Below are 57,671 nucleotides of genomic sequence, written 5' to 3' on the forward strand. Positions count from 1 at the left end.
GCGGCCACCGCCGTGCAAGAGGCCCTGGCCGCGCTGCGCCCGATGGAAACCTATTTTGCCTATCCCGGCGCGCAGCTGCTGCGTGCGCTGGACGAGCGCCTGGCCGAGGGCGACGCCATGGGCGCGGCGCGCCTCATACTGCGCATGAGCAATGCGATGCTGTCGGGCAGCTACCGCTACGACGCCGGCGAATGGAACGTGGCCGAGGACGCCTCGTACGACGCGCCCGACCGCCTGCCCGCGGGCTTGGGCGAGAACGGCGGGCGTCAACCCTATTTCGAAACCCTGTTCGTCACGCCGATGTCGGCTTCGCGCACGGCAGCCATATGCCAGGAGATCCGTCAGTTTCGTCGACCCGACGATGGCTTGATCTATGAGCCCGTTTTAGTCGGCAGCGTGGAAGACGCCCTGCTTGCCACGATCATGAACGGCAAGATCGAAGCCGTGGTGATCTACGAGGGCGTGCCTTTTGCATCCACCCACGAGGCCCCGCTGCTGCGCGATTTTCTGTCGGCCTACCAGCATCTGGATACGCAGCCGGACGACACGCGGCAAGCGGGCGTCAAGCTGGCCCGCTTCATCGCCAACATCCGGCCCGAGCTGGATATCTACCTGCTGACGGATCGCAAGGTCGAGCAACTGGCCGGCGACCCGGCCGCCGCCTGCATCCGCCGGGTGTTCTATGAGGCCGAAGAGCCCATGGAAGTGCACCTGAACATTCTGGAAGGCGTGCGCGACCGCCAGGCCACCCCGCATTTCGACAACCTGAAACGCTATGCGAACCGCCCCATCAGCACGTTCCACGCCCTGCCCATCGCGCGTGGCAAGTCCATCATCAAATCCAACTGGATCCGCGACTTTGGCGAGTTCTACGGGCTGAACCTGTTCCTGGCCGAAACCTCCGCGACCACCGGGGGGTTGGACAGCATGCTTGAGCCCACGGGCAACATCAAGGTGGCGCAGGAGAAGTTCGCGCGCGCCGTGGGCGCTGACCACGTCTACTTCGTGACCAACGGCACGTCGACCTCCAACAAGATGGTTTATCAGGCGGTGACCAAGCCGGGCGACATCGTCATCGTGGACCGTAACTGCCACAAGTCGCACCACTACGGCATGGTGCTGTCCGGCGCGCAACCGCTGTACGTCGAAGCCTTTCCCATGACGGAATATTCGATGTATGGGGCGGTGCCGCTACGCACCATCAAACAGGCTTTGCTGGACCTGAAGGCCGAGGGGCGGCTGGACAAGGTCGCCATGGTGACGCTGACCAATTGCACGTTCGACGGGCACATCTACAACACGCGCCGGGTCATGGCCGAATGCCTGGCCATCAAGCCGGACCTGATCTTTTTGTGGGACGAAGCCTGGTTCGGCTTTGCCCGGTGGTCGCCCTTTCTGCGCCCGCGCACGGCCATGGGCGCGGCGGCCGCCTTGCAACAATGGCGCGACGACCCGGCAGCCACGGCCGCCTGGCAGGCGCAGGTGCGAGAGCTGGGCGACGAGCTGGACCCGAAGGACCCGCGCCTGTTGGAGCGTGAGCTGGTGCCTAACCCCGAAACCATGCGGATACGCGTGTACGAAACGGATTCGGTACACAAATCGATGTCCAGCCTGCGGCAAGGGTCCATCGTGGCGGTTCGCGACGAAGACTACGAGCATCACATTTCCGCGTTTCACGAAGCCGTGTTCATCCATGCCTCGACGTCGCCGAATGCGCAGATCATCGCGTCGCTGGACGTGGCCCGCCGCCAGATGGAGCTGGAAGGTTATGAACTGGTGATGCGCGCGATCGAAGTCGCGTTGGCCATCCGCCGCGAAGTCGCGAGCCACCCGCTGATTTCCCGATACTTCAGCGTGCTGGGCGCCGACAAAATGATTCCGGACGGGTTTCGCGCATCCGGCTTTGTCGACTACCTGCAACCCGGGGCCAACTGGCTGACCGCCGTGAAAGCGCTGAAGGATGACGAGTTCTGCCTGGACCCGACCCGGCTCACGCTGGTGTGCGGCACGGCGGGGTTCGATGGCACGGCGTTCAAGAATCTGCTGGCGTCCAAATACAACATCCAATTGAACAAGACGTCGCGCAACAGCGTGCTGCTGCAAAGCAATATCAACAACACCCGCAGTGATGTCGCCGCGTTGATCAAGGTACTGCTTGAGATTTCAGAGGCCGTCGACGCCCGCCTCAGCGCCGACAACGGCGCCGGCAGGCCGGAGTTCGACGCCAGGGTCAAGGCGCTGATGCATGATGTTCCCAGCTTGCCCAACTTCAGCCGCTTTCACGATGGCTATCGCGATAATCCCGCCAGCAGCACGGCGGAAGGCGACATGCGCACCGCGTTCTTTGCTGCGTACGACGAGGCGGAATGCGAGTACCTGCCCTTGACCAGCCCCACCCTGGACGACCGGCTGGCCAATGGCCCGGAGCTGGTATCCGCGAACTTCGTCATCCCGTATCCGCCCGGGTTTCCCATCATGGTGCCCGGCCAGGTGATCGATTCAGACACCATCGAATTCATGCGCAAGCTGGATGTGAAGGAGATCCACGGCTATCACGCGGCGCGGGGCATCAAACTGATCCGCCTGTCCGCCATCAAGCCGCGCACGGGAGGGGGCCAGCGTTAGGCCGTGACCGCGGCAGTCGCAACCGGGCGCTGCCTTGCGCCCGCTTGCGGCTTGGCGAACGGCCTCAGTTCGCCAGCTTGATGGCTCCGCTGTCCAGCAGCTTCTGCCACTTGGCGCTGTCGGTTGCAATGAACTGCTGCAAGTCCGCGCGCGAGCCGCCCGCCGCAATCATGCCCGCGTTCTCGACCGCGCTCTTGAACGCCGCGGACTGCACGGTTTGCTGCAAGGCGGCGTTCAACTGGTCCAGCACCGCCTTGTCGATCCCGGGCGATGCGGCCACCGAAAACCACTGGCTGGCTTCGTATCCCGCAAAGCCGGATTCCGCCACGGTGGGCACGTCGGGCAAGGCGTCGAGCCGGGCGCGCGTGGTCACGGCATAGGCCTTGAGCGTGCCGGCCTTGATCTGCGGCAATACCGGCGACGACCCCAGGATGGCCAGCGGAATCTGGCCACCCGCCACATCCGACACGGCTTGCCCGCCCCCCTTGTACGGCACATGCACGATGTGCGTGCCCGCGTATTGATTCAGCAATTCGCCCGCCAGATGTTGCGAGGTGCCGTTGCCGGAACTGCCGTAGCTCCAGTTTTCAGGATGCCGGCGCGCATCGGCCAGCACGTCGGCCAATCCGGGCAAGGCGTGCTGCGCCGGCCCGACGACCACCATCGGCCCCTGCGCCATCAGCATCACAGGCGCCAGTTCCTTGCCGATGGCCGGCTGCGGCGTGGGATAGATCAGCGGGCCAGGCACGGTAATCAGATAGCCGTCGCCGGGCTTGCTCCGGGCCACCATCTGAAGCGCGATGGCGCCGGACGCGCCGGGTTTGTTCTCGACCACGACCGTCAGCCCCGTGCGCCGCGCCAGGTCTTGCGCGGCCACCCGCGTCAGCACGTCGGCGGTGCCGCCGGGAACGAAGCCCACAATCCAGTTGATCTGTTTGCCCGGCCAGGGCAGCGTGGCTTGAGCGGAAGCGGCCCCGGACAAGGCCACGGCGCAGGCCAGGCCCGCCCCCGCGATGGCGCGACGAGTGTAGGCGCGACGAGTGAAGGCGCGACGACTGATGAATTTCATGACTTCCCCTTGTGCTTGGCGCCGTCTATCGCGGGCCGTTCATTCCCCGTCAGGCCGACCGGGGGTGGTGTTGGGGTGCTGCGCGCAAGACGCGTTGAAGGCTTGCACCATCTTGAGCATCGGGCCCAGCACCCAGGTATTGAAAATCAAGATATCGCTTTCTTCCTTGGGGTCTTGTTTCAGGTTGAACAGATACGGAGATTCCAGCTTGCCCTTGCCTTCGTTGACCTCGGGCTCCCAATAAAAGTGCAGCTTCCAGTCGCGCCATTTCACCGCGCGCAATTCGTTCTTGATGTAGAACAGAAAGCCTTGCCGCGCCGAGTCCGGGCGCGCGCCGGTAAAAAAATCGGTCTGGTCGATGCCGTCGATGGGCCGGTCGGTGGGCACGGTGGCCCCGCCGATGTGCGACAAGGTCGTGTACAGGTCCGTCACGTGCACGATCTCGTTCGACACTTGCCCCGGCTTGACCTTGCCCGGCCAGCGCATGATGAACGGCACGCGCAGGCTGCCTTCCATGGCGGTGTGATAGGTGCCGCTCCAGGGGCCGGCCGTGCCGCGATAGGGCCGACGATATTCCGGGCCGTTGTCGCTGCAAAAAATGAACATGGTGTTCTCGGCCAGGCCAAGCTGGTCCACCTCGTCCATGACCTGGCCCACGCGATGATCCATTTCCACCATGGAATCGGCGAAGTCGCCCGCGCCGGTACGCCCCGCAAAGTCCGGGTGCGGCAGCGTGGGAAAGTGCAGGTGCACCAGCGGCAGATACAAGAAGAAGGGGCGGCCAGCGCGTGCGTTGTCGCGCATGAAGGTCTGGGCGTGTTGCACCAGGTCCGCATCGATGCCACGACGGCTGTCCAGGTCATACAGCTTCACATTGCTGGACGGCTGCCCGGCACGGCCTTCCATGATGTAGGGCAGCTCGGCCACGCTGGGATCGAAGCCGATGGATGACGTGAACTGGCTTTCGTCGGTAGTGCGCGGAATGCCGTACCAATGGTCAAAGCCGCGATCCGACGGGTAACGTCCCGGGATATCGCCCAAGTGCCATTTGCCGTAATGGGCGGTGGCGTAGCCTTGGCCGGACAGTTGTTGCGCCAGCGTGATTTCGTCGCGGGTCAGCCCTTGCGGCAGGCCCGGCGGCACCGATTGCAGGCAGCCGGTGCGGATCGGGTGGCGCCCGCTCATCAACGCCGAGCGCGTCGGCACGCAATCGCTTTCAACGTTGAAGTTGTGCAGCAGCAGCCCCTGGGTGGCCAGGCGGTCGATGTTGGGCGTGGGCGCGCCGCGCAATGCGCCGCCGCCGTAGCAACCCAGCTCGCCCCAGCCCAGGTTGTCGGCGACGATCAAAACGATGTTGGGGCGGTTTGGCATACGCGCGGCTCTCTATGGGTAGGGGTCTGGGGTATGTCCGGATTCTAGGGTCGGGCGCCGCGCGTAATATTCCAAAAAGTGTGTTCTGGAATTCCTGGCGTTCATGAATCTATCCCTGCGCGATATTGAGTATTTTCTGGCTGCGGTCGAGCACGGCCACCTGGAACGCGCGGCGGCGGCGTGCGGCGTCAGCCAACCGGCGCTGTCCAAGTCGTTGCGGCGGCTAGAGGCCGACACCGGCCTGACCCTGATGCAGCGGCACGGCCGCGGCCTGGCGCTTAGCTCCGAAGGCACGGTTTTTTTGCAACACGCCAAGCGGCTGTGGGCCGAATACCGCGACGCGGTGCGCCACGCCATGGAACTGCGCGTGGGCGAAGCCGGCTTGCTGCGCATCGGCGCCACCGGCGCCACGGTGGACAGCGTGGTCATGCCTGTTCTCAAGCGCGTACTGCCGCGCCGGCCGGCGCTGCGCGTACAACTGGTGCAAGGCCTGTCGGACGATCTGAACGCGCAAGTGGAAAGCGGCAAGCTGGACCTTGCCGTGACCCCGATCTACGCCGACGGCCCGCCTACCCTGCACCACGAAATCATGGTTGAAGACCCGCTGTGCGTGGCGGCAGGCAGGCGCCATCCCCTGGCCGCGAAGGCCCGCGTCCCGCTGCGCGACCTGGCGGGCCAACGCTGGATCTTGCCGCGCCCGACGTCCGTCGCGCGGCAGATGCTGGACGCGCGTTTCGCGGAAGCCGGCTTGGCGTTGCCGGCAGCGGCGTTGGAAGTGGAACATTTCTCCGAAGGCTCGCTGAAGATATTGGCCGACGCCGAGCTGCTGGCCGTGCTGCCGCAAAGCGCGCTGGCCGCAAGCGCCGACGTGGTGGTGTTGCCGGTGTCGCTGGGCCCGCCGCTACGGCGCAGCATCGCCTTGATCTCGCGGCGCGGCACGACGTGGTCGCCGTTGATGGAAGAATTTCGCCAGGCGGTGCTGGCGGGGGGGTGATGTGGCGGGCGCCAAGCGGATGGACGGCGATATCGCTACAATCGCCCCGCCCCCCCTTCCTCGCCTTCGGCCGCCCCGGCCGCATCGCTTAGCTCCCCGCCTCGAGAATTTCATGTTTCGGCAGTTGTTGGCCCTAGTCCTTGGGCCGCTACTCGGTCTGTTCGTTGTCTGTATCGGCAACGCGTTCATTTCCTCCCTGACCTCCCTGCGCCTGGACGCGGCCGGTGAATCGGCCACCGTCATCGGCCTGGTCTCGTCGTCGTACTTTATCGGCCTGACCTTGGGCGCGATCTTCAACGACCGCCTGATCGTGCGTATCGGCCACATCCGCGCCTACAGCAGCTTTGCGTCGCTGATTGCCGTCACCGTGTTGTTGCAGGGCCTGATCTACGGCCCCACCGCCTGGTTCGTGCTCCGCCTGATCAACGGCTGGGCCTGCGTGGGCGTGTTTTTGGTGGTGGAAAGCTGGCTACTCCTGGCCGGCGACCCCAAGATGCGCGGCCGCCTGCTGGCGCTGTACATGATTGCGCTGTATGGCTCCGGCATGCTGGGGCAGGTGCAACTGGGTGCCATCACACAGCTGGGCGACATGGCGCCCTTCATGATCGCGGGCCTGCTGGCGTCCTTGTCCGTCATGCCGATGGTGATCATTCCGCGCATCTCGCCGTTGGTCGAACGCGTCGAACCGCTGATGCCGCAGCATCTGATCCGCATGACGCCCACCGGCGTGATGGGTTGCTTCGGCTCCGGCGTGGCGATTGCCGCCGTATACACGCTGCTGCCGCTGTACCTGCAACGCATCGGCCTGGACGTGGCCGACGTGGGCAAGATGATGGGCGCGGTGATCCTGGGCGCGATGGTGTTGCAATATCCCGTGGGCCGTTGGTCCGACCTGCGCGACCGCCAGGTGGTGCTGATCGCCCTGGCGGTGTTCTGCACCGTCCTAAGCCTGCTGATCCTGCTGCTGCCCGCCGGCTCGCCGCTGTTGATGGTGCTGCTGTTCTTGCTGGGCGGCGGCATCTTCGCGATTTATCCGGTAGCCGTCAGCCACGCCGCCGACCGCGCGCCCGCCGACGCGCTGGTGCGCATGATCCAGGGCCTGCTGCTGATCAATTCCCTGGGCTCGGCCCTCAGCCCGCTGGCAATCTCACAAGTGATGGACAAGTTCGGCGCCGCTGGCCTGTTCTGGTGCTTCACCGCCCTGAACCTGGGCCTGCTGGCCTTCTTCGTGTGGCGACGCGGCGAACGCCCCGCCCCCGCCCCCGTCGCCCCCTTCGCCGCCGCCGCGCAGATGTCCCCGGCCGGCGTGGAAATGCGCGTCACCGAAGACCTGGTGCAAGGCGCGCTGGATCACGAAATGACCGAAGACCTGACCAACGTCGTCCCAGGCACCGACGCCGCCGAACCGGTGCTGTCCGCCACCCCCGAGCCCTACGTCGCCCGATCCGGTGCGGATTAGCCGTCGCGCAGCCTGCCACGACCCAAATGTAACGGTGTCGTAATACCTGAAATATCGTGAAGCCCAGGGGCAAACACGCGCCCTTATACTCGCCAGCGCACGCGGTGGGGCATGGTGGTTTTCCGGCTTGCCGCGTGGGCATGCCGTCTGCCCTACCCGCCTTTGCATTCCAAGAAAACAAAAGGAAAGCGCGACCTTTATGACACCCTCTTCGAAGGCCAACCTGCCCGTTCGCAGCATCCTGGCGAGCTTGCTTGCCGCCGCCAGCGTGACCTTGGCGGCGTCGCCCGTCTTGGCCGCGAACGACGCGCCCGCCCCGATATCCCAAGCCGCCGCTGCCCGCGTAGCGCCGCCGGATGTGCCGTCCATGCTGTACGCCATCTACGACGTAGACGGCAAGGGCGAGACGACTTACGAAGTGGCCAACGGCAGTGTCGCCACGTATTGGTTCGGGCACGCCTTCGAATCCGAGGGTACGCATTACTACACCGGCTTTGCGTGGGACACGGCGGACCGCTACGGCAAGCCGGGTGAAGACGATGTGGGCCCGGGCACCCGGGTCAACCTGACCGAAGCGACCTTCGTGCTGACGGACCCGGCCTCTGAACGGCCCTGGAAGTTTCGCGGCATGGAACCCACCATCGGCGAATTCGGCGCGTACGAACGCGGCGAAGACGTGGACACGCGCCGCAAGCCGCTGGAATTTCGCACGCCCGCCGGCAAGCTGCTGCTGGCCGTGCCCACCACCAATTTCGACAATGGCATCACCAGCACCGGCTACGCGCTGCTGGTCTTCAACCCCGAGCGGCTCAAGGAAGAAGTGGACGGCCACGTCTGGACGTACGTGGGCAGCCTGCTGACCGGCGAGGACAACAGCGCCGCCTGCGCCGACGGCGACGTCATGCCGTGCACGTCCAGCAAGGGCGAGCTGGTGTTTTCCAACGATGGCAAGCAGGACATGCCCACCGTGACCGTCAAACCCAGCGGCACGACGATTTCAGGCCCCAACAAGACGCGTCAGCTGGGCGCGGCGGACATCACGGCTTATGTCTTCGACCCGGCCAGCAAGGCGTACGTCGCGAAGTAAGGCAATGCCGCTGCCCCCAGCGGCAATACCGCTTCAATACCGCTTCAATACAGCTGTAATACAGCTTTCGTACAGGTGCTATTAAGCCCGCCTGCCTACAATTTCCGCATGGAATTTATTCCGCTTTTCGGGTTGGATGTTCATGCGGTTGTTGCAGCAGGCTTTGGTTTCCCAGCATCGGGGCGGGATACGCATTGAGTCCCCGGATTTTCACCACGCAGGCATCGCGCTGCACGAGTTGACGCAGTTCCTGGCGCAGGCCGGCCTGCGTCAGGCAGCGAACTGTTCGGGTTTGACGGGCGCTTCGCCCGGCGCCCATGGCTGGTTGCACCACGCCTTTGCGCAGGCCTACGCCCCGGACCATGACACCACGCAGTTCGCGCGGCAACTGGGCTTGCGCACCGAGACCCATGACGGCGACCTGGACTGCGAAATCCTGCTGGCCATGCTGGCCAGCCCGGTGGCGTTCACCTTTCCCGATGTAGCCGAATTGCAGTCGGCGGTGCGCATCCGCCGCTACATTGTGCAGGCCGCGCGCAAGACCGCGCTGGCCTTCGACACCGAACACGCCGAGCGCCCGGACGATTATTGGACCTACGACGAAGCGCGCGGCTTTACCGTGCTGCCCGGGCGGTCCTTGATCCAGGGCCTGCAAAAGGCCACCCAGCCCGACGCGTCGGGCCAGCGGTACGCGTTTTCCTGCTATCGCGCCACCGAGTACGTGACGGTGCTGGGCATTGCGCAGGAACTTCAGCACGCCAACCCTGAACTTGGCCGCCGGCTTCAGCGCCAATGGGAAACGCGCGCCGTCATGTCGGGGCGCTTTCATGAGGCGTTCCTGCACGAGTACGGGTCGATGGACGCGCCGCTGCCGCAACGCTTCTATGTTCCCGGCGACCGCCTGTGGTTCCGCAACCCCGACGCGGCCTCGTCCGACGTGGAAGGCTTTGAAGGGTCCTGGGTGTTTTATCTGGGCAACGGGCTGTTCAACAATTTCTGGGAGCGCGGCCGCCCCTACACCCTGACGTCCAAGTGCGTGGAGATTTTTCACTGGCGCCATGGCCTGTTCAGGGATGAAGCCGGCACCCCGCGCATGGACGAAGCGATCGTGCAGGCCCGGGTCCGGCAGACCCTGGCGGACCCCGCCGCCACCGCCGCCGTGTTGTCGCGCATGGCGCGCATCCGCGACCCGCAAGGGGTGTACGCCGAAGGCGGTTGCATTGATGCAACGCGTGAGCGAGTGCGGTGGGTGCGGCCGGGCCATAGCGACATCGCGCTGCCGGAATGCCCCGGCCCCGACACCTCCTGGGCCATCGCCGCCTGAAGCCCCTGGTCGGATGCAAACGGCGCGTGCAACAATCGCGCGATGAATGTATTCCTGCTCGGTTTTCCCGCCGTGATGACTGCGGCCATCCTCATTTATCGGGTCGCGCGCCCGCGCCCGGCCGAACCCTATCGCGTGCTTGGATTGCGCGTGGTGACCGGTGGGCTGCTGTATGCCGCCATCGGGCCCCTGATCGGTCTGGCTGTCGTGCCGCTGGTCGTGAAAATTCCGGACAGCCTGCAAAACCTGGAAGGCGTGTGGGCGGCGTATCTATTGGGCGGCCTGCCCGCCCTGTGTTGCGGCATGACGGCGGGCGCGCTGAAGCGGTCCGCGCCCAGCTGGCCGGTGTTCGCGGCCGTATGCGGCGCTGGCGCGCTGTACGGCTTCGTGTTCATGTTGCAGCTTACCGGCGTGGACCGGCTGCGTTCGATCGGTGATTCCTTGCAGATTGGCGCCTTGCCCGGCCTGGTGGCGGCCATCGCGGGTTCGCTTCTTTTTCTTGGCGTACGCCCGAAAAAAGCAACGGCCACAAACTGAAAGTCTGGAAAAACCAAACAGACTTCGTTATTCTGCATTCGCGGATTTCACCATCCCGCCCGCGTCGCCATTCACCGGAACGGCAACGCATCCGAATCCTGCGGCCGCAGACCAGGACTGTCCAACGACATGGCGACACAAAGGAAAGTGAGCTTGCTGGCGGTCCTGATTGCGCTGGCCGTACTCAGCGTAGCGGTGGGCTTTGCCAACGCGTTGGTCGCCGGTTACCAGGTCCAGAAGGCGCAAGCCGTGCGCAACGCGCTGGAATCGAACCGGGCGTACGCCCAGAAACTCTCCGAAGTCATCACCCTGTACCTTGCCGCCGTCCACCGTCAGCTGGACGTGGGCGCCGACGCGTTTACGGCCGGCCAACTGTCCGGGGCGCAGCGGCAAACCGAACTTGCCCGCCTGGCCTCAAGGATCGAAGGCGTTTCGGCCGTCCTGCTGGCCGACGCGCAGGGCACGGTCACGGCGCGCGGCGAGAACAGCCCTGGCACGCTAGCCGCCATCAATAGCCTGAACGATTTGCGCGTTGCGGAACATCGCATCGGCGAATGGGTCCGCCCGTGCTGTCAACCAGACGGTCAGCCCGACGGTCAGCCCGACGGCCGACACGCGACGCTGACGCTGGTGAATCCCCTTCCCGATGGCGGCGCGCTTGCGGCCGTGGTGATCCTGGAACGCGGCAGCCAGATCGACAAGCTGATCGGCCAGCATCCCTATGCCGACGGCACCCAGGTATACCTGGTGAACAGCGCCGGCCAGGCGCTGTACAGCCGCGACGCCAACACGCCCTTGGCCATCGTGCCGGGCAACACCCCCGCCGGCACGCCGACCATGACCGCCCCCGGCTCGGCTCAGGTGACAGACGCCGACGGCCATGTCCTGTTGACCGGCTACGCGCCGTTGGGCAAGGGTAAATGGGCGGTGGTCGTGCAGCGGCCGTTGGACCACGCGCTGTCGCCGTTGAAGGCGCTGCTGTACGAGTCCCTGCGCCTGGCCATCCCCGCCGTGTTGCTGACCTTGATCGCGGTCAGTGCCCTGGCCTACGCCATCGCCCGCCCGCTGACGCGCCTGACCCGCGCGCTGGCCACCCCCGTCGCGGCCGACGCCCCGGGGCTGACCTCCAACGGCCCCCGCGCCTGGTACGCCGAGGCCGATGCCTTGCGCACCGCCCTGGCGGCCCGGCTGGCGCAGCACCGGCACGAAGTCGGCAGGCTGAATACGGAATCTCTGACGGACCCGATGACCGGCCTGATGAACCGACGCGCCATGCGCCTGCGGCTGGATGAACTGGTGGGCGCCGGCACCGCTTTCGCGATCATTGCGCTGGACGTCGACCATTTCAAGCAGATCAACGACACCCACGGCCACCCCACGGGCGATCAGGTCCTGATTGCACTGGCGCGCACGTTGAGCGCCAGCGTACGCCAGCAAGACCGGCCGTTTCGGGTGGGCGGCGAGGAATTCGTGGTGATCGTGCCGGACGCCGCCGAAGCCGTGGCCATGGCCGCGGCCGAGCGCATCCGCGCGGGAGTCGCGCGCACCGACATGCCGCCCGGCGTGGGCCAGGTGACGGTGTCCGTGGGGCTGGCCTTGTGGCCACAAGACGCGGCATCGCCCCAAGCCGCCGTTACCTGCGCCGATCAGGCTTTGTACGCGTCCAAACAAAACGGACGCAACCGCGTTACCCGATGGAATACCCGGCACGTCCATACAACCAACCCCGAAGGCAAGGTGGCAACGTGAGCTATTCATTGATCCTGGCATTGTGCGCAGCCGTATTCTTCTTTCTTCTGCTTGGCGCGATCCGCGTCGGCCGCTACCTGGGCCATCGGCACGACATGGACGAGAAAAGCCGCGCCGGTTCGGCGGCAATCGAAGCGTCGGTCTTCGCGTTGCTGGGCTTGCTGATCGCCTTCACCTTTTCGGGCGCGGCCCAGCGCATGGCCGACCGCCGCAACCTGCTCGTGCAAGAGGTCAACGCCATCGGCACCGCCTGGCTGCGCATCGATATGCTGAACGCGCCCGACCAGCCGCCACTGCGCGACCAGTTTCGCCGCTACGTAGACGAACGCATCAACTACTACCGGCACGTGGCCGATCTGGATCATCGTGACGCCATCGCGGCCAAGGCGTCGGCCTTGCAGAACGAAATATGGAAGACGTCCATGGCGGCTGCCAGGAACGCCGTGCCGCCGTTCGCGGCATCCTACATCGGCGCCGTCAACGACATGTTCGACGTGTCCTCGGCGCAAATCGTCGCGCAGAAGGTGCACCCGCCCGCGATGACGTATGTGTTCCTGGGATTCCTGGCGCTGGTGTGCGCCTGCCTGATCGGCCTGAACCTGGCCAGCGCGCATCGCGACACCCTGCTACACCAGATCATCTATGCGCTGGTCATGACGGCGGCGCTGTACATCATTGTCGACTTTGAATTTCCGCGCATCGGCGTGATACGCATCGACCAAAGCGACGTCCTGCTGATGGCGCAGCGCCAGGCCATGGGCGGCGAGCCATCCGGGGCGCGCCCGTGACACGCGCGCGCGCCCTGTCGGCGCGTGCGTCGGCGTGCGTGGTTGCGGCGGTGGCTTGCGTCGTGGGCCCGGATGCAGGCGCGCAAACGCTGCGCCTGACGCAGGACGACCTGCAAAAGCGCGCCAACGGCGTGCTGGCCTTGATGTCGTATTCCATCGTGCCCGACATTACGACCAGTTCGCTGTCCATTGGCGGCGGCGGGTCCACGTCGGGGTCCAGCGAATTTTTCATGACGCAGCTGGGTGGCGGCGACACCATTTCAAAGTCGGTGCCGATCTACCTGGAAGGGGTGCTGGCCGGCAGCCGCTACGACCCCACCTTCGTGGCCACCCAGGGTACCGAGTCGCGCAACATCCCCACCAAATGGAACAGCCTGTCGGCCACCGGCGGCATCGGTTGGGACTTCAAGCTGACCGACGAGTTGAAGCTGCGACCCATCTTCAACGTTGCGCTGGGCAACGTCACCAGCGACCTGCGCGCGGCAAGCTGGTACGTGGGCCGCCAGACGGGCAAGGACGTCACCTTCCTGGACCGCGGATCGCTAAACGCCTATGGCCTGGGCGGGTCCTTGATGCTGGACTACGAGCATTACCGGCCGGGCTACGAGGTGGACATAGAGCTGCGTTATTCGGACATCCGCCTGAAGAGCTTTGCCAGTTCGGCCGCCGTGCAGGGCAGCGCCATCGCGCAATCGGCCAACCTGTGGGCACGCTACCGGGCACCCACGGGGATCACCCTGCTGCAACGCCCGCTGCGCTATGTGCTGGAGCTGACGCATTCGGAATTCCTGGGCGACCAGCGCGGCGTGTTGGGGTTTGACCGGCTGACGTCGGTGGGCGCCGGGCTGGAGCTTGATTCCAGCGCGTATGACGTCATCATCACCCGCACGCGGTTGGTGGGCCGCTATGTGTTCGGCAACAACGTGTCGGGGTTTTCAGTAGGCCTGGCGGTGAGCTTCTGACGCGCGCAAAGCGGTCAGGCGTCCGCCGCGCCATGCACGGCCAGCGACTGTGCAAGCCTAAGCGCATGCGCCAGGAATTCCGACCCGTCGTCCTTGCGATAGCTGGCGATAACCGGCGACACGAAGCCGTCCCCCTCGATGCGCACGTGCACCACGTCCTGCCGCTGCAAACGCTGCACGGACGCCGGCACCACGGACACGCCCAGACCCGCCGCCACCAGGCCGATTGCCGTCTGCAATTCGTTGGCATCCTGCACGACTTGCAGCGCATGCCCGCCCGCGCGAAACAGCCCCAGCACGTGATCCGCGAAGTTCGGGCGTGGGCGCGCGGGATACAGCACGAAGGGTTCTTGCGCCAGGCGGTCAACGGACACGCTGGCCAGTCCCGCCAAGGGGTGATGCAAGGGCACGGCGGCCATCAGCGGTTCGGTCATCAGCACCCGGCGTTCGATGGCCGGGTCATCCAGCAGGATGCGGCCGATGCCCAGGTCGATGCGCCCGGCCTTCAACGCTTCGATCTGCGGCAGGCTGGTCATCTCGGTCAGGCCCACTTCCACTTGCGGGTCGGCGCTGCGCAGTTGGCGGATCAGTTCCGGCACAAAACCATACAGCGTCGACGGCACAAACCCGATGCCGAACCAGCGGCGCTGGGTCTGGCCCAGGCGGCGCGTGCCTTCCAGCACTTCTTCCAGGCGCGCGGTCAACAGCCGCGACTGTTCCAGTAGAAAGCGGCCGGCTTCGGTCAGCCGCAGCGCGCGCGTGGTGCGTTCGAACAGCACCACGCCCAGTTCATCTTCAAACTGGCGGATCTGGCGGCTAAGCGGCGGCTGGGCGATATGCAAACGCGCGGCGGCGCGGGTGAAGCTGCCCTCTTCCGCCACGGCCTGAAAGTAACGCAAGTGCCTCAGTTGCATGGACCACCTAGACTGGAAAGGTATGAATGGAAACCCATATAGTCTTGGACGCCAAGGAAAAGCACAAGCCATACTGCGAAGATTGCTGGCCCTTCGGCTGGAAAAGTATGAATCCAGCAAGCGTGGGGCCGCCCACACAAAGACAAAGCCGCGCCGCCCGACAAGAGCGCGTCCTGAATAAACCAAGCACCTTGGAGACAACCATGCGCCTGCGCCATGTGATCAAACCCGTAGCCCGCGCCGTCGTGGCCCTGTCGCTGATAAGCGGCGCGTCGGCCGCGCTGGCCGACAGTTACCCCGACCATCCCATCAAGTGGGTCGTGCCGTTCCCGCCCGGCGGCGCCATGGACAGCATCGCGCGCACGTTGGGCGAATCGATGAGCAAGCAGCTCAACACCTCGGTCATCGTGGAAAACCGCGCGGGCGCGGGCGGCAACATCGGTGCGGCCAGCGTCGCGCGCGCCAAGCCGGACGGCTACACGATCCTGATCGTGGCCAACGGCATGGCGGTCAACCCCGCGCTGTACGCGGATTTGAACTACGACCCCATCAAGGACTTTGCGCCGATCTCGTTGCTGGCGGTCGTGCCCAACGTGTTGGTGACCAACCCGGCACGCACGGGCGCGACCAGCGTGCAGGACGTCATCACGAAAGCCCGCGCGCAGCCCAACCACTACACCTACGCATCGGCGGGAGTCGGCACGTCGATTCATCTGGCGGGCGAACTGTTCGTGTCGATGACCGGGGTCGACATGCTGCACGTGCCGTACAAGGGCAGCGGCCCGGCCGTTGCCGACTTGCTGGGCGGCCAGGTGGACTACATGTTCGACAGCATCACGTCGGCCAAGCCGCACATCGCGACGGGCAAGCTGCGCGCGCTGGGCGTCACCACCGCCAAGCGTTCGGCCGCCCTGCCCGACGTGCCCACCATGCAGGAGGCCGGCGTGGCGGGCTATGAACTGATGCCGTGGTTTGCGGCCTTTGCGCCGGCCGGCACCAAGCCTGAGGTGGTGGCGAAATTGAACCAAGCCATGCGCACCGCGCTGGCCGAACCGAAGGTCAAGGCGACGCTGGATTCCATCGGCGCGGAATCGATCGGCAGCACCCCGGACGCGCTGCGCGACCATCTGGCTAAGGAAACAGCGCAGTGGAAGACGCTGGTGAAGGAACGCAATATCAAGATCAACTGACTGGGTCCGCGTCCCGCCCCAAGAAAAACGCCCACGCCGCTTTCGCGTCCGTGGGCGTTTTGCCATCCGTTGATACGGCCTATTCCACCGTCGCTCCGGATTTTTTCACCACTTCGGCCCAGCGCGGAATCTCGGTGGCCATCAAGGCGCGCAACTGGTCGGGTGTGCTGCCGACCAGTTCCATGCCCATGGTCTTGCCCAGCTTTTCCTGCACGTCGGGTTCTTTCAGGATGATGGCGATTTCGGCGGCCAGCTTGTCCAGGATCGGCTTGGGCGTGCCCTTGGGCGCGTACACCGCCTGCCAGGACGCCATCTGAAAGCCCGGCACGCCGGCTTCCTGCATCGTGGGCACGTTGGGCGCGAGCGAAATGCGGTCCTTGGTGGTCACGGCCAGCAGCTTGAGCTTGCCCGTTTGCAAGAGCGGCAGCGCGGCGGTCATCTGGTCAAACATGAAGGTGACCGCGCCCGAGGACACATCGACCATGGCGGGCGGCGTGCCCTTGTACGGCACATGCGTGAGCGGCACCCCGATCATGCTGGAAAACAATTCGCCCGCCAGATGGGTGGACGTGCCCGCGCCGGACGAGGCAAACGTGCGCTTGGCGGGGTCGCGCTTGAGCAGCGCGATCAGATCGGCCACCGAGTTCACGCCCAGATTCGGGTCCACCAGCAACACGTTGGGCAGATACGCGATCAGCGAAACGGGTTCGAAATCCTTGACCGGGTCGTACTTCAGGTTCTTGTACAGGCTGGCGTTGATGGCGTGCGTGCTGATGGTGCCGCCGAACAAGGTGTAGCCGTCGGGCGCCGCCTTGGCCACGTAAGTGGCGCCGATGCCGCCGGCCGCACCGGGCTTGTTTTCAACGATCACGTTCTGGTGCAGGCGGTCGCCCAGTTTCTGGGCCAGCACGCGGCCCACCACGTCGGTGGACCCGCCAACGGTAAAGGGCACCACATAGGAAATCGGCTTTTGCGCGGGCCAGTCGGCGGCGCTTGCCGCGGTGGCCAGCGTGCCCAGGACGGCGCCGGCCAGCAGCGCGGCCAACGCACTGCGTCGTTGCATGTTCATGGTTTGTCTCCTGCCTTGATTTATTGCTTATAGGTATGGGGTCGCCGGCCGCATGGCCGGCGGCAAGGCTCGGTGGCCTTGGCTTGAGGGGTTGGCCTGGTGTTTGGCCTGGTGTTTGGCCTGGTGTTTTGGCTTACCGCCCCTGCGCTTTGCGCCAGGCGGCGAATTTGTCTTTGGTGCCCGGGTCGGTGGGCGGGTACAGGCCCAGGATGGACGCGCCCTGCTGCACCTGGCTGGTCACGAAGTCTTCGAACGCGGTCATTTCCACGGCTTCGACCGAGATTTCATCGGCCAGATGCGCGGGGATCACCACCACGCCTTCGCGGTCGCCCACGACGATGTCGCCCGGCCACACAGCCACGTCGCCGCAACCGATGGGCGCGTTGATGTCCAGCGCCTGGTGCAAAGTCAGGTTGGTAGGCGCCGAGGGGCGCTGGTGATACGCGGCAAAGCCCAGCTCGGCGATTTCAGGCGAATCCCGAAAGCCGCCGTCGGTCACCACGCCGGCCACGCCACGCTTCATCAGCCGCGTCACCAGGATGGAGCCGGCGGACGCGGCGCGCGCGTCCTTGCGGCTGTCCATGACCAGCACCGCGCCTTCCGGGCAGGTCTCAACCGCCACGCGCTGCGGGTGCGAGCGGTCTTCGAACACCTTGATGGTGTTCAGGTCTTCGCGAGCCGGGATGTAGCGCAGCGTGAACGCGGGGCCGACCATGTTGGGCAGGTTGGCGTTCAGCGGACGCACATCCTGGATGAACTGGTTGCGCAGGCCGCGCTTGAACAGCGCCGTGCACAGGGTGGCCGTGCTGATGCCGGACAGGCGGGCACGGGTTTCGGGATTCATTTGGGACACGATGGCTCCGGGCAAAATGCGGAAAACAAAATTGAAATCACAAAATTGAAATCACAAAAATGAATTCGCAAAAATGAAAGGCGATAACGAATCGGCGCGGCGGGCAGTTGCCCGCCGTTGCGCTTAGAAGATCTCGGGCTCCGGCACCGGTGCGCCGAATTCGGTTTCCAGGAAGTCAAAATCGCAGCCGTCGTTGGCTTGCAGGATGTGCTTGGAATACATCCAGCCGTAGCCGCGCTCATAGCGCTTGGGCGGCGGCGTCCAGGCGGCGCGGCGCGCGGCCAGTTCTTCGTCGCTGATGTTCAGGTGGATGCTGCGCGCCGGCACGTCGACGGTGATCAGGTCGCCCGTCTTGACGAAGGCCAGCGGGCCGCCCACGTAGGACTCGGGCGCCGCGTGCAGGATGCAGGCGCCGTAGCTCGTGCCGCTCATGCGTGCGTCAGACAGGCGCAGCATGTCGCGCACGCCCTGCTTGACCAGCTTGGTCGGGATCGGCAGCATGCCCCATTCCGGCATGCCCGGGCCGCCTTGGGGGCCGGCATTGCGCAGGATCATGATGTGTTCGGGCGTGACGTCCAGGTTCTCGTCATCGACCGCCGCCTTCATGCTGGGGTAGTCGTCGAACACCAGCGCGGGGCCGGTGTGCTGCAAGAACTGCGGGGCGCAGGCGCTGGGCTTGATGACGCAGCCGTCCGGCGCAATGTTGCCGCGCAAAACCGCCAGCGCGCCTTCGTCGTAGATGGCGGTGTCCAGCTTGCGGATCACGTCATCGTTATAGACCTCGGCGCCCGCGATGTTCTCGCCCAGCGTCTTGCCCGTCACCGTCATGGCCGACAGGTCCAGGTGCCCTTCCAGGCGCGTCATCAACGCGGGCAGGCCGCCGGCGTAATAGAAGTCTTCCATCAGGTAGGTGTCGCCGCTGGGCCGGATGTTCGCAATGACGGGCACCTTGCGGCTGGCGGCATCAAAGTCCTCCAGGCCGACGGCGTGGCCCGCGCGGCGCGACATGGCCACCAGGTGGATGATGGCGTTGGTCGAGCAGCCCATGGCCATGGCCACGTTGATGGCGTTCTTGAACGACGCCATGTTCAGGATGCGTTGCGGGGTCAGATCGTCCCAGACCATTTCCACCACACGGCGGCCGCATTCGGCGGACATGCGCATGTGGTTCACGTCAGCCGCCGGAATCGACGAAGCGCCCGGCAGCGTCATGCCGATGGCTTCCGCAATGGCCGTCATGGTGCTGGCCGTGCCCATCGTCATGCAGGTGCCGTAGCTGCGCGCGATGCCGCCTTCCACTTCGGTCCACTGTTCTTGCGTGATCTTGCCGGCGCGGCGTTCGTCCCAGAGCTTCCACGCGTCCGAGCCAGATCCCAGGATTTTGCCCTTCCAGTTGCCGCGCAGCATGGGGCCGGCGGGCACGTACACACACGGCAGCCCGGCGCTGATGGCGCCCATCAACAGGCCCGGGGTGGTCTTGTCGCACCCGCCCATCAGCACCGCGCCATCGACCGGGTGGCTGCGCAGCAGCTCTTCGGTTTCCATGGCCAGGAAGTTGCGATACAGCATGGTGGTGGGCTTGACGAACGATTCCGACACCGAGATCGCCGGCAGCTCCACCGGAAAGCCGCCCGCCTGGAACACGCCGCGCTTCACGTCTTCGACGCGCTGCTTGAAGTGGCTGTGACAGGGGTTCAGGTCCGACCAGGTGTTGACGATGGCGATGATGGGCCGGCCGACCCAGTCGTCCGGGCCGTAGCCCATCTGCATCATGCGTGAACGGTGGCCGAACGAACGCAGGTCATCCTTGGCCATCCAGGCGGCGCTGCGCAGACTTTCGTAGGTACGTTTCATGGGGGAATAAAGAAAGGCGTGGTGGGGATGAAGCCATTTAAACACTAATACATTAGTGCGTCAGCTAGGTGGAAACCCGCTACACTGCGGGCTCTACCCCCGTACCCCGCCAGGCCAGCGATGCAAAGCCCCAAGCTAAGACTGGACCGTTCGCGCCACGCGGCGCCCCAGGTCTTCGAACATCTACGCGAACAGATCGTGTCGCTGGAGCTCGCCCCCGGCGCGCCCCTGTCCCGCGTGACGCTGGCCGAAACGTATGGCCTGAGCCAGACGCCGATTCGTGACGCGCTGATGCGGCTGGCGGAAGAGGCGCTGGTGGAGATTTATCCGCAGCACACCACGGTGGTCAGCCGCATCGACATCCCGGCGGCACGCCAGGCGCATTTCCTGCGGCAATCGCTGGAGCTTGAAATCGTGCACATGCTGGCGCAACGGCCCGACCCCATCCTGCACCAGCGCCTGCAAGCCAGCATCGACTTGCAGCACGCCAGCCACGCCAGCGGGCAATACCAGCAGTTCATCAACGCCGATCAGGCGTTTCACCGCGACATGCACACGGCGGCGGGCGTGCACAGCCTGTGGGAACTGGAGCAGCGCTACAGCGGGCACCTGGATCGCTTGCGTCGCCTGCATCTGCCCGAGGCCGGCAAGGCTGAACGCATCATGGACGACCATCAACGCCTGCTGGACGCCATCGTGGCGCAAGACCCGGCCGGCGCGCAGCGCGTGCTGCGCGAGCATCTGTCGGGCACGCTGAGCCAGGTGGCCGAGATCTGCAAGCGGTATCCGGAATACGTGCTGGAGCAATAGCGGGATAGATCGGAGGGGATAGCGCGACGGCCAAACGCGCCTCAGCCTGCCTGCCTGCCTGCCTGCCTGCCTTCCTGCCTTCCTGCCTTCCTGCCTGCCTGCCTTCCTGCCTGCCTTCCTGCCCGTCAGCCTTCCGGCCCGCCAACGCGGCCCGGCCTGCGCCTAGTCCAGCGGATACCGCCGGATGACCGTCTTGCCGTCGCGCTCGGCCAGCGACAACAGGCCGTCGCCGGCCAAGTCCAGCCCGATCAGGCCGGTTTCCACGTCCTGCGGCATTTGAAACGGGCGCCAGGTCTTGCCGTGGTCGCGCGTATAGAAGTACGTCTTGGTGTATTCGTTGAACGACAACAAATGATCGGCGTAGGTCTTGATGACCCACGCGTTGGGGCCAAACCAGGCGTCGCCGATCCAGCTTGGCGTGCCCTGCACGCTGGGCGATACCGCGCGCCGCCGCCATGAGCGATCGGCTTTGTCCAGTTCATAGATGGCGTCGCCCTGGGTCTGAAACACGGCCTGGTCGCGCGTGTACAGGTCGTCCGGCGCTGGCGCGGGCACGGGCGGCACGCCCTGCGTGATGCGAAAGCCGGGCGGTGCGCCGTCCTGGAATTCCACTTCGAAACGCCGCGTCTCCAGCACTTCGTTGCCGTGGGACGCATTCAGGCTGACCCGCGTGCGCCAGCTCCAGCCGACGGCGTGCGTGTCGTCCAGCGGATAGAGCGACCAGTCATAGGCCAATTGGTCGTCGGCGCGCGGGTTGCCGGGCCGTTCGGCGGCTTCGCGGAACGCGCGATCGAACGCGCTGGCGTCGGGCCAGACCTGGTCGTCCAGCCGCGTGGCCGCCCAGTGGCGGGCGCCATCTTCGCTGACCAAGAGGCGCTGCCCGGACTCATGGCGTTCCAGCGCGATGACGCGCTGACCGGTCAGGAATACGGTGTACTGGCGCGAGCCGCCCAGCGTGACATCGGGCGCGTAGGTCCAGGTCTTGCCCAGGTCGTCCGACCGCAGGGTGTCCCAGCCGGAGGGCGACTCGCCCTGCCCGGCCGCCGGCGCAGCGGTCACCAGATACAGCGTGCCGCGGTCGGGCGCGCCGATTACGCTGACGCCGGTATCCCCGCGCACCGACCCCAGCAGCTCGAACACGCCGGTGCCCTGCCCGCCATACATCAGGTTGCGCGTGTCGGCCAGTTGCCAGGGCGGGGGCTGGCGCGCGTCGTAGCCGGGCAGTTGCGCATCCAGCAGCGGCGCGCGTTCCAGGCTGGACAGGTCCTTGGCGCCGACCAGGCGCTGGCCGATCAACAGTTGTCGTTCACCGAACCGTTGCAGCGACACGCGCGAGGACGAGGCCAGCGGCAAGCCGTTAAGTTCGCCGATGACTTCGCTGCGGGTCAACGGCTGGCCCATCGGCACCAACTGGTAGATGCCATAGCCCAAGACCGCCGCGACGGCGATGGCGACGCCGCTGGCAAGCAGTCTAAGGTTCATGGCGACAACACATACTGGGGATGAAGACCAACCATTTGGCCGGTGGCGTTTGGAGAATGGGCGAAACTATAGCGCGTTGCGCAACGTTCTCTATACTGGCGTGACATACTCTTACGCCGCATCGGCCACACACGGAACCCGGACATGATTGCAAGGCTCGCCCCGCTTACCCTAGCCCTGCTCGTTTTCGGGGCAGCCGCCTGGGGGCAGCCCGTAAAAGCCGTCGCGCCGGATGTTTGCGCGGCGGTGACGGTGCGCGAAGGCGATCCGATTCCCGCCGACGCCTGCGCCGTCAACATCGTGCCGCGCGACCTGGGCGTATCCGGCATGACCTTTGGCGGCGACCCGGTCTGGACGCCGCTGGACCCGCAAGCGATGCCCGGTGTGTTCTACGACAGCGCGTCCATCGCGCCCATGTCCGACCGCCCGGTGGTGATGGCGGTGACCGTGGCCTGGTTTTACGCGCAGCCGCGCGTGTCCGAGACCAACGGCCAGCCTTACGCGTCGGTGTCGCAGCCCATCATTTTGAATTGCAGCGCCAACACCTACACCGTCACGCAGACCCAGCACTACGCCGGCAACAACGCCACCGGCGCGCTGGTGGAATCGATACCCGTGGCGGGCATTCACAATGCGCCGGTCGCCCGCGACCCCGTGCAACGCAAGCTGCGCGGCGTGGTCTGCCCGGCGCCGGGCAAGAACGCGCGCAAGTGACAGGCGGCGGGCGCCGACCCCGCCGCGCAGTGGCATCGCTTGCTGCGCCCCTATCCGCGCCCTATCCGCGCCCTGTCCTCGCCCTAGCCACGCCCTACCTGCGCCCTGCCTGCGCTCTATCCGCGCCAGTACCGATACAAGCCGCGCGCCGCCGCGTCCAGCACAAAGCCCAGCACGCCGATCATCAACACCATGGCCATCAGTTCTGAATAGGCCAGCCGGTCACGCGTGTCCAGGATGAAATACCCCATCCCCGCCGACACGCCCAGCATCTCGCACGGCACCAGCACAATCCACAAAATGCCGATGGCCAGGCGCACGCCGGTCAGGATGTGGCCCAGCACGCCGGGCAGGATCACGCTGCGCAAGGTCTCCCAACGCGTGGCCGCCACGCTCTGCGCCAGCTGTAACCAGCGCGGGTCCAGCTGCTGCACGCCGGCCGCCGTATTCAGCACGATGGGCCAGACGGCGGCGAACGTCAGCAGGAAATAGACCGGATCGTCGCCCACGCCGAACACCATCACGGCTATCGGCATCCAGGACAGCGGCGAAATCATGCGCAGGAACTGCATGGCGGGCGACACCGTGGCTTCCAGGCGGCGCCAACTGCCGATGGCCAGCCCCAGCGGCATGCCGATGGCCAGCGCAAACCCCAGGCCCACGCCGATGCGCCGCAGGCTGACCAGGATGTGCATCGGCAGGTCGGACGCCGTCAGCAATTCGGCCAGACTGATGAATGTGGCGCCCGGCGAAAAGCGCCGCGCCATGCCGCCGGCCGGCGACAGCACGTCCGTGCCCAGCCACCACAGCGCCAGCAGCGCAGCCAGGCCGCCCAGGCCCAGTGCGCATCGCGCGCCCAGGCCCAGGGATCCCGCCCCGGCGCGAACCGTCCGCCCGGCCCGCGTCGTGGATGCCACGGACGGCGATTGTGGCGATTGCCCGGTGTGCTCGGTTTGCCCGGTTTGCCCGGTGTGCTCGGTTTGCCCGGTTTGCCCGGTGTGCCCGCTGTGCCCGGTGCGCTCGGTGCGCTCGGTGCGCTCGGTGTGCTCGGTGTGCTCGGTTTGTGCCGGTTGTGCCGGTTGTGCCATACCGTCTACCGCCGCGCCGGCAAGCGATTCCCGTGCCGTCACGCCTGCACCATTTCAGTCCGGCTGTAGGCGTCGGGAAAGCCGAAGCGGCTCAGGCCACCCACGGATTCGATGGCGCGCTTGACGTAGCGGTCGTCCACCAACTCGCGCGCCGCGCGGGCCGGGTCCAGGTCGGCAAGAAAGCCCCGGTCGGCCTCGATCACCGTGTCGCGCAGGCGGCGCACCAGCTCTTCGGTGTAGCTGGGAAAGGGATACGGCTGGAAGTCGATCCGGCGCTCATCCCAATCGGCATGGCGAATGGCACCGCTGGCCAGGTACTGCTCTCGGTCGGACGCGGGCGGTGCCAGCACTTTGGTCAGCGCCGGCAAGGCGTGCGGCGTGTAGCGGTTGATGCCTTCCTTGGACAGCAGTTGCGCCGTCTCGGCCCGATGGTCCCGAATCCACAGCTGCGCCTGCACGATGGCGTCCACCACCTTTTGCGACCACGCCGGCCGCTGTTCCAGGTCACGCTCGTGCATGAACACCACGCAGCACGCGTGGTTGCGCCAGACGTCGCCGGTAAAACGCAGCACCTTGCCCACGCCCAGCGTTTCGGCCAGCGCATTGAACGGCTCGGCCACGATGTAGCCGGCGATGCGGTTCTGCGCCAGCGCGGGCGGCATGTCGGCGGGCGCCATAACGACCAGGTTGACCTCATCGGCACCCGCCGAACCGTCCTTGCGCGCTACCGGCGTCAAGCCGTTTTCGCGCAGCAGGTATTGCAGCATGACGTTGTGGATGGAATACCAGAACGGAATGGCGACGGTCTTGCCGCCCAGTTCCTTGACGCTGTTGACGGCGGGCGCCACGGTCAGGCCGGACCCGCCCACGTGGTTCCATGCCACCACCTTGGCCGGCACCTGGCTGCCAAAGCGCGCCCACACGGTCATGGGCGACAGCAGATGCACCACGTTGACCTGCCCGGAAATAAACGCTTCGATCACCTGCGCCCAACTGCGCAGCAGCGTGGGCTTTTCTGCCTTGACCCCGGCCTTCTCGAACAGGCCATTGTTATGCGCCACCAGCAGCGGCGCGGCGTCGGTAATGGGCAGATAGCCGATGCGCACGGGCGCGTCCGGCTCGGTTTGCGCGCGGGCGTTGAACGCCGACAGCAAGGACGCTGCGCCACCTGCCGTCAGCAGGGCCGATAGTTTCAACCAGTCGCGACGCGACATGTGTTCCAGGCACATCAAATACTCCTTGCTTGGGAATCGGAATCCGGTCAGGCCGGTACAGACGCAACATGACCCGCGCGCAGCGCACTGCGCAAGCGGGTCAGGATTTCAAGGCGCAGCGCGCCCATTTCAGGCAACAGGTCGGCGCGCGGCTGCGGCAGGTCAACCTGCCAGGTGCCCAGGATGCGGCCGGGCGCGCCGCCCAGCAGCACGATGCGGTCGGCCAGCACCAGGGCTTCGTCGATATCGTGGGTGATCAGCACGGCGGCGGTCTGGAAGTCGGCCACCACTTTGCGCAGCAGCAGTTGCATGTCGCCACGCGTGACTTCGTCAAGCGCGCCGAACGGCTCATCAAGCAGCAACACCGACGGCTGGCGCGCCAGGCAACGCGCCAAGGCGGTGCGTTGGGCCATGCCACCGGACAGCTGCGCGGGGCGCAGGTGCCGCGCATGCGACAGACCGACTTCGTCAATGGCCTGGTCCACGCGCGCCCGGCGCTGCGCGTCCGTCAACACCGGTTGATGCTTGAAGTCCAGCCCGAACGCCACATTGCGTTCCAGGGACAGCCACGGCAACAGGCTGGGGTCTTGAAACGCCACCGCCACGCGCGGGTGCACGCCGGTCAGCGGCGCGCCTTCCATGAGCAGCGATCCGGCAGTGGCCCCTTGCAGGCCCGCCAGCACGCGCAGCAGGCTGGATTTGCCCGCGCCGCTGGCGCCCAGCACCGCCACCACTTCGCCGCGCGCCAAGTCCAGGTCGACCGCTTCAAAGACCGGCGCCGGTGCGGCGGGATAGCGCAGGGCCAGGCCGCGCGCCTGCAACACCGGCGGCGCGCCCGCCGTCATACCGCGATCCCGGCCGCTTCGGCCGCCAGCTTGGCCTGGCGCTTGGCCAATTCGGTTTTCAACTGCACCAGGCTAGGCGTGACGATGGGCAGGAAAGCCGCCTCGCGCCACCGCCGGGCAAAGCCCGCACCGGCACTGGTCAGATACGCTGCGCCGCCGCTGGCTTGCAGTTCCAGTTGCACCGCCTGCTGCGCGGCCTCGGCCAGCGCGATGCGGATCTCGAACAACGCCCAGGGCTCGGTTACGAAACGCCCGCTGCGCACCCCATCGATCAGGCTTGCGCTTAGGGCTTGCACCTGCGCGCGCAACGCCGCCAGGGGTTCGCCCAGGATGCCCCGCGACGCCTGCCCCTGCCCGCTTTGGGCCGCCGCCTGCAAGGCGCGCCGTGCCAGGCCGATAGACAAGCCGCATTGCAGCCCCGCAAAAGCCGGCCGGGCACCGGGCAGATATTGGCGCGCGTCAGGGTGGATCAGCCACTCCGGATCGATGCGCACGCCCTGCACCTCCAACGCCGCCGTATTGCTGGACTGCAAGGCCATCAGCGAAAGGTCCGGGCTGCGCACCAGCCCCGCGATATCGTGCGGCAACGCCACCACGGCCGGCGTGCCGTCGGGTGCGCTGACGGCGGCCGCCACCAGAAAGCCCTGGGGCCGCAGATTCGTCACCCACGGCATGCGGCCGTCCAGCACCCAGGCGCCCTCGGATTCGCGCGCGCTGATTTGCAGCGATTCGATGCCCGACAAGAACTTCATCGCGTTCGACAGCGCGGTGGCGCCCGCTTGTTCGCCCGACAACAGCGCGGGCAACCAACGTTGCGCCAAGCCCGCGTTCGGGCTGCGCAACAGGTATTCGATAAAGACACGCTGGCCCCACGCCACGAAGGCGCTGGCAACCGAATACTCGGCCACTTGCGACACGGCTTCGATGGCGTCACCAATGTCCGTACCGGCCAGCCCGCCCTGCGCTTGCGGCACGCCGATACGAAAGATGCCGGCCCGCGCCAGCCTGGGCAGCACAGTGGCGGCGTCCTGCGTGCCGTCGTCCAGCGCGTCGGCATGGTCGGCCAGCCACGCTGCCAGATCGTCAGGCAGGCGCAGGCCTGCGTCGGGGTTCAAGGCTTGCGCCGCCATCACGCGCCGCTCCAGGCGTAGTCACGCAGCTGTTCGTTCAGCGGGGTCTGCGCCAGGTTATTGCCAAAGTTGCAGATGGTGGCCAGCCCCACGCCCACAATCACTTCCAGCGCGTTGCCGTCCGTATAGCCGGCATCGCGCAGCGCTTGCAGTGCGTCGTCGCTGACGCGCCCGCGGGTGTCGATCACGGCTTCGGTGAACGCCGCCAGCGCTTGCAGGCGTTGGTCGGGCAGCACGCCTTGCGCACGCAGCGCATCGACAACCTCGGGCGACAAGCGCGCCTTGTTGCGGGCGATGGCGGTGTGGCCCGCCACGCAGAACGTGCAGCCGTGACGCGTGCCCGCCACCAGTTGCACCACCTCGCGTTCCTGCAAGCTAAGGCCGGCGCGCGCGTTCAATTGCGACAGGGTTTGATAGGCTTCCAGCGCCACCGGCGCATTGGCCAGCACGCCCAGCAGATTGGACAGGTATCCCGCGCCCTGCTCCGCGGCGGCCAGCGCGGCGCGCGTGGATTCGGGAGCGCTTTGCGCGGTATGGACGGGCAAACGGGCCATATGAATCTCCTGGGTGTCGTTCAAGACAAGGTTGAAAACAATATTGTGCGGGCGCCCGGCCACAAGCGACAATGCGCGATGATCGCAACTTGATGCTAGATCTTATCGACTTTCAGCTATGCGCTTATAACCAGCCGAAACTGCGACGGTCACTGGACCAGATCAGTTGCGAGTTACCGTCACCAGCACCGTCCCCAAGCTCCGCCCCCACCTTCGCCACCGCCACGCCTGCCCATCTTGCCCAACGACGCCTCCCCTACCGATCAAGCCGCCGTCGACGCGCTGCTTCTGTCCAGCCTGGAAGTGCAATCCAGCTTGTATCACCTGGGCCAGTATTGCGGCAATTGGTCCGCCAGCACCAGCGGCCGCGCGCGCGCCAGCTTTCATCTGATTTTGCATGGCCGCTGCCGCGTTGCACTGCATGACGGCCAGGGCGCCGAGCTGGACACGCTGACGCTTGCCGCCGGCGACGGCATATTTTTCCTGCGGGATATTCCGCATGCGCTGACGCCGCTTGATGCCGTGGCGCCCGGCACCGCGCTGTGCCGCGCCATGGAGCCGCTGCTGCCCCGGCAGGCCGACGGCACGGGTCTGGCCTGCGGCTTTTTCCAATTCCGGCCGGGGCTGGCCGACCTGTTGGCCGACACCCTGCCCGACTACCTGGTGCTGCGCGCCCAGGACGAGCGCTTTCGCACGGCGCGCGGCGTGTTCGACCTGATCCTGGCCGAAACCGCCGACATCGCGCCCACGCCGGGCGGCTCGCCCGTGGTGCTGGAACGGCTGACCGATCTGCTGATCTTCTTCATGCTGCGCCATCTGGCCGTGCATGATCGCCAGGCCTACGGGCTGTTCGTGCTGGCGCGCGACCCCGCCATGGCCAGCCTGCTGCAAGCCATCCTGGCGCAGCCCGCCGCGCCCTGGAGCATGCAGGACATGGCCGACCGCCTGCATATGTCCAAGGCCACGTTTCACAGACGCTTCACGCTGCAAAGCGGCACCACACCCGCCCAGCTGCTGCAATTGCTGCGCATGCGCGTGGCGCGCCGGTATCTGAGCCAGGGCATGGGCATACAGGATGCGGCGGAGCGTGTGGGCTATCGATCGCAGGCGGCGTTCAGCCGGGTGTTTCAGCGCACCGAGGGCGTTGCGCCCTCGGCCCTGCGCAAGCGTCCGCCGGGCGGCGCTTAAACCTGCGCCAACGCTTGTTCCAGATCGGCGATCAGGTCGTCGATGTGTTCGATGCCGATGGACAAGCGCACCGTTTCTTCGCGCACGCCTGCCTTTTGCAGCTCTTCGGGATTCAGCTGCCGGTGCGTGGTGGATGCCGGGTGGGTCGCCAGCGACTTGGAATCACCGATGTTGACCAGGCGCGTGAACAGTTGCAGCGCGTCCTGGAAGCGCGCGCCCGCGTCGCGGCCGCCCTTCACGCCGAAGGTGAACAGGCCCGGCACCTTGCCGCCCAGGTACTTCTGCGCCAGCGCGTGGTCGGGGTGGTCCGGCAGGCCCGCGTAGTTCACCCATTCCACCTTCGGATGTTCACGCAGGAAGTTCGCCACCTTGACCGCGTTTTCAACGATACGGTCCACGCGCAGCGCCAGCGTTTCGATGCCTTGCAAAATCTGGAACGAGTTGAACGGCGAGATCGCCGCGCCCGTGTTGCGCAGCGGCACGACGCGCGCGCGGCCGATGTAGGCGGCCGGCCCGAATGCTTCGGTGTAGACCACGCCGTGGTAGCTCACGTCCGGTTCGTTCAGGCGCTTGAAGCGCGCCTTGTGCTCGGCCCACGGGAATTTGCCGGAATCAATGATGGCGCCGCCCAGGCTGGTGCCGTGGCCGCCCAGGTACTTGGTCAGCGATTGCACCACGATGTCGGCGCCGTGTTCGATGGGGCGCAGCAGGTATGGCGACGGCACGGTGTTGTCCACGATCAGCGGCAGGCCATGGCGGTGCGCGATGTCGGCCAGCGCGGCGATGTCGGTGATGTTGCCCAGCGGGTTGCCGACCGATTCCGCGAAGATGGCCTTGGTGCGGTCATCGATCTGCGCTTCGAAGGCGGCCAGGTCGCTGGGGTTGGCAAAGCGCGTGGTGATGCCGTATTGCGGCAGCGTGTGCGCGAACAGGTTGTAGGTGCCGCCATACAGCGTGCTGGACGAAATGATGTTGTCGCCCGCTTCCGCGATGGTCAGGATGGCGTAGGTCACGGCCGACTGGCCCGAGGCCAGCGCCAGCGCGGCAATGCCGCCTTCCAGGGCCGCCACGCGCTGCTCCAGCACGTCGGTCGTGGGGTTCATGATGCGGGTATAGATGTTGCCCGGCACCTTCAGGTCAAACAGGTCGGCGCCATGCTGCGTGTCATCGAACGCGTAGGCAACCGTTTGATAGATGGGCACGGCGACGGCGCGCGTGGTCGGGTCGGGGCGGTAGCCGCCATGCACGGCCACGGTTTCCAGGCGCCAGTTGGGCTTCTTTGGTTCAGTCATGTGTCTCTCCAGGAATGTCGTTGATTCGAGTTTGCGGATCAGGCCGCCAGGGCGCGCGTGGCGCTCAGGATACGGTCGATGTCCGCGTGATTGTTATAGGCGCCGACGGACAAGCGCACGTAACCATACTCCACCACGCTGGCCACCACACCGGCGCGCGTCAAATGCGCCAGCGCGCCGGCCGGGTCGGCCACGCGCAACGCCGTTGTGGTGCTGCGCAATTCGGGGTCGGACGGCGATACCACGGCCACCCCCTGCGCCCGCAAGCCGTCGTGCAGGGCGTGCGACAGTTCCAGTACCCAGGGTTCGATGCGATCCGGGCCGGCGCCTTCGATCAGATCCAGCGCGCACGCCCAACCCGCGATGCCCGGGTAGTTGAGGTTGCCCGTTTCCAGACGGCGCGCGTCGCCCGCATCCGCCACGCCCACCTGCCATTGCAGGCCCGACTTGTCCAAGGTAGTGACGCCCGATGGCCCCACGTAAAGCGGGTCCAGCGCGTCCAGCAATTTTTCCGACACATGCAAGAGGCCCACGCCCAGCGGACCCAGCATGCCCTTGTGCGCGCCGCTGGCGAAGGCATCCACCTGCCATTCGTCTACCCGCGCGCGCAGCAGCCCTGCCCCCTGGATGCCATCGACCACCAGCCAGATGCCGCGCTGCGCGCAGCGGCGGCCCAGCTCGGCAATGTCGGTACGCAGGCCGGTGCCGTACTGCACCCATGACACCGCGATCAGACGGGTGCGCGCATCCACGTGCTGCCATAAATCGTCCACCGTATAGCGATGCGACGTCGCCGCCGCCACGCGCACCTGCACGCCGTGGCGGCGCAGGTTCAACCACGGCAAGGCATTGGTGGGATGTTCCTGATCATCCACGACCAGGTTGTCGCCGGGTTGCCAGGGCAGGCCCTGCGCCACGGTGTTCAAGCCTTCGGTGGTGTTCTTGGTGAAGGCCAGCCGCCGGGCGTCGCCGCCGATCAGACGTGCCAGGCGCACGCGCAACGCATCGGCATCGCGCAGCCATTGCGGCTTGTCGCTGCGGGCATGGGTGATGCCCTCAAAAAACTGTGCCACCGCATCGGCCACCTTGGGCGACAGCGGGCTGGTGTAGGCGATGTTGGCGTAGGCCTTGTCACGCGTGATGGGAAATAACTGCCTGAATTCGTCCTGCCAGCTCATGCGCGGCCTTCCTGTGGATTGCAACTTGGTATGGCCGAATTCTAGGGACCCGATGCGCATCTGGATAAGGCTTAGTTCTTATATTGATATGACGATACAGTCGCTCGGATATTGCGGGCGCGCCCCTAGAATTCATGCCTTTCTTGCATACACACGATACGGGAACGGCATGCGATTGATTCAACTCTGGAAGGCGGCGGGCGTGGCGGTGGCGCTGGCCGCGGGCGTGGCGCAGGCAGGCACCGTCGATACCATCAAGAAGCGCGGCGAACTGGTTTGCGGCGTCAGCCAAGGGTCGGCCGGCTTGTCGATTGCGAACAAGGACGGCCGCTGGACCGGCCTGGACGCCGACCTGTGCCGCGCGCTGGCCGCCGCCGTGCTGGGCGACGCGAACAAAACCCGCTTCGTGCCCTTGAGTTCGCAGCAGCGCTTTCCCGCGCTACAGTCCGGCGAAATCGACGTACTGAACCGCAACACCACCATCACGTCCAGCCGTGACGCGGGCCTGGGCATTGCGTCGGCCGGCATCGTGTTCTACGACGGCCAGGGTTTTCTGGTGCCGCGCAAGCTGGGCGTCAAAAGCGCCACCGAGCTTGAAGGCGCGCAGGTTTGCGTGCAACCGGGCACCGTCAATGAACAGAACCTGGTCGATTACTTCAAGAAGAACAAGCTGACGTATCGGCCCGTGGTGATTGAAAACCTGGTCGAACTGGAACAGGCGTTCTACGCCGGGCGCTGCGACGTGTACCTGTCGGACGCGTCCACGCTGGCCGCCAGCCGCGCGGCGCGCGCCGCCAAACCGGACGACTTCGTCATCCTGCCCGAACGCATCAACAAGTCGCCGCTTGGCCCCTTCGTTCGGCAGGACGATCCCAACTGGGCCGCCATTGTGCGGTGGACGGTCAACGCGCTGGTGGCCGCCGAAGAGCTGGGGGTGACGTCGGCCAATGCCGACGCCCAATCGCAAAGCACCGACGCACAGGTACGCCGCCTGCTGGGCGTGGACCCGGGCATCGGCAAAAGCTTCGGCCTGGACGAAAGCTGGGCCAAGAACGCCATCAAGGCCGTGGGCAATTACGGCGAAGTGTGGGACCGCAACCTGGGCGCGAACACCCCGCTGAAACTGGACCGTGGCCTGAATGCGCAATGGAACAAGGGCGGCCTGCTGTATTCGCCGCCATTCCAATGAAGCGCTAAGGACTGAACGCGGCTGGCGGGCCATGGGCCCGCCTTTTGCATGGGCAAGACTTCAATGACTGCAACCACACTTCCCTTTGCGCCACCCGGCTTCCTGCGCCGCTGGCTGCCCACGCTGGCATGGACGCTGGTGCTGGGCGGCATGGCCGCCGTGTTGCTGGCGCACATCGAAGGGGTACAGGCCGCGCGCGGGGTGCAAGGCGGATTCGGCTTCCTGCTTCAGCCGTCGGGCTTTCGCATTTCGGAAAGCCTGTTGAGCGTCACGCCTGACGATCCTTACTGGATGTCGATCGCAGCGGGCCTGGTCAACACGCTGACCGTTGCCGTCCTGGCGATTGCGCTGGCCACGTTGCTGGGCATCGCGCTGGGCTTGATGCGGCTATCGGCAAACGCCTTGGCGGCGCGCGCCGCAGCCGCCATCATTGCCCCGCTGCGCAACACGCCGGTGTTACTGCAATTGTTCGTCTGGTATGGGCTGCTGTTGCGGCTGCCGGATGCCCGGCAAGCCTGGTCGCCGTTGCCATCCGTATTGCTGTCCAATCGGGGCTTGGCCCTGCCTGCCTTGCATGGCTGCTTGCCGTATGCCGCCGTGGTGATGGCCGCGTTGGCGCTGGCCGCCTGGGCGCGACGCCGCGCCTGCCCGCGCGCGGTGTATGCGGCGTTGGCCGCCGCCGTCCTGTTCGCTTGGGCGTTGCTGCCCGCCGTGCAGATTGACTTGCCGGTCAAGCGTGGCTTGGGGCTGCATGGCGGCTGGCAACCCAGCATCGAGTTCGTGGCGCTGCTGATCGGGCTGGTGGTGTTTCACGCCGCCTACATCGCCGACATCGTGCGCGCCGCCGTGCGCGCGGTGCCACTGGGGCTGGTGGAAGCCGGCCAGGCCATGGGCTTGACGCCGCGCGCCGTGATGCAGCGGGTGATTGCGCCCTATGCCGTGCGGGTGGCGCTGCCGCCTTACGCCAACCAATGCCTGGCGCTGATCAAGAACAGCACCTTGGCCATTGCCATCGGTTACCAGGAATTGATGGCCGTCATCAATACCGCTATCACGCAGACGGGGCTGGCGCTGGAAGGCATTGCGCTGGCGCTGGCCATTTACCTGAGCCTGGCGCTGCTGGTGGGCGGCGGCCTGTCGGCCTGGAATACGCGCCACGCACGGCATGGTCCGGGCGACACGCACGGGCCGCGCCTGGGTGACCGACCCCGCTGGAACGCCACGGACGGCCACCGACGCAGGCGCGGCAAGCTTGGCCAGGTCGCGCTGAACGGGCTGACGGCGTCCGCAACACAACAAGCCTTGGCATCGGCACTCACCGCGCCATTGACCTTGGCAACAAGGGCGACGTACGCCTCGGCAATCAAGGCGGCATTGATCGTCGGATTCCGGCTTGCCATGACGGTGGCAATCACACTGGCGCTTGCGATGGCGGCGTGGGCGTTGCTGGACTGGGCCGTGCTGGGCGCGGTATGGCATGGCGAGCCCGAAGCCTGCGCGCGCGCCGCCGGCGCATGCTGGGCGGCCGTGGGCGAGAACCTGCCGCTGCTGGTCTTTGGCACGATGGCTCCGGGCGACCGGGGCCCGGCGCTGGTCGCCTGCGCGGCACTGGTCGCAGGCATCGCGTTAACGCTGGGCGCAGGCGGCCTGGCCGCGCGCCGGCGCCGGGTCGGGTCGGTGCCGGGGCGCCTGCTGGGCTCGCTCGCCGCGTTGCAGCCGAGGTGGACGCCAGGTTCGCTGCCGGCGTTGCTGCCGAAGTGGCTGCCGAAGTTGCCGCCGAAGTGGCTGCCGAAGTTGCTGCCGAAGTGGCTGCCGAAGTTGCTGCCGAAGTTGCCGCCGAAGTGGCTGCCGAAGTTTCTGCCCAAGCTGCTACCCAAGCTGCCACCGAAGTTCCTGCCGGCACTGCTGCCTGGATTACTTCTGACGCTGCTGGTCATCGCGGTTTCCGCCTTGTCCGGGTGGCCCTGGGGCGGCACGCCAATCGGGCCGCAACGCTGGGGCGGCTTGCTGGTCACGTTGATCCTGGCCATTGCCGCGCTGGCCGCCGCCGTGCCGCTGGCCTTTGCGCTGGCGCTGCTGCGCCGGTCCGGCAGCCGGGCCGGGTCGATGGCGGCAGCCGGCCTGATCGAAGCGGTGCGCGGCGTGCCGCTGGTGACCCAACTATTGTTCGCCTCGTTCGTGTTGCCCATGCTGTTAGGCGGCAACGTGTCCAAGTTCAGCATGGCGTTGGCCGCGCTGACCCTGCATACGGCGTGTCTGTTGGCCGAGGTGCTGCGCGGCGCATTGCAAGCGATTCCGCCCGGCCAGATGATGGCGGCGCGCGCCCTGGGCATGCGGCCGTTCACGGCCTATGCCACGGTGATCTGGCCACAAGCCCGCCGCATCGCCGCGCCGGCCGCCTTGGGCGTGTTCGTGGGCGCGGTAAAAGACACCTCGCTGGTCAGCATCATCGGCGTCTTCGACGTATTGGGCGCGGCCAAGGCGGTGGTCGCGGGCACCGACTGGCGGCCCTATCACGTTGAGGTCTACCTGGCGGTGGCGCTGCTGTATTTCGGCGCCAGCCTGGCGCTGTCACGCGTGGCCCGGCGCATGGAAACGCGCGCGGGTTAGCGCCTTCGGTAACCGCGCTGGGCAGGCGCGCGCCGGCCCAGCGCCATCACCCCGCGCGCGAATCCAGCGGGATTCGGTTCAGGAAACGGTCGAAGGCGCTCAGGTACGCGACTTCCACCGTGCTCAGCTTGCGTTGCTTGTGCCAGGTCAGGAACACATCGATCTCGGCCACCGACTCCGCGGGCGGCAGCCGGCGCAGGTCACCGCTCATCACATCCTGGCGTATCAAATGTTCGGGCAAGAAACTCAGGCCGATGCCGGCCACCACCATGCGGCGTATCTCTTCGATATTGGGCGAGGTGCCCACGATGCGACCGGTAAAGCCCTGCTGATCGCGAAAGATCGTCAAGGGCGATAGCGTATCGCCGATCTGGTCGCTGGCGAAGCACACGAAGTTCTGGTCCATCAGGTCTTCCAGGCTGACGCGCGGCTTGGAGAACAGCGGATGATGACGGCCGCAGACGACCGCGTAATGGTGGCGCAGAAACAGCCGCCGCTCCAGCGCGTCAACCGGTTTGCGGCACAGACAGATGCCCAGGGCCGGCACGCGCTTGGCCAGGGCGTCCAGGATGGCGGCGCTGGGCAGCACATCCACGTGGAACTCAATCTTGGGATAGCGCCGATGAAACTGCGCCAGGAAATCGTCATAGGCCGGGCTTTGCACCTTGCTCATGACCAGCAGCCGCAGCGTACCGGCAATTTCGGCGCGGTCCTGGGTGGTGGCGTTTTCAATGCGCGCCATCGTGCCGTACATGTCGCGGGCAATGGCGTAGATTTCATCGCCCAGCCCGGTCAGACGGAATTCGCCGTTGCGCCGGTGCAGCAGCAGCCCACCCACTGCATCTTCAAGCCGCTTCAGCGCCTGGCTGACGGCCGGCTGGCTCAGGTGCAGCGCTTGCGCCGCGCGACCCACGCCGCGCTCTTGCACGACAAACATGAAGGTACGCAGCAGGTTCCAGTCCATGCGTTCGGGGGCAAGCGGTTGTGACGGGACAGTGCGAACGGGCGGCTGGGGCATGGCGTGGGGTCAAGGGCGAAAAAAAGGCCGGGTGGAATCCACGCCGGCCCCGCCGATGCCCCGTGTTTCAGACGCCGGTCAGCCCCGCGAAGAAGCGCGACGCGTTGGATTCCAATCCGTCGATATAGTAGCCGCCTTCCTGCACGATCAGCGTGGGCAGGCGCAGCGCGCCGACCTCGCCGCCCAAGCGCTCGAAACCGTCTTCCGTGACGCTGACCATGGCCTGCGGGTCTTTCTCGAAAATGTCGAAACCCAGCGACAGCACCAGCGCGTCCGGCTGGAATAGCTCGATGGCGCGGCGCGCCTGCGCCAGCCGGTCAAAGAACACGGCTTCGCTGGAGCCGTGCGGCATGGGCAGGTTGATGTTGTAGCCGTAGCCCGCGCCCGCGCCACGCTCGTCTTCAAAGCCCGCGACCACCGGGTAGAAGTTTTCAGGATCGCCGTGAATCGACACGTACAACACGTCGTTGCGTTCGTAGAAGATTTCCTGGATGCCTTGCCCGTGGTGCATGTCGGTGTCCAGGATGGCCACGCGGGGAAACTTCGACGTCAGCCGCTGCGCCGCGATGGCCGCGTTGTTCAGGTAGCAAAAGCCACCCGCCGCATCGCGCCGCGCATGGTGGCCCGGCGGGCGGCAGATGGCGTAGGCGTGCGGGTCGCCGGCCAGCAAGGCTTCGGCGCCGGCCACCGCGCACTGCGCCGCCCAGTAGGCCGACTGCCAGGTGTGCGGGCCCACGGGGCAGCTGCCGTCCGCCAGGTAACGCCCGGCCTTGGCCAGCACGCCACGCAAGGCGTTGGGTTCGCGCACGAACACGTTCGAGACCACTTCGCCGCCCCAGTCGCCCGGCAGCTTCATCCAGTCGGCATGCGCGTCTTGCAGAAAACGCAGGTAGTCCAGCGAATGCACCGCCGCCAGCGCGCCCGCGCCATGATCGGCCGGCGCCTGCACGTCAAAGCCCAGCTTCTGCGCCGCCTGCACCAGGCCGTCCAGGCGGGCCGGCACTTCTTGCGGCGTGCGCATCTTGCCGCGTGAAAAATAGGTCTGGGGATGATGCAGCTTCTGGTCGTCGTGAAAAAATGCCTTCATGCTTGCTGATCCTTCAGTTGAAAATTCTGGGTGCGCTGGCCGACAGTGCCCAGCAGCAGGACGGAAACCAGGGAAAGCAACGAAATCGCCGAGAACAACAGCGCCAGCGGCCACCACTGGCCCTTGAAATTCTCGGCCAGCACCGTACCCAGCAGCGGCGTCAAGCCACCGAAGATGGCGCCCGACAACTGATATGCCATCGAAATACCGGTGTAGCGGATGCGGGTGGGAAAGCTGTCGCTGACGTAGCCGGCGATAACGGCGTAGTAGGCGCCCATGAAGAGTACCGCCACGCCGACCCCCAGCGTAATACTGGTAAGCGAGCCCTGGTCGACCAGGTTGAACATCGCGTAGGGCGTGAAGATCGACGCAAACGCCATGGCACCCAGAAAGCGCAGGTTGCCCACGCGGCTGGCAATGTAGGCCGACAGCGGCGTGATGAAGAACTGCATGATCGACACCACCAGCAGGCAGTCCAGGATCACCGCGCGGTTCAGGCCCACGTACTGCGTGGTGTAGGCAATCATGAACGTGTTGGTGAAATAGAAGCCGGCAATGCCCAGCACATTGGCGCCCACGGCCAGCGCCAGCAGCCCCGGCGCGCCGCGCAGCACCTGTGCCAGCGGCGCCTGCGCGGGCTTGGTGCCGGCCAGCGCGGCGGACTTGGCGCGCGTGGCCTGTGCGGCCTGCTCGGCCACGAAGTCGGGCGATTCGTTCACGCTCAGGCGGATCACGAACCCCACCACCAGCAACACGGCCGAGAACAGGAACGGCACGCGCCAGCCCCAGCTGAGAAACGCCTCGTCATCCAGCCCGGTGACCAGCTTGAACATCAGCATCGACAAAATCAGCCCGGCCGGGCTGCCCAGCTGCGCAAACGAGGCGAAGAACGTGCGCTTGCTTTTGTCCGGCGAATGTTCGCCCGCCATCAGCACCGCGCCGCCCCATTCACCGCCCACGGCAATGCCCTGCACGATGCGCAGCAGGATCAACAGCACGGGCGCCCAGACGCCGATGGACGCGTGTGTGGGCAACAGGCCGATCAGCACCGTGACCGAGCCCATCATCACCAAGGTGATCACCAGGGATTTCTTGCGGCCGATCTTGTCGCCGATGTGGCCAAAGATCGCGCCGCCCAGCGGCCGCGCGAAAAAGCCCACGGCAAAAGTGCCGAACGCGGCCAAGGTGCCGTAAAAGCCCGACGCGGACGGAAAGAACAACTTGCCGAACACCAGCGCGGCGGCGGTGGCGTAGATGTAGAAGTCGTACCACTCGATCATGGTGCCGACAAAAGCGGCGGTCGACGCGCGCACCGGTTGGTGGCCCGTCACGGAATTTCCCCTCATGGCTTATCTCTCTTACGTAGGTTGAGGTCTATCAGCCAATCGTTATAGCCCCGGCCTCGCCATAAGAAAAATTCTTATTTCTTATCCTCTGAATTACTTTGCCTAATGAGTGGAAACCCCTAGTTTTAGCGGGTTTTCAGGCCCGCCCAAGACCTTATATTGCTGCCCGCATCCAGGCCGGGCGCGGCGCGGCGTCCAGCCAGTTCTTCACGATCAACCCTAGTTCGGTATCCCCGGATATCCGCAGGCGCCGTTGAAAGAACAGGGTATCTGCATCGGTGTCGCCGCGCGCCATGCTGATCAGGTCCGCCAAAACCGCGCCCAGCTCCAGGTCGGCCGGCGCGCGGGTCCAGGCCGGGCGGAATGCGCCGCCTTGCACCGAGAAGCCGGCACGCACGCCCAGGTCCTCGATGGTGATGGCAAAAGTGCGGCCGTCCAGCTCGGCGGGTGGCGCCAGCCACTTGACGCGACGCGCCAGTTCCAGCCCCGCCGCCATGTGCAATGACGCCAGCGGCGCCGGCACGCGGCGCCCCAACGCCGCCAGAAAGGCCGGAATGTGCGCGGGCGCCGTCATGCCGTGGCCTCCAGCAGTTCGATGCCCGAGCGGCCGTGGTAATAGCCGTTGCATCGCCCCATGCCGGCAGGTGGCAGCACCGTGCCCGCGGGTCGGCCATGGCGTATGGCATCCAGGGCGGCAATGGCCTCGTGCGTGCCGGCCGACTGCGGATTGACGCGCAAGACGTCGACGCCCATCCGCGCCAGCTCGCTGGCCTGCGCCAGCAGATCCAGGCACGCGGCGGACTGCACCTGGATGCCGTTGATACTGAGAAATTCACGCGATTCACGCGTGCGCATGTCCAGGCCATCGGGATGCTCAATGCAGCGAAAGCCACACTCGTCTTTCTTCAAGCGAAAATGCCGCGCGGTAAAGCAGCGCGCCGAGAACGCCAGCGCCATGCGACCCCATACCAGCGTTTCGGCGGCCAGCCCGACGGGCCGCTCTTGCAGCAGCCGCGCCAACGTTTCGCCGTCCATCTCCAGCGGCGCCACAAAACGCATGGCGCCCTGCTGCGCCAGCCATTGCAGCGTGCCGCCGTGATACGCGTTCACGTGCGGCCCCGCCACAAAAGGCCGCCCGGCCAGATGCCGCACCGCGCCCAGCTCGCCCGCTTCGATCATGAAGTCGTCCTGCGCGCACAGCTTCTTCAATGCGCTGGCTTCCGCGCCCGTCTCGATCAAGGTGCGGCCCGACAGCACCACCGTCTTGCCTGCGGCGCGCAGGTCGTGCGCCAGGTCGCGCCAGTCGTCCGCGCGCAATTCATGGCGGCGGCTACAGACGGTTTCGCCCACATAAAGAATGTCAGCCGGGCCGTCCGCCAAGGCGGCGTAGAAGTCCAGCGTGTCGCGCCGAGTCCAGTAGTACAGCAGCGGCCCGACCGATATTTGATATTGCTTGGGGTTCATTTCCATGGCCGTTCAAATGCGCCTTGTGTGACTTGGGATCCTTCCGCGTGGCGCGCCAGCAAGGCGTTCCACTTGGCCAGCGGGGCAAAGCGCGCGGGGTCGGCCTGCGCACTGTCCAGCGCGGCGCGCAGTGTGGCGACCACTTGCGCCACATAGGCCGGGCTGCGCTGGCGGCCCTCGATCTTGATGGCGCGCACGCCCATCTGCGCCAGGCGCGGCAACAGGCCGATGGCGTTCAGGCTGGTGGGTTCTTCCAGCGCATGATCGTCGCGGCCATCAACTTGAAACCGCCCCTTGCACAGCGTGGGGTACGCGGCCGGTTCGCCGGGTTCGTAGCGGTCGATCAAAATGCCCGACAAGCGCGCGTCCATGCGGCCGTTCGCTTCCGCCCAGCGCACTGCGTGGGCGGGCGAGCACACGCCCTTGTTGTTGGGGGAATCGCCCGTGGCGTACGACGACAGCAGGCAGCGGCCCTCGGCCATCACGCACAGGCTGCCAAAGCCGAACACTTCGACTTCGACGCTGACGTTGGCGCAGATGCGCGCCACTTCCGACAAGGTCAGCACGCGCGGCAACACCACGCGGCGGATGCCGAATTGTTCCTTCATCAGTTCGATGGCGTCGGCGTGCGTGGCCGACCCTTGCACTGACAGGTGCAGGCGCAGGTCGGGGTAGCGATCACTGGCATAGGCCAACAGGCCGGGGTCGGCCATGATGACGGCGTCGGCGCCCAGGGCGTGCGCGGCATCCACCGCCGCGTGCCACTCGGCCGCCCTGCCCGCCTGTACAAAAGTGTTGATGGCGAACAGCACCTGGCGTCCGCGCCGATGCGCAAGCTCGACGCCGAGGCGTATGTCGTTTTCAGAGAAATTCAGCCCGGCGAAGTTGCGGGCGTTGGTGGCGTTGCGCAGGCCGAGATAGACGGTATCGGCGCCGGCATCCAATGCGGCGGTCAGCGCCGCAAGGCTACCGGCCGGCGCCACCAGTTCCAGGGGATGGGAAGAGGTTTCCATGCCCGGCAGTCTAGAGTCCGGCGCACACGCGGGCCTTGTCGCAAATCAAACTTGGCCCGGCTGGGCAGGCCCCGGGGCGCATCCCCGAGGCACCGCCCCGCGCGCGCGCCGGCTTACATGGGCGCTTGCCCGTCCGGTGCAATCTTGCGCACCACGTAGCCCATCGGTATCCAGCGGTTCTTGCCGGCCACCATCGATACGGTTTCGGTGGCGGGCATATTGAGGAACTTGGTGGAAAAAATCACGTTCACGTACTGCCCTTGCGGCAGGTCGGCCGGGTCGGACACGCGCACCACCTGTAGCCACTCGCGCTTCGTGTGGCGGCCGACTTCATTGCGCAGCTGGCTCAGGTATTCGGACCAGCCCTGCTTGTCCACGCTCTTTTTCATGATGTCGCTGCTGGCGCTCCACATCTTGTCCGTGGCGCCGCTATCCGACATCGACGCCCATTGCTGGGCCGCCGTCACCGCGCTGTCCAGCGACGGATCGGCCGCTAGCGCCGGCGCCGCCAGCAACAGGGCGCCGCTGAAGAGGCCGACGCGCAAGGCGCGAGAAATCAGAGTTTGTTGTTGCATAAATCCTCACTGTGAAAAGATAAACACCGCATTGGCACAAGCACTGCACAAGCCCACCGGCTTGCCGGAAAATCGTTCCGGCAAGCCGACGTTCCCTTACCACTGATAGCCCGCTCCGATCACCGCGCCATACGTACCGCGCGTGTTGGTGGAGCCGGACAGCTTGTAGACCCAATTGCCGCTGGCCGACACGGTGGACAAGCCCATCGCAAAGCCCTGCTGCCCGTCGTACGTGCTGCCGGCGATGGAGAACATGCCCCGGCCCGGCGCGTAGGCTTGCGCCAGACCCGCCACCGCCAACGCCGTGGCCGTGCCGCCCGCCGCATCGCGGCGATAGCGATCGACGTCGCTGCGCAGGTTCTGGAACTTGCCGTCGGTGTAGGCGTTGGACTGCTGCACCGCGCCGCCCAGCCCGGCGTTCAACTGCTGCACGTTGACGGCGTCGTTGTTGTCGACGCCATCGGCCACGTTGCTGAGCGTGACCGGTGCCCCGCCGTTGCCCAGCGTGACGCGCGAGTAGTCAACCGCGCCCGTGCCCGGCGTGGTGGCGTACTGCACCGAGCCCTGCTTGGCCGCGTCCAGCTGCTGCACGTTGACCGCGTCCGTCTGCGCCGTGCCGGCCGCCACGTTGGTCACCTGGCGTTCCTTGCCGGCCGCCCCGACGGACACGACGTTGGCACGTCCGCCGTCGGTACTGCCCGCCCCCAGCGCCACCGAGTTGGCGCCACGCGCTTCGGCGCCGTTGCCCAACGCGGTGCTACCGTCACCCGAGGCGACGGCGCCCGCGCCGGCCGCGGTGGCATCCGCGCCGGTGGCCGTGGGCGCCGGTGTGGCGCTGGCCTGGTTCACCTGGAACATGCCGCTGCCGCCTTGCGTCAAGCCGCTATTGACGGTGGCGATCTGCTGGTCGGTGTACAGGTTGGCCTGCGTCACCGCGCCATCCAGCTGGCGCAGGTTCACGGCGTCAGTGGCGTTTTGCGCGTCGGCGACGTTGCTGACGGTGCGTTCCGCGCCCGCCGTGCCGACGGACACCGTGCCAGCGATGGTGTTGGACACGCCCGAGTACTTGCCGGTGTAGGCCGGCGCCGCGCCCATGTCGGCCACCGCATTGGCACCCAGCGCCACGTCGCCCGCTTGCAAGGCCTGCGCGCCAGTGCCCAGCGCCACGGTGTTATCCCCGGCGGCGCTGGCGGAGCCGCCCAGCGCCACGCTGCGATCACCCGCGGCGCTCGCCGAGGCGCCCAAGGCCAACGACTGCGAGCCCCCGGCCAGGGCCGACGAACCCAAGGCCACGGCCGAGTCCAGCGCGGATCGCGCCGAGGAACCGATGGCAATGCCGTTGGTGGCAGTGCTGTCCACTTCCGCCGCCAGTCCCATGCCGATGCCCGAGTCCCCGTTGACCACCGCTTCGGGTCCGACGGCAATGGCGTCCGTGCCCACCGACAACGAATCCACCAACGTGCTGTTAGCGTGGAAGTACTGGGTGCCCGTCACTGCAACCGACGCGATGGCTCCTTGCAGTTGGCGCACCGTCACGGCGTCCTGCGCTTGTGTGCCATCGGCCACGTTGATGACCTGGCGCAGCATGCCCGGCGCGCCCACCGAGAACGCCCCCGGCGCCACGGCGCGGGTCGCGGCGCGCGTCACGGCGGCCCGATCCGAGATAGAACCTTCGCCGATGGCGATACCGCCATCTACAGTGACTTGCGTGTTGGCGCCCAAGGCCAGGCTGCCCGCGCCGTCCGCCTGGGCGTTGTAGCCGATGGCGGTCGAGCCCTGTCCCCTTGCAAACGCGTTGCTCGGTGTCATCCCGGTGTCATTGGTGCGCTCGTAACGAACGCCCTGACCGTTGGTGGTCGGATCAACCGTGCCCGCAAAGTTGTTTACGGTCGTGGTCAACTCCGACATCGCTTCGTTGGTGGCGAACAGCTGCGCTCCGTTCACGGCATCCCAACTGGTTGCGCTGAGCACGCCCGGCGCCACGCTGGTGATGATGCTGGGTCCGCCGATGCTGCCGTGCGCGGCCGTGTAGGCGCCCACGCCACCGTTGGACGACGGGTCCCACATCAAGGCGTCGGTATTCACCTGCGCCAGACGCGTATTCACGGTTTGCAATTGGCGCACGTTGACCGCATCGGTCAGGTCGCTGCCCGGCGCCACGTTGGTCAGCTTGCGCAGGTTGCCCGGCGAGCCCACCGAGACTTCGCCCGCCGAGCTGATCGTGCCCGCCAGGCCAAAGGCCACATACGCGTTCTGCGCGCCCATCGACACCACCGACCCCTGGCCCAAGGCCACGTTGGCGCCGGTCAAGCCGGCATTGATGGTCGCCCCCTGGCCCAGCACCGTGGATTTGGCCACGCCGTTGTCGGTAGCCTGGTTGCCCAGCACGACCGATGCCGCACCCGTGGCCAGCGCGCCAAAGCCGCCCGCCGCGCTGTTGGCGCCCGCTGCCAATGGTTGCGCGGTGGTGACCGACGCATCCGCCACAAAGGGCCCCGACTTGCCGCTGCTGATGTTCGACACGGTGGCATCCAGCCCACCGATCGCGTTGCCCAACGTCGTGTAGGTATTGCCCTGCACGGTGTAGGTGGGCGCACTGATCGAACCGGTGACCGGGTCATAGGCCGATCCGCCGCCCAGGCCGGTTGCCACGCTGGTGGCCAGCGTGTTCAAGCCCGCTGTCGCCGCGTTCGACACGCCCGTCAGTTGCCCGACGTTGACCGCATCGGTTGCCGCACTGCCCGCTGCAAGGTTGGTGATCTTGCGTTCGGCACCTGCCGAGCCAAGGGACACTTCACCGCTGGAGCTTTGTGCTGCCGACAAGCCAATCGCGGTGTAGCCGATTTCAGCACCGATCGTTGCGGTTGAGCCTTGACCCAGCGCCACGTTAGAGCCCGTCAGGCCCGCCGTGATCGATGCGCCTTGACCCAGGACGGTTGAACCGGCCACGGCATTATCCGTCGCAGAGTTACCCAAGACGGTCGACGCGGCGCCGCTTGCCGAAGCCCCGAAGCCACCGGCCGACGCATCAGCGCCGGAGGCCACGGCTTGCGCCGTCGTCACGCTGTTGTCCGACACAAAGGGGCCAACGTTGCCGCTGCTCAAGCCCGCAACTGCGGAGTCCAGGCCGGTGACAGTGGAGTCCAGGCCAGCCACTGCCGAGTCCAGGCCGGAAACGGCGGAGTCCAGACCGGTGACCGCCGAATCCAGCCCGCCAATGGCGCCGCCCAGGTTGGAGTACGAATTGCCTTGCACGCCGTAGCTTGGCGCGGTAACCGTGCCGGTCGTTGGATCGAATGCCGATCCACCACCCAGGTTGGACGCCACGCTAGTGCCGAGCGTATTCAAGCCCGACGTCGCCGCGTTGGACACGCCCGTCAGTTGACCGACGTTCACGGCATCGGTGGCTGCGCTGCCCGCTGCAAGATTCGTGATCTTGCGTTCGGCACCTGCCGAGCCAAGGGACACTTCACCGCTGGAGCTTTGGGGTGCCGACAAGCCAATCGCGGTGTAGCCGGTTTCGGCACCTATCGTTGCCGTCGAACCTTGGCCCAGTGCCACGTTAGAACCCGTCAGCCCCGCCGTGATCGACGCGCCTTGGCCCAGGACAGTCGAATCCGCCACCGCGTTATCCGTCGCGGAATTGCCCAGGACCGTCGACGCGGCGCCCGTTGCCGAAGCCCCGAAGCCACCCGCCGACGCATCGGCGCCCGACGCCACGGCTTGCGTCGTCGTCACGCTGTTGTCCGACACAAAGGGGCCGATGTTGCCGCTGCTCAGGCCGGCAACCGCGGAGTCCAAACCGGACACTGCGGAGTCCAGGCCAGCCACTGCCGAGTCCAAGCCAGTGACCGCCGAGTCCAGACCGGTGACTGCGGAGTCCAGCCCGCCAATGGCGCCGCCCAGGTTGGAGTACGTATTGCCTTGCACACCGTAGCTTGGCGCGGTAACCGTGCCGGTCGTTGGATCGAATGCCGATCCGCCACCCAGGTTGGACGCCACGCTAGTGCCCAGCGTGTTCAAGCCCGAGGTCGCCGCGTTCGACACCCCCGTCAGTTGCCCGACGTTGACGGCATCGGTGGCAGCGCTGCCCGCTGCAAGATTGGTGATCTTGCGTTCGGCACCCGCCGAACCCAGCGACACTTCACCGCTGGAGCTTTGGGCTGCAGACAAGCCAATCGCGCTGTAGCCGGTTTCCGCACCTATCGCCGCAATCGAGCCTTGACCCAACGCCACGTTAGAACCCGTCAGCCCCGCCGTGATCGACGCGCCTTGGCCCAGGACAGTCGAATCCGCCACCGCGTTATCCGTCGCGGAATTGCCCAGGACCGTCGACGCGGCGCCCGTTGCCGAAGCCCCGAAGCCACCCGCCGACGCATCGGCGCCCGACGCCACGGCTTGCGTCGTCGTCACGCTGTTGTCCGACACAAAAGGCCCGATGTTGCCGCTGCTCAGGCCGGCAACTGCGGAGTCCAAACCGGACACTGCGGAGTCCAGGCCAGCCACTGCCGAGTCCAGGCCGGTAACCGCCGAGTCCAGACCGGTGACCGCCGAATCCAGCCCGCCAATGGCGCCGCCCAGGTTGGAGTACGTATTGCCTTGCACACCGTAGCTTGGCGCGGTAACCGTGCCGGTCGTCGGATCGAACGCCGATCCGCCGCCCAGGTTGGATGCCACGCTCGTGCCCAGCGTATTCAGGCCCGATGTTGCCGCGTTCGACACCCCCGTCAGTTGCCCGACGTTGACGGCATCGGTGGCAGCACTACCCGCTGCAAGATTGGTGATCTTGCGTTCGGCACCCGTCGAGCCCAGCGACACTTCACCGCTGGAGCTTTGGGCTGCCGACAAGCCAATCGCGGTGTAGCCGGTTTCAGCACCGATCGTTGCGGTTGAGCCTTGACCCAGCGCCACGTTTGAACCCGTCAGCCCCGCCGTGATCGACGCACCTTGACCCAGGACAGTCGAATCCGCCACCGCGTTATCCGTCGCGGAATTGCCCAAGACCGTCGACGCGGCGCCCGTTGCCGAAGCCCCGAAGCCACCCGCCGACGCATCGGCGCCCGACGCGACGGCTTGCGTCGTCGTCACGCTGTTGTCCGACACAAAGGGCCCGATGTTGCCGCTGCTCAGGCCCGCAACTGCGGAGTCCAAACCGGACACTGCGGAGTCCAGGCCAGCCACTGCCGAGTCCAGGCCGGTAACCGCCGAGTCCAGACCGGTGACTGCCGAATCCAGCCCGCCGATGGCGCCGCCCAGGTTGGAGTACGTGTTGCCTTGCACTCCGTAGCTGGGAGTGGTGACCGTGCCGGTCGTCGGATCGAATGCCGATCCACCGCCCAGGTTGGACGCCACGCTAGTGCCGAGCGTATTCAAGCCCGAGGTCGCCGCGTTGGACACCCCCGTCAGTTGCCCGACGTTGACGGCATCGGTGGCAGCACTACCCGCTGCAAGATTGGTGATCTTGCGTTCGGCACCCGCCGAACCCAGCGACACTTCACCGCTGGAGCTTTGTGCCGCCGTCAGCCCGATTGCGGTGTAGCCGGTTTCGGCGCCGATCGCCGCAATCGAGCCTTGACCCAACGCCACGTTAGAACCCGTCAGCCCCGCCGCAACCGACGCGCCTTGACCGAGCACAGTGGAATCCGCCACCGCGTTATCCGTCGCCGAGTTACCGACGACCGTCGACGCCGCGCCCGTTGCCGAAGCGCCGAAGCCGCCCGCCACTGCATCGGCACCAGAGGCGACCGGCTGCAATGCCGTCACGCTGTCGTCCGACACGAATGGGCCGGTGCTGCCGCTGCTGATGCCGCTTACCGCGGAATCCAGCTGGCTCAGCGCGTCGCCCACGCTGTTGTAGGTGCCGCCCTGGATGCCGAAGCTTGGCGGCGCGACCTGGCCGGTGGCCGGGTTATAGGCGGACCCGCCGCCCAGGCCCGTCGCCACGCTGGCGCCCAGGTTGGACGCTGCGCCGCTCAGTTGCGCCACGTTGACGGCGTCGGTCGGCGCCTTGCCGGCCGCCACGTTCGTGACCTTGCGCTGGATGGTGCTGGATCCCACCGACACCTCGCCATCGGAATCTTGCGCGGTGGACAAGCCGAACGCCGTGTAGCCGATCTGCGACCCGGTGGCCGCGCTGGAGTCCTGCCCCAGCGCCACGTTCGAACCCGACACGCCCGTGGCGATGTGCGCGCCCTGCCCCAGTACCGTCGAGCCGGCGACCGCATTGTCGGTGGCTTCGTTGCCGACCACCGTGGACGCCGCGCCGGTTGCCGATGCACCGAAGCCGCCGGCGCTGCTGTTCGCGCCCGACGCCACCGCCTGCGTGGTGGTGACGCTGTTGTCGGACACGAACGGCCCCGTATCGCCCGTCAGCAAACTGCTGATAGCCGCGTCCGTGCCCGCGAACGCCGCGCCCACATTGGCGTAGGACGTGCCCTGCACGGTGTAGCTGGGCGCGCTGACCGTGCCGGCCGCGCTGCTGTAGGTCGACCCGCCGCCCAGGCCCGTGGCCAGGCTCGTGCCCAGGTTGGACGCGGCGCCGCTCAGCTGCGCCACGTTGACAGCGTCATTCAGCGCGCTGCCGGCCGCCACGTTGCTGATCTTGCGGCGGTTGGCCGACGTGCCCACCGAGACTTCGCCGGCCGACGTCTGCGTGGCCGACAAGCCGAACGCGGTGTAGCCGGTTTGCGACCCTGTGCTGGCGTTGGCGTTCTGCCCCAGCGCCACGTTCGAGCCGGACAAGCCGGCCGTGACGCGCGCGCCTTGCCCGATCACCGTGGAATTGGCCACGGCGTTGTCGGTGGCCTGATTGCCCACCACGGTCGATGCTCCGCCCGTGGCCGATGACCCAAATCCCCCTGCGCTGCTGTTCGCCGCCGAGGCCACCGCCTGCGTCGCGGTCACGCTGTTGTCCGAGACGAACGGACCGGTTTTACCCGTCGCCAGATTGGTCAGGGCGGTGTTGGCACCCGTCAACGCCGCGCCCACGTTGGCGTAGGACGTGCCTTGAATCGTGTAGCCGGGCGCGCTGACCGTGCCCGCCGCGCTGCTGTAGGTGGCCCCCCCGCCCAGGCTCGTGGCCAGGCTGGTGCCCAGGTTGGATGCCGCGCCCGTCAACTGGCCGACGTTCACCGCGTCCGTCGCCGCGCTGCCTGCCGCGACGTTGGTGATTTTGCGACGGCTGGCCCCTGTGCCTACCGACATCTCACCACCCGAGGTCTGCGTCGCCGCCAAGCCAAAGGCGGTGTAGCCGGTCTGCGAACCCACTGTGGCCGACGCCCCCTGGCCCACCGCCACGTTGGAACCCGACAGGCCCGAGGCCACCGACGCGCCTTGCCCGATCACGGTGGAATTGGCCACCGCGTTATCGGTGGCCAGATTGCCCACCACCGTCGATGCCGCACCGGTCGCCGACGAGCCAAAGCCGCCCGCGCTGCTGTTCGCGGCAGAGGCCACGGCTTGCGTCGTGGTCGCGCTGTTGTCCGAGACGAACGGGCCCGTGTCGCCCGACACCAGGTTGGTAATGGCCGTGTTGGCCCCCGTCAATGCCGCGCCCACGTTCGTGTATGCCGTGCCCTGCACCGTGTAGCTGGGCGCGCTGACCGTGCCCGCCGTGCTGTTGTAGGTGGCGCCACCGCCCAGGCCGGTGGCCAGGCTGGTGCCTACGTTGGACGCCGCGCCGCTCAGCTGACCCACGTTCACGGCGTCGGTCAGTGCGCTGCCGGCCGCCACGTTGGTGATCTTGCGACGGCTGCCCGCCGTGCCCACCGACACTTCACCGGCGGAGCTCTGCGCCGCCGCCAGGCCGAACGAGGAATAGCCGGCTTGCGACCCGATCGTCGCCGTCGAACCTTGACCAAGCACCACGTTCTTGCCAGTCAAGCCTGCCGTGACCGACGCCCCCTGGCCCAGGATGGCCGAGTTGGCAACCGCGTTATCGCTCGATTGGTTGCCCACCACGGTGGATGCCGCGCCGGTAGCCGACGCGCCGAAACCGCCCGCGGCCGCGCCGGCGCCCGAGGACACCGCCTGCACCGTGGTCACGCTGCTGTCGGATACAAAGGGGCCGATCTTGCCCGTCGCCAGGTTCGTCACCGCCGTGTTAAGCCCGCCTATCGCGGTGCCCACGTTGGTGTAGGACGTGCCTTGCACGCTGTAGGTTGGCGTGCCGATGGTGCCGGTAGCCGCCGTGTAGGTCGCGCCGCCGCCCAGGTTGGTGGCAACGCTGGTGCCCACGTTGTTCATGCCCGAGTTGGCCGCGCTGGTCACCGCCGTCATCTGCCGCACGGTGACGGCGTCCGTCAGATCGGAGCCATCCGCCAGGTTCTTGATCTGGCGCTTGGCGGTGGCCGTGCCGACAGAAATGGCGCCCACGCCCATATTCGACGTGTTGTCGAAGGCGATACCCGCGATCGGCCCCGCCGTGCTGGGCGACACCACACCGCTGGTCTGTATGTTGGTCGAGCCCACCGCGTTCGTGCCCAGTGCAACGCCGCCCGGCACGGTCGATGTCGCGCCCGCGCCCAGCGCTATGGATGCGATGCCGGTCGCCTGCGCCCCGACACCGATGGCGATGGCGTTGCCCGCCCCCGCCGTGGCCGTCTTGCCGAACGCCATGTCGTTCAGCCCGGTGGCGGCGGCGCTGGCGCCCACGGCCACCGCGTCCGTACCGGTCGCGCCCGAGTTGGCGCGCGTATTGCTGCCCGCGCCGGTCGCCGTGGAGTTGGCGTTGAAATAGTTGGTGGGGGTCGGTGCCGACGAGGACACCTGCTGCGCCACCGCGTACAGCTGCGAACCGTTGACGGCGTCGGTGCTGGTGGCGCTGAGCAAGCCGGCCGACACGTTCTGGATGCGGCGCGTGGTGTTGCCGTCAATCCCGACGCTGACCACGCCCGTGGGCACGAGTTGGCCGCCCAGGTAGGTGTACGTGTTGCCGCCGATCGTGCTGCTGGCATACGCGTTCATACCGGACGTAAACGCCGTCGAGATACTGGTGGTGGTGGTGTTGCTGCCCAGCGCCACCGAGTTGGCGATGTTGGTCGTCGCCAGATAGCCAAGCGCCACGGTCCGGTCCACCGACACGTTGTTGCCGGCCAGGTGCCCGCCCGCCATGTTGTAGTTGCCGCTGACGTTCTGGCCGGCGCTTCTGCCGATGGCCGTGTTGAACGAGCCCGCCGCCAACGTGCCCGCTTGCGCGCCGATGGCGGTGTTGTTGCCCACGCTGGTGTTCAACCCGCTGCCCGCCAGATAGCCGACAAACGTGTCTTGCGTCGCCTTGGCTACTGACAGGTCGCCGATGGCGATGGACGACGATCCCGCCGCATTGGCTTCAGGGCCTATGGACACGGATCGGGACCCGCCCGCGCTCGTCAGATAGCCCAGCGCCACTGCGTTCACGCCAGCGGTGGTGCTTTGATAGCCGATGGCAATGGCCTGCCCCGACGACGCCTTGGCCTGGTAACCCAGGGCAATGGTGCTGCCCGCCGTGGCCAGGGAGCCGGAGCCGATGGCGATGGACGCCAGGCCGGTCGCCGTGTTCAGGTCGCCAATGGCGACGGCGCCTTGGCCAGTGGCCGGGTTGGTGTTGCCGATAGCGACCGCGCCGCGCCCGGCGGCCACAGAAGAAAAGCCCGCGCCGAAAGCGCCATTGCCGCCGTTGGCCTGCGAAGTGGATCCCAGCGCGATCGATCCCGGTGTCAGGGCCGTATTACCGTTACCCACGGCCAGCGAGCCGTCCGCCGCCGCGTTATTGTCCGCGCCTACCGCCACCGCACCCGTGCCCGTCGCGGTGTTGGGATCACCGATTGCCACCGCGCCGTCGCCCGTGGCGGTTTGTTGGCGCCCGATGGCCACCGCCCCGCCCAGGGCAGTGGCACTGTTGGCCGCCGTGCCGGACGAGCCAATCGCCACGTTTTGCCCCGTGCCGCTGGCCCGCGAACCATCGCCCACCGCGATGCCGAACGCGCCGAGGGTCTGCGCATTGCGACCGATGGCGATGCCCGACGTGGCGAGGCTGGTCACCGACGATTGTCCGCCAATGGCGATGCCGTTGATGGCGGCCGAAGAGGCGCCCGTCGTCGCGTTGGCGCCCAACGCGACCGCACCGGCCGCGGTGGCGCGCGCCCCGTTGCCGGCCGCCAGCGAACTGCCGCCGCTGGCCAGCGCGTTGTTGCCCAGCGCCGTGTCGTTGATGGGGCCGCCCACCGTTGCGCCGGCCACCGCGCTGGACCCGATGGCCAACGAGTTCTGGTTCAAGGCTTGCGCGTTGACGCCGATCCCGATCGATCCAATACCGCCTGATGCCGCTGACGCACCCAGCGCCACCGCGCCCGTGGCCGTGGCTGTGGACGACACGCCGATGGCCACGGCATTAGCTGCGGACGTGCTGGACAATTGGCCCAAGGCGACGGTGCTGTTGCCGGCGGCTGTGGTGTTCAGTCCAAGCGCCACGGCACCCGTGGCAAGCGCTGAAGCGCCCGTACCCACCGCCACCGAGCTGTTGCCAGACGCGGTTGATCCTTGCCCCACGGCGGTTGCGCCCGTGTTGGACGCGGTCGAGGAAGCACCCACCGCCACGGTATTGTTTGCGCCGGCGTTGGAGTCGGAACCGAACGCAGAGGAATTGATGCCGGTGGCCGTCGACTTCGAGCCTACGCCCGTCGCGTTATTGCCGGTCACCGAGGAATTACGGCCCACCGCGATGGAGCTCGCCCCTGTGGCCAGGGAGCCATCGCCGATTGCCACGCTGACGTTCGTCGCCGTTGCCCCCCCGCCGCCGCCGATAGCGATGGAGTTCGCGTCGACCGCGGCCGGTGAGATGCCGCCGGTGGTGATGGGGTTGATGATCATGCCTTGGATGGCGGTACCCGCCCAGACCGTTCCTCCCATTGCCGCCGCGAGTATCAATGGCGCCGCGATGCCCCCTGCCCTGCGCAACGCGGCTTGCCGCGCACCTCGATTGGACTTTCCACGGGATTTCGTCAATTCCGACACGACGACCCACGCACCGGTCACACGGTTCCAAACGAGGCTATAGACTTTATTCACGGCCAATCTCCATTGACGAATTTCGCGATTCGCCAGCAGTAAATGCGACGCTGATTCTTCTAGTAGGAATCAGAGGATTTTTCCCAGCAAATTCAGACATTTCTGTCACGAATCCTAGTGAAAGGAATTAATCCGACTTGTGTTTTGTCGCTAGCGCGTGAAACCTCTTATAAATTCCGTCTGAATAATCAGATGGCAAAAACGAATTGCTGAAAAAATAGCCGCACGCAAATGATTCGCCGCACACCGATTCAACGGTAGGCGGCAAGGGAGACAACGTCGGGAGAGGGTTATGCCGCCTGACAATGCCAACGGGGTGGCATGGCGGAAAGATGAAAAAACGGACGCAGCATCCGGCGATACCGAAACGGATTCGGTATGCCAGGCACCTGAAATCTTATTTATATGAATTGACGGAAATCCGGATATTCCCGTCGTACTAATATTGAATTCGGTCTTAGATTCAATATTTCATGCTCGTCATTGTTTAATGACGCACCCGTCATTCTTCTTCGGAATACAGGCCGTGTTCCACCGCGTAGACGGCCACCTGCACCCGGCTGGTCAGGTTCAATTTCTTCAGCACGTTCTGCACATGGATCTTCACCGTGCTTTCGCTTACGTCCAGTTCGCGCGCGATGACTTTATTGCTGGCGCCGCGCGCCAGGCATTGCACAATCTGCGTCTCGCGGGCGGTCAGGCGGTGGCGTTCGGCCGCGCCCTTGCCTTGCGCCGCCTGGGCCGCCTGCGTGGCCTGGCCACGAAATTGGTCTACCAGCTTGGCCGTCATGCTCTCGGCTATCACCGATTCGCCCCTGGCTGCGCGCCGGATGGCCGATGTCAGCACGTCGGCGTCGATGTTCTTGACCAGATAGCCGCGCGCCCCGTCGCGCAAGGCCTGGCCCAGTTCATCGGCTTCTTCCGACACGGTCAGGATGATGACCGCGCAAGACGGCAGATCCTGCGTCAGCAGTTGCAGCGTTTCAAGGCCGGACAAGCCGGGCAGGTTCAAGTCCAGCAGTATCACATCGGGCTGCAATTCCTTGGCGCGCTTGATCCCCTCCACGCCGTCGCCCGCTTCGGCCACCACTTCAAAGTCGGGCTGGCGTTGCAGCAGCAGGCGCACGCCGGAACGGAACAGGGTGTGGTCATCGACAAGCAGGATACGGATGGGCATGGTCAATAAAGGTCAGGCGGCCTGGCGCTCGCTGCCAGGCAAAGTCAGCATGACGCGCGTACCGGCGCCGGGCTGCGATTCGAGTTTTATCAGGGCGCGCATGCGGGCCGCGCGCTCTTGCATGATGTGCAGGCCCACGTGCGCGTCGCCGCGCGCCGCCACATCGGCGGGGTCGAAGCCCTGGCCGTTATCGACGATGTGCAGGCTGAAGTCGCGGTCGTTGCCCACCGTGACGTCTACGCGGCTGGCCTCGGAATGCTTGCGCACGTTAGACAGGGCTTCTTGCAGAATGAACAGGACTTGCAGTTGCTGGTCAGGCGGCAACGGCGCGCCTTCGCCCCGATCAAACCGCAGCGTGATGTCGATGGCCGTCTGGCGCCGAAAACGCTCCACGGTGCTTTCGATAGCGGCTTGCAGGTCGCCCTGACCCAATTTGGTGCGGAAGTTGTTCAGCAGTTCGCGCACGTCCTGATAGCTTTCGTCAACGCCGGTGCGCAGCAGCGGCAGAATTTCAGCCACCTCGTCTTCGTCGCCGCGCTTGACGGCCGCGTCCAGCATCTGCAATTGCAGGTTCAGGAAATTCAGCCCTTGCGCCAGGCTGTCGTGCAAGCCTTGCGCGACAAGCCCACGTTCCTGAACCACGGCCAGTTGCCGGGCCTGCGCGCTAAGGCGGCGGTTATCCAGCGCCACACCCAGATGCTGGCCCAGCGTTTCAAGCAGCTGCGAGTCGGACGGCGCCAGCCGGCGCTGTTGCCGAAAATGCAGCGAGTACGAACCCAGCACTTCGTCGCGCGTCACGATGCGGAACACCGCCACGCTGGCGAAGCCGTCGCGCACGCAGTTCAAGTCCATGTCGGGCGGCGAATGCCGGAAATCCTGGATGACGACGACGCCCGCCTGGCGCGTGGCCACGCCGCAATAGCAGTCGTCCACCTTCATGCAATGTTCGGATTCCACCAGCGCGTCGGACAGGCCCACCGACACCACCAGGTTGAGCTTTTCGTTGTCGGGGTCCAGCGCGCGGATGCTGCCGCCGTCGGCGTCGAACTGCAACATGACGCGGCGCAGGAAGCCGTCGCACATGGCTTCGATGTCGTTGGGCTGATTCAGGAAGGCGGCCATGTCGTACAGCGCGCCGATGTCTCGGTTTTGCGCGGCCAGCTGCGCGGTCTTTTGTTCGACGCGCGTTTCCAGGCCGGTGTACAGGTCTTGCAACTGGTCCGCCATGCGGTTGTAGCCGCGCGCCAGGACGCCAAATTCGTCTTCGCTTTCCACGGGCAGCCGCGTGCTGAAATCCCGGTCGGCCATGCGTTGCAGGCCGTCGCGCAGGCGCAGCACCGGGGCGATGATCCACAGGTACAGCAGATAGATCATCGCCAGCGTGCCGGCGCAGGCGATGGCGGCCAGCACGCCTTGCGACAGCCGCAACGCCGTGGTCTTGCCGGCGTTGTCTTGCTCAATCATGCGCACCAGCGTGTCCGCGCGGGTGACGAACTCGGGCAGCGTCTGCAAGTACACGGCCGCGTCCGGTTGCGTCAGCGCGCGCTGGGCAGCGGGCTTCATCACGTCGTGCCAGTAATTGGCCACGTCATGCCATTGCGTGCGGATCGCTTCGTTATTGGGGATGAAAAGCGGGCGCGCCGGGTTGCCGCGCGCCAGGCGGGAAATGGTTTCGTCCATTTCGGCCATCTGTTCCTGGCTGCGCGCCTCGCGGCCTGCTTGCGGCCGCATCAACTCGACGGCAACGCGGTTGGCGCGCATGCGCAGGCTGCCGGTGTCATTGATGGCGGCGCCCGCGCCTTCCAGCTGCCACGACAGCCACAGCGTCCAGCTGATCATTGACAGCACCACCACCAACGCGGCCAGTGAGCTGGCGACGATGCGCGTGGACAGCCGATGCCGGGGCGACGGCAGGCCGTCGGAGCCGACATCCGGCGCAGCCGTGCGGGCGCCGGAGGCAGCGCTGGCGGTGGCGCCACGGTCGGTGGGGGTGGCGGTACCGGCGGTGGACGGAGAAATCGTCATGGTGATCGGATCAGGGCGATGCGGGACTTGCGGTGCGGGACTCGCGGTGCAGTGTTGGCGGTGGTTGCGGTGGTTGCGATGCTTGCAATGCCCGCCGTGCGTCCCGCGCGGTGCCTAGTGTATTCGCCTTCAGGGCAGGCCCAAATGGTCGCAGATGAATTGCACGACCCGCGCGGGGTCGTTCAGCGGCAGGCATGGCAAGGCGGTGTCCAGCGCGGCGTCAGTCACAACGGCCAGGAAACTGCCGTCCTCCGCATGCAGTGCAGGCTTGCCCAGGGCGGGCCGATAAACTTCCAGGCGGGCAATCGCAGCCTGTTTGAAACCTTCGACTAGCACCAGGTCGGCGGGCGACAGCCGCGCCAATTGCTCGTCCAGGCTGGGTTCGGGTGCGTCGCGCAATTCATGCACGATGGCGTAGCGGTACGGCGAGGCCACCATCACCTCCTGCGCGCCCGCCAGCCGAAAGCGCGCGCTGTCCTTGCCAGGCGGTTCCATCTGAAAGTCGTGATGGCTGTGCTTGATGACGTTCACGCGCAGGCCGCGCGCCGCCAATAGCGGCAGCATCGCTTCGATAAGCGTGGTCTTGCCGCTGCCGGACCGGCCGGCGATACCGAAAACTGGGCTCATGCGTGCTCCGAAAACAAGGGACAGACAATGGGTAGAAACGCGTCTGCCCGGGGCGAGTATGCCAGCAATGCCCCGGCCACCAGATCGAAATACCAGCCGTGCAGCGTCAGGCTGCCCGCCGCCACGGCGCGCCGCACGAATGGCAGGTCGTCAAGGTTGCGCAGCGAAATCAGGATGGACGCCTGCTCGCACGCGCGCCGCCGTTCGGCGTCGGTCGCAGCCGGCATCTGGCGCAACACGCGGTCGCGGGCCGGTTCGGCGATGTCCATCCACCGTTCCAGGTAATCGGTTTCGCCATCGCTGCGGGTGCGCTGCTCCATCAGCGCGCGGATGCCGCCGCAATGCGCATGGCCCAGCACGATGATCCGGCTGACCCGCAGCTGCTCGACCGCGAATTGAATCGCCGCCAGCACGCCTTGCAGGCCACGATCCGCGCTGGCCGGCGGCACCAGGTTGGCCACGTTGCGCACGGCGAAGATGTCGCCGGGGTCGCAGCCCAGCAACATGGCCGGGTCCACGCGGGAATCGCAGCATCCGATCAGCAAGGTGCTGGGGTGCTGGCCATCGCGCAGGTGGCGGTACAGCGCCGGTGCCTCCTCGTAATACTGTTGTTGAAAACGTTGGAAGCCGTCGATGAATCGTTCGATGTCGCGCATGATTTTTCCTCGTCCTTCAGCCGCCCGTCTGCGCCATGAAGCGCACGATGCGATCCGGCTGGGCCAGGAAGTCGTGGCGTTCCGGTTTGGCGGCGATGCCGGCCAGGATGGCGCGCGTCAGCGCGGCGTCGGTGGCCCCGGCGCGCAGCATGCGGCCCAGGGGCACCTGGTCTTCCTGGCCCAGGCACAGGTACAAGGTGCCGTCCACGCCCAGTCGGACACGGTTGCAGGCGGCGCAGAAATGGCGCGACATGGGGGTGATGACGCCCAGCACCGGCGCGCCATGGCCGGCGGTCCAGTACCGGGCGGGGCCGGAGCCGGCGCCGAAGCCCAAACCGAAACCCGACCCGAAACCCGAGCCCGCGTGCGTGCCTGTGCCTTGCCCCAACGGCCGGCCCGCTACCGGCATCGCCGGCACCAGCCCCGCCTCGGCGGCCAGCGTGGCGCCCAGCGCATTCAAGTCCGTATGCCGCATGCCTTGCCCGCACGTGCCCATCG

Annotated in this window: 42 protein-coding genes (1 of these 42 running past the window's edge); 15 read left to right on the forward strand and 27 right to left on the reverse strand. The window is 66.3% G+C overall.

Annotated elements, in window-relative coordinates:
* A partial coding sequence (locus AC6LJY_RS06300) for a decarboxylase (RefSeq protein WP_498135512.1) occupies window positions 1-2,625 on the forward strand: 2,625 nt, incomplete at its 5' end.
* A gap of 64 nt (window positions 2,626-2,689) precedes the next feature.
* Here the strand turns inward: AC6LJY_RS06300 and AC6LJY_RS06305 are convergent.
* A complete protein-coding gene (locus AC6LJY_RS06305) occupies window positions 2,690-3,694 on the reverse strand; it encodes a Bug family tripartite tricarboxylate transporter substrate binding protein (protein WP_498135513.1) in 1,005 nt (334 codons plus the stop codon).
* 39 nt (window positions 3,695-3,733) lie between these two features.
* Entirely contained in the window at window positions 3,734-5,065 is a 1,332-nt protein-coding gene (locus AC6LJY_RS06310; protein ID WP_498135514.1) for an arylsulfatase, read from the reverse strand.
* A 103-nt stretch (window positions 5,066-5,168) separates the two neighbouring features.
* On the opposite strand from AC6LJY_RS06310, the gene AC6LJY_RS06315 reads away from it, so the two are divergent.
* From AC6LJY_RS06315 to AC6LJY_RS06350, 8 genes are all read left to right on the forward strand, one after another.
* On the forward strand, window positions 5,169-6,059 hold the full coding sequence (locus AC6LJY_RS06315) for a LysR family transcriptional regulator (protein ID WP_498135515.1): 891 nt from the start codon (window positions 5,169-5,171) through the stop codon (window positions 6,057-6,059).
* A 112-nt stretch (window positions 6,060-6,171) separates the two neighbouring features.
* The gene (locus AC6LJY_RS06320) at window positions 6,172-7,518 is read left to right on the forward strand and encodes an MFS transporter (RefSeq protein ID WP_498135516.1); all 1,347 of its coding nucleotides are present in this window, start codon (window positions 6,172-6,174) and stop codon (window positions 7,516-7,518) included.
* Between the two features lie 199 nt (window positions 7,519-7,717).
* Window positions 7,718-8,605, forward strand: coding sequence for a hypothetical protein (locus tag AC6LJY_RS06325; RefSeq protein ID WP_314364324.1), 888 nt, complete (start codon window positions 7,718-7,720; stop codon window positions 8,603-8,605).
* A 136-nt stretch (window positions 8,606-8,741) separates the two neighbouring features.
* Window positions 8,742-9,929 carry a TGL-type protein-glutamine gamma-glutamyltransferase gene (locus AC6LJY_RS06330; RefSeq protein ID WP_498135517.1) on the forward strand — a complete coding sequence of 396 codons (1,188 nt, stop codon included), beginning with the start codon at window positions 8,742-8,744 and terminating at the stop codon, window positions 9,927-9,929.
* A 42-nt stretch (window positions 9,930-9,971) separates the two neighbouring features.
* Entirely contained in the window at window positions 9,972-10,466 is a 495-nt protein-coding gene (locus AC6LJY_RS06335) for a hypothetical protein (RefSeq protein ID WP_498135518.1), read from the forward strand.
* Between the two features lie 147 nt (window positions 10,467-10,613).
* The gene (locus tag AC6LJY_RS06340; protein ID WP_498135619.1) at window positions 10,614-12,215 is read left to right on the forward strand and encodes a sensor domain-containing diguanylate cyclase; all 1,602 of its coding nucleotides are present in this window, start codon (window positions 10,614-10,616) and stop codon (window positions 12,213-12,215) included.
* Complete coding sequence (locus tag AC6LJY_RS06345; protein ID WP_314364330.1) at window positions 12,212-13,003, forward strand: bestrophin-like domain; 792 nt, start codon at window positions 12,212-12,214, stop codon at window positions 13,001-13,003. Before AC6LJY_RS06340 ends, AC6LJY_RS06345 begins: the two co-directional genes overlap by 4 nt.
* A gap of 38 nt (window positions 13,004-13,041) precedes the next feature.
* On the forward strand, window positions 13,042-13,965 hold the full coding sequence (locus AC6LJY_RS06350) for a hypothetical protein (protein ID WP_498135620.1): 924 nt from the start codon (window positions 13,042-13,044) through the stop codon (window positions 13,963-13,965).
* Between the two features lie 14 nt (window positions 13,966-13,979).
* Here AC6LJY_RS06350 and AC6LJY_RS06355 read toward each other — a convergent pair whose 3' ends face one another.
* Window positions 13,980-14,879, reverse strand: coding sequence for a LysR family transcriptional regulator (locus tag AC6LJY_RS06355; protein WP_498135519.1), 900 nt, complete (start codon window positions 14,877-14,879; stop codon window positions 13,980-13,982).
* Window positions 14,880-15,082: 203 nt separating this feature from the next.
* Between AC6LJY_RS06355 and AC6LJY_RS06360 the strand changes: the two genes are divergently transcribed.
* Window positions 15,083-16,069, forward strand: coding sequence for a Bug family tripartite tricarboxylate transporter substrate binding protein (locus tag AC6LJY_RS06360; protein ID WP_498135520.1), 987 nt, complete (start codon window positions 15,083-15,085; stop codon window positions 16,067-16,069).
* 79 nt (window positions 16,070-16,148) lie between these two features.
* On the opposite strand, the gene AC6LJY_RS06365 is transcribed toward AC6LJY_RS06360, so the two are convergent.
* The 3 genes from AC6LJY_RS06365 to araD form a co-directional block, all read right to left on the reverse strand.
* Window positions 16,149-17,138 (reverse strand): Bug family tripartite tricarboxylate transporter substrate binding protein, encoded by a 990-nt coding sequence (locus AC6LJY_RS06365; protein WP_046806733.1) that lies wholly within the window; start codon window positions 17,136-17,138, stop codon window positions 16,149-16,151.
* A gap of 133 nt (window positions 17,139-17,271) precedes the next feature.
* On the reverse strand, window positions 17,272-17,982 hold the full coding sequence (locus tag AC6LJY_RS06370) for a ribonuclease activity regulator RraA (protein WP_104145808.1): 711 nt from the start codon (window positions 17,980-17,982) through the stop codon (window positions 17,272-17,274).
* Between the two features lie 132 nt (window positions 17,983-18,114).
* A complete protein-coding gene (gene araD, locus AC6LJY_RS06375; protein ID WP_498135521.1) occupies window positions 18,115-19,845 on the reverse strand; it encodes an L-arabinonate dehydratase in 1,731 nt (576 codons plus the stop codon).
* Window positions 19,846-19,965: 120 nt separating this feature from the next.
* Between araD and AC6LJY_RS06380 the strand changes: the two genes are divergently transcribed.
* Window positions 19,966-20,655 (forward strand): GntR family transcriptional regulator, encoded by a 690-nt coding sequence (locus AC6LJY_RS06380; RefSeq protein ID WP_046806730.1) that lies wholly within the window; start codon window positions 19,966-19,968, stop codon window positions 20,653-20,655.
* Between the two features lie 162 nt (window positions 20,656-20,817).
* On the opposite strand, the gene AC6LJY_RS06385 is transcribed toward AC6LJY_RS06380, so the two are convergent.
* Entirely contained in the window at window positions 20,818-22,137 is a 1,320-nt protein-coding gene (locus AC6LJY_RS06385) for a hypothetical protein (protein ID WP_498135522.1), read from the reverse strand.
* A gap of 144 nt (window positions 22,138-22,281) precedes the next feature.
* Between AC6LJY_RS06385 and AC6LJY_RS06390 the strand changes: the two genes are divergently transcribed.
* Window positions 22,282-22,851 (forward strand): surface-adhesin E family protein, encoded by a 570-nt coding sequence (locus AC6LJY_RS06390; protein WP_498135523.1) that lies wholly within the window; start codon window positions 22,282-22,284, stop codon window positions 22,849-22,851.
* Between the two features lie 116 nt (window positions 22,852-22,967).
* Here AC6LJY_RS06390 and AC6LJY_RS06395 read toward each other — a convergent pair whose 3' ends face one another.
* From AC6LJY_RS06395 to AC6LJY_RS06415, 5 genes are all read right to left on the reverse strand, one after another.
* The gene (locus AC6LJY_RS06395) at window positions 22,968-23,717 is read right to left on the reverse strand and encodes an ABC transporter permease (protein ID WP_498135621.1); all 750 of its coding nucleotides are present in this window, start codon (window positions 23,715-23,717) and stop codon (window positions 22,968-22,970) included.
* Window positions 23,718-23,977: 260 nt separating this feature from the next.
* Entirely contained in the window at window positions 23,978-25,168 is a 1,191-nt protein-coding gene (locus AC6LJY_RS06400) for an ABC transporter substrate-binding protein (RefSeq protein WP_498135524.1), read from the reverse strand.
* 32 nt (window positions 25,169-25,200) lie between these two features.
* Window positions 25,201-25,998 carry an ABC transporter ATP-binding protein gene (locus AC6LJY_RS06405; RefSeq protein ID WP_498135525.1) on the reverse strand — a complete coding sequence of 266 codons (798 nt, stop codon included), beginning with the start codon at window positions 25,996-25,998 and terminating at the stop codon, window positions 25,201-25,203.
* Entirely contained in the window at window positions 25,995-27,128 is a 1,134-nt protein-coding gene (locus tag AC6LJY_RS06410; protein ID WP_314363977.1) for an acyl-CoA dehydrogenase family protein, read from the reverse strand. Before AC6LJY_RS06410 ends, AC6LJY_RS06405 begins: the two co-directional genes overlap by 4 nt.
* Window positions 27,128-27,682 carry a carboxymuconolactone decarboxylase family protein gene (locus tag AC6LJY_RS06415; RefSeq protein ID WP_046806746.1) on the reverse strand — a complete coding sequence of 185 codons (555 nt, stop codon included), beginning with the start codon at window positions 27,680-27,682 and terminating at the stop codon, window positions 27,128-27,130. Before AC6LJY_RS06415 ends, AC6LJY_RS06410 begins: the two co-directional genes overlap by 1 nt.
* Before the next feature lie 237 nt (window positions 27,683-27,919).
* Here AC6LJY_RS06415 and AC6LJY_RS06420 point away from each other — a divergent pair, with 237 nt between their 5' ends.
* Window positions 27,920-28,870 carry an AraC family transcriptional regulator gene (locus tag AC6LJY_RS06420; protein ID WP_498135526.1) on the forward strand — a complete coding sequence of 317 codons (951 nt, stop codon included), beginning with the start codon at window positions 27,920-27,922 and terminating at the stop codon, window positions 28,868-28,870.
* On the opposite strand, the gene AC6LJY_RS06425 is transcribed toward AC6LJY_RS06420, so the two are convergent.
* The gene (locus tag AC6LJY_RS06425) at window positions 28,867-30,162 is read right to left on the reverse strand and encodes an O-acetylhomoserine aminocarboxypropyltransferase/cysteine synthase family protein (protein ID WP_314363972.1); all 1,296 of its coding nucleotides are present in this window, start codon (window positions 30,160-30,162) and stop codon (window positions 28,867-28,869) included. The two genes, AC6LJY_RS06420 and AC6LJY_RS06425, sit on opposite strands and share 4 nt — an antisense overlap.
* Before the next feature lie 38 nt (window positions 30,163-30,200).
* Window positions 30,201-31,340, reverse strand: coding sequence for an aminotransferase class V-fold PLP-dependent enzyme (locus AC6LJY_RS06430; RefSeq protein ID WP_498135527.1), 1,140 nt, complete (start codon window positions 31,338-31,340; stop codon window positions 30,201-30,203).
* Window positions 31,341-31,509: 169 nt separating this feature from the next.
* Here AC6LJY_RS06430 and AC6LJY_RS06435 point away from each other — a divergent pair, with 169 nt between their 5' ends.
* Complete coding sequence (locus AC6LJY_RS06435) at window positions 31,510-32,529, forward strand: amino acid ABC transporter substrate-binding protein (RefSeq protein ID WP_498135528.1); 1,020 nt, start codon at window positions 31,510-31,512, stop codon at window positions 32,527-32,529.
* Window positions 32,530-32,592: 63 nt separating this feature from the next.
* On the forward strand, window positions 32,593-35,139 hold the full coding sequence (locus AC6LJY_RS06440; RefSeq protein ID WP_498135529.1) for an ABC transporter permease subunit: 2,547 nt from the start codon (window positions 32,593-32,595) through the stop codon (window positions 35,137-35,139).
* Between the two features lie 46 nt (window positions 35,140-35,185).
* Here AC6LJY_RS06440 and AC6LJY_RS06445 read toward each other — a convergent pair whose 3' ends face one another.
* The 13 genes from AC6LJY_RS06445 to AC6LJY_RS06505 all read right to left on the reverse strand — a co-directional run.
* A complete protein-coding gene (locus tag AC6LJY_RS06445) occupies window positions 35,186-36,157 on the reverse strand; it encodes a LysR family transcriptional regulator (RefSeq protein ID WP_104145800.1) in 972 nt (323 codons plus the stop codon).
* A 67-nt stretch (window positions 36,158-36,224) separates the two neighbouring features.
* Window positions 36,225-37,244, reverse strand: a complete 1,020-nt coding sequence (locus AC6LJY_RS06450) for a histone deacetylase family protein (RefSeq protein WP_104145799.1) — start codon at window positions 37,242-37,244, stop codon at window positions 36,225-36,227.
* Entirely contained in the window at window positions 37,241-38,590 is a 1,350-nt protein-coding gene (locus AC6LJY_RS06455) for an MFS transporter (RefSeq protein ID WP_498135530.1), read from the reverse strand. The genes AC6LJY_RS06450 and AC6LJY_RS06455 overlap by 4 nt, the downstream gene beginning before the upstream one ends.
* Window positions 38,591-38,744: 154 nt before the next feature.
* Window positions 38,745-39,164 carry a ubiquinone anaerobic biosynthesis accessory factor UbiT gene (gene ubiT, locus AC6LJY_RS06460; RefSeq protein ID WP_498135531.1) on the reverse strand — a complete coding sequence of 140 codons (420 nt, stop codon included), beginning with the start codon at window positions 39,162-39,164 and terminating at the stop codon, window positions 38,745-38,747.
* Window positions 39,161-40,054 (reverse strand): U32 family peptidase, encoded by an 894-nt coding sequence (locus AC6LJY_RS06465; protein WP_498135622.1) that lies wholly within the window; start codon window positions 40,052-40,054, stop codon window positions 39,161-39,163. Before AC6LJY_RS06465 ends, ubiT begins: the two co-directional genes overlap by 4 nt.
* The gene (gene ubiU / locus AC6LJY_RS06470) at window positions 40,051-41,067 is read right to left on the reverse strand and encodes a ubiquinone anaerobic biosynthesis protein UbiU (protein WP_219990270.1); all 1,017 of its coding nucleotides are present in this window, start codon (window positions 41,065-41,067) and stop codon (window positions 40,051-40,053) included. The genes AC6LJY_RS06465 and ubiU overlap by 4 nt, the downstream gene beginning before the upstream one ends.
* A 113-nt stretch (window positions 41,068-41,180) precedes the next feature.
* Entirely contained in the window at window positions 41,181-41,642 is a 462-nt protein-coding gene (locus AC6LJY_RS06475; RefSeq protein WP_104145796.1) for a DUF4019 domain-containing protein, read from the reverse strand.
* Window positions 41,643-41,738: 96 nt separating this feature from the next.
* Window positions 41,739-52,688: an ESPR-type extended signal peptide-containing protein gene (locus AC6LJY_RS06480; protein ID WP_498135532.1), complete on the reverse strand. Its 10,950-nt coding sequence runs from the start codon at window positions 52,686-52,688 to the stop codon at window positions 41,739-41,741.
* Between the two features lie 502 nt (window positions 52,689-53,190).
* On the reverse strand, window positions 53,191-53,865 hold the full coding sequence (locus tag AC6LJY_RS06485) for a response regulator (RefSeq protein WP_046806713.1): 675 nt from the start codon (window positions 53,863-53,865) through the stop codon (window positions 53,191-53,193).
* A gap of 12 nt (window positions 53,866-53,877) precedes the next feature.
* Complete coding sequence (locus tag AC6LJY_RS06490) at window positions 53,878-55,890, reverse strand: type IV pili methyl-accepting chemotaxis transducer N-terminal domain-containing protein (RefSeq protein ID WP_498135533.1); 2,013 nt, start codon at window positions 55,888-55,890, stop codon at window positions 53,878-53,880.
* A gap of 129 nt (window positions 55,891-56,019) precedes the next feature.
* On the reverse strand, window positions 56,020-56,517 hold the full coding sequence (mobB, locus tag AC6LJY_RS06495; RefSeq protein WP_498135534.1) for a molybdopterin-guanine dinucleotide biosynthesis protein B: 498 nt from the start codon (window positions 56,515-56,517) through the stop codon (window positions 56,020-56,022).
* Window positions 56,514-57,173, reverse strand: a complete 660-nt coding sequence (locus AC6LJY_RS06500; RefSeq protein ID WP_046806711.1) for a carbonic anhydrase — start codon at window positions 57,171-57,173, stop codon at window positions 56,514-56,516. The genes mobB and AC6LJY_RS06500 overlap by 4 nt, the downstream gene beginning before the upstream one ends.
* A gap of 16 nt (window positions 57,174-57,189) precedes the next feature.
* A protein-coding gene (locus AC6LJY_RS06505; RefSeq protein WP_498135623.1) for a GTP 3',8-cyclase MoaA crosses the window boundary here: on the reverse strand, window positions 57,190-57,671 show its 3' end. 622 nt of this gene lie beyond the right edge of the window; only the last 482 of its 1,104 coding nucleotides appear in the window; its start codon lies off the right edge, out of view; its stop codon occupies window positions 57,190-57,192.

The organism is Achromobacter sp. RT286_PF, assembly GCF_059760425.1.

Excerpts from the sequence above, each read along its gene's own strand:
- AC6LJY_RS06305 (WP_498135513.1), bottom strand. The coding sequence starts at position 3,694 with ATGAAATTCATCAGTCGTCGCGCCTTCACTCGTCGCGCCTACACTCGT.
- AC6LJY_RS06310 (WP_498135514.1), bottom strand. The coding sequence starts at position 5,065 with ATGCCAAACCGCCCCAACATCGTTTTGATCGTCGCCGACAACCTGGGC.
- AC6LJY_RS06315 (WP_498135515.1), top strand. The coding sequence starts at position 5,169 with ATGAATCTATCCCTGCGCGATATTGAGTATTTTCTGGCTGCGGTCGAG.
- AC6LJY_RS06320 (WP_498135516.1), top strand. The coding sequence starts at position 6,172 with ATGTTTCGGCAGTTGTTGGCCCTAGTCCTTGGGCCGCTACTCGGTCTG.
- AC6LJY_RS06325 (WP_314364324.1), top strand. The coding sequence starts at position 7,718 with ATGACACCCTCTTCGAAGGCCAACCTGCCCGTTCGCAGCATCCTGGCG.
- AC6LJY_RS06330 (WP_498135517.1), top strand. The coding sequence starts at position 8,742 with ATGTTCATGCGGTTGTTGCAGCAGGCTTTGGTTTCCCAGCATCGGGGC.
- AC6LJY_RS06335 (WP_498135518.1), top strand. The coding sequence starts at position 9,972 with ATGAATGTATTCCTGCTCGGTTTTCCCGCCGTGATGACTGCGGCCATC.
- AC6LJY_RS06355 (WP_498135519.1), bottom strand. The coding sequence starts at position 14,879 with ATGCAACTGAGGCACTTGCGTTACTTTCAGGCCGTGGCGGAAGAGGGC.
- AC6LJY_RS06360 (WP_498135520.1), top strand. The coding sequence starts at position 15,083 with ATGCGCCTGCGCCATGTGATCAAACCCGTAGCCCGCGCCGTCGTGGCC.
- AC6LJY_RS06365 (WP_046806733.1), bottom strand. The coding sequence starts at position 17,138 with ATGAACATGCAACGACGCAGTGCGTTGGCCGCGCTGCTGGCCGGCGCC.
- AC6LJY_RS06370 (WP_104145808.1), bottom strand. The coding sequence starts at position 17,982 with ATGAATCCCGAAACCCGTGCCCGCCTGTCCGGCATCAGCACGGCCACC.
- araD (WP_498135521.1), bottom strand. The coding sequence starts at position 19,845 with ATGAAACGTACCTACGAAAGTCTGCGCAGCGCCGCCTGGATGGCCAAG.
- AC6LJY_RS06380 (WP_046806730.1), top strand. The coding sequence starts at position 19,966 with ATGCAAAGCCCCAAGCTAAGACTGGACCGTTCGCGCCACGCGGCGCCC.
- AC6LJY_RS06385 (WP_498135522.1), bottom strand. The coding sequence starts at position 22,137 with ATGAACCTTAGACTGCTTGCCAGCGGCGTCGCCATCGCCGTCGCGGCG.
- AC6LJY_RS06390 (WP_498135523.1), top strand. The coding sequence starts at position 22,282 with ATGATTGCAAGGCTCGCCCCGCTTACCCTAGCCCTGCTCGTTTTCGGG.
- AC6LJY_RS06400 (WP_498135524.1), bottom strand. The coding sequence starts at position 25,168 with ATGTGCCTGGAACACATGTCGCGTCGCGACTGGTTGAAACTATCGGCC.
- AC6LJY_RS06405 (WP_498135525.1), bottom strand. The coding sequence starts at position 25,998 with ATGACGGCGGGCGCGCCGCCGGTGTTGCAGGCGCGCGGCCTGGCCCTG.
- AC6LJY_RS06410 (WP_314363977.1), bottom strand. The coding sequence starts at position 27,128 with ATGGCGGCGCAAGCCTTGAACCCCGACGCAGGCCTGCGCCTGCCTGAC.
- AC6LJY_RS06415 (WP_046806746.1), bottom strand. The coding sequence starts at position 27,682 with ATGGCCCGTTTGCCCGTCCATACCGCGCAAAGCGCTCCCGAATCCACG.
- AC6LJY_RS06425 (WP_314363972.1), bottom strand. The coding sequence starts at position 30,162 with ATGACTGAACCAAAGAAGCCCAACTGGCGCCTGGAAACCGTGGCCGTG.
- AC6LJY_RS06430 (WP_498135527.1), bottom strand. The coding sequence starts at position 31,340 with ATGAGCTGGCAGGACGAATTCAGGCAGTTATTTCCCATCACGCGTGAC.
- AC6LJY_RS06435 (WP_498135528.1), top strand. The coding sequence starts at position 31,510 with ATGCGATTGATTCAACTCTGGAAGGCGGCGGGCGTGGCGGTGGCGCTG.
- AC6LJY_RS06440 (WP_498135529.1), top strand. The coding sequence starts at position 32,593 with ATGACTGCAACCACACTTCCCTTTGCGCCACCCGGCTTCCTGCGCCGC.
- AC6LJY_RS06445 (WP_104145800.1), bottom strand. The coding sequence starts at position 36,157 with ATGCCCCAGCCGCCCGTTCGCACTGTCCCGTCACAACCGCTTGCCCCC.
- AC6LJY_RS06450 (WP_104145799.1), bottom strand. The coding sequence starts at position 37,244 with ATGAAGGCATTTTTTCACGACGACCAGAAGCTGCATCATCCCCAGACC.
- AC6LJY_RS06455 (WP_498135530.1), bottom strand. The coding sequence starts at position 38,590 with ATGAGGGGAAATTCCGTGACGGGCCACCAACCGGTGCGCGCGTCGACC.
- ubiT (WP_498135531.1), bottom strand. The coding sequence starts at position 39,164 with ATGACGGCGCCCGCGCACATTCCGGCCTTTCTGGCGGCGTTGGGGCGC.
- AC6LJY_RS06465 (WP_498135622.1), bottom strand. The coding sequence starts at position 40,054 with ATGAACCCCAAGCAATATCAAATATCGGTCGGGCCGCTGCTGTACTAC.
- ubiU (WP_219990270.1), bottom strand. The coding sequence starts at position 41,067 with ATGGAAACCTCTTCCCATCCCCTGGAACTGGTGGCGCCGGCCGGTAGC.
- AC6LJY_RS06475 (WP_104145796.1), bottom strand. The coding sequence starts at position 41,642 with ATGCAACAACAAACTCTGATTTCTCGCGCCTTGCGCGTCGGCCTCTTC.
- AC6LJY_RS06485 (WP_046806713.1), bottom strand. The coding sequence starts at position 53,865 with ATGCCCATCCGTATCCTGCTTGTCGATGACCACACCCTGTTCCGTTCC.
- AC6LJY_RS06490 (WP_498135533.1), bottom strand. The coding sequence starts at position 55,890 with ATGACGATTTCTCCGTCCACCGCCGGTACCGCCACCCCCACCGACCGT.
- mobB (WP_498135534.1), bottom strand. The coding sequence starts at position 56,517 with ATGAGCCCAGTTTTCGGTATCGCCGGCCGGTCCGGCAGCGGCAAGACC.
- AC6LJY_RS06500 (WP_046806711.1), bottom strand. The coding sequence starts at position 57,173 with ATGCGCGACATCGAACGATTCATCGACGGCTTCCAACGTTTTCAACAA.